At 36.8% G+C, this 57671-nt stretch carries 52 protein-coding genes, 5 tRNA genes and 3 pseudogenes (1 of these 60 running past the window's edge); 26 read left to right on the forward strand and 34 right to left on the reverse strand.

All coding sequences use genetic code 11. The features are described 5' to 3' along the window. Both H4J52_RS03950 and H4J52_RS03955 read left to right on the forward strand, forming a co-directional pair. Positions 1–421 (forward strand): annotated as a pseudogene (locus H4J52_RS03950) (hypothetical protein); the annotation flags it as partial. Positions 422–879: 458 nt separating this feature from the next. Then, positions 880–1092, forward strand: a complete 213-nt coding sequence (locus H4J52_RS03955) for a hypothetical protein (RefSeq protein ID WP_182177943.1) — start codon at positions 880–882, stop codon at positions 1090–1092. A 12-nt stretch (positions 1093–1104) separates the two neighbouring features. On the opposite strand, the gene uvrB is transcribed toward H4J52_RS03955, so the two are convergent. Both uvrB and H4J52_RS03965 read right to left on the reverse strand, forming a co-directional pair. Further along, positions 1105–3102, reverse strand: coding sequence for an excinuclease ABC subunit UvrB (gene uvrB, locus H4J52_RS03960; protein ID WP_182177941.1), 1998 nt, complete (start codon positions 3100–3102; stop codon positions 1105–1107). Continuing rightward, the gene (locus H4J52_RS03965; RefSeq protein ID WP_182177939.1) at positions 3102–4475 is read right to left on the reverse strand and encodes an MATE family efflux transporter; all 1374 of its coding nucleotides are present in this window, start codon (positions 4473–4475) and stop codon (positions 3102–3104) included. Before H4J52_RS03965 ends, uvrB begins: the two co-directional genes overlap by 1 nt. Positions 4476–5043: 568 nt before the next feature. Here H4J52_RS03965 and H4J52_RS03970 point away from each other — a divergent pair. The 6 genes from H4J52_RS03970 to H4J52_RS03995 all read left to right on the forward strand — a co-directional run bounded on the left by H4J52_RS03970 (position 5044) and on the right by H4J52_RS03995 (position 6292). Then, positions 5044–5119, forward strand: a tRNA-Asn gene (locus H4J52_RS03970). A gap of 51 nt (positions 5120–5170) precedes the next feature. Next, positions 5171–5246 (forward strand) — tRNA-Asn (locus H4J52_RS03975). A 90-nt stretch (positions 5247–5336) separates the two neighbouring features. Continuing rightward, a tRNA-Asn gene (locus tag H4J52_RS03980) sits at positions 5337–5412 on the forward strand. Positions 5413–5500: 88 nt separating this feature from the next. Then, positions 5501–5587 (forward strand) — tRNA-OTHER (locus tag H4J52_RS03985). A gap of 89 nt (positions 5588–5676) precedes the next feature. Next, positions 5677–5763 (forward strand) — tRNA-OTHER (locus H4J52_RS03990). 268 nt (positions 5764–6031) lie between these two features. Continuing rightward, entirely contained in the window at positions 6032–6292 is a 261-nt protein-coding gene (locus H4J52_RS03995; protein WP_182177937.1) for a hypothetical protein, read from the forward strand. A gap of 291 nt (positions 6293–6583) precedes the next feature. Here the strand turns inward: H4J52_RS03995 and H4J52_RS04000 are convergent, their stop codons facing one another. The 7 genes from H4J52_RS04000 to H4J52_RS04030 all read right to left on the reverse strand — a co-directional run bounded on the left by H4J52_RS04000 (position 6584) and on the right by H4J52_RS04030 (position 14993). Further along, positions 6584–7450 (reverse strand): NAD(P)-dependent oxidoreductase, encoded by an 867-nt coding sequence (locus H4J52_RS04000; protein WP_182223289.1) that lies wholly within the window; start codon positions 7448–7450, stop codon positions 6584–6586. A 153-nt stretch (positions 7451–7603) separates the two neighbouring features. Next, a complete protein-coding gene (greA, locus tag H4J52_RS04005) occupies positions 7604–8080 on the reverse strand; it encodes a transcription elongation factor GreA (RefSeq protein WP_182177933.1) in 477 nt (158 codons plus the stop codon). Positions 8081–8200: 120 nt separating this feature from the next. Continuing rightward, positions 8201–11419, reverse strand: coding sequence for a carbamoyl-phosphate synthase large subunit (carB, locus tag H4J52_RS04010; protein ID WP_182177931.1), 3219 nt, complete (start codon positions 11417–11419; stop codon positions 8201–8203). Between the two features lie 32 nt (positions 11420–11451). Further along, the gene (carA, locus tag H4J52_RS04015; protein ID WP_182177923.1) at positions 11452–12591 is read right to left on the reverse strand and encodes a glutamine-hydrolyzing carbamoyl-phosphate synthase small subunit; all 1140 of its coding nucleotides are present in this window, start codon (positions 12589–12591) and stop codon (positions 11452–11454) included. Between the two features lie 266 nt (positions 12592–12857). Beyond that, positions 12858–13661: a 4-hydroxy-tetrahydrodipicolinate reductase gene (gene dapB / locus H4J52_RS04020; protein ID WP_182177916.1), complete on the reverse strand. Its 804-nt coding sequence runs from the start codon at positions 13659–13661 to the stop codon at positions 12858–12860. Positions 13662–13701: 40 nt separating this feature from the next. Beyond that, positions 13702–14124 carry a hypothetical protein gene (locus tag H4J52_RS04025; RefSeq protein WP_182224248.1) on the reverse strand — a complete coding sequence of 141 codons (423 nt, stop codon included), beginning with the start codon at positions 14122–14124 and terminating at the stop codon, positions 13702–13704. 245 nt (positions 14125–14369) lie between these two features. Then, on the reverse strand, positions 14370–14993 hold the full coding sequence (locus H4J52_RS04030) for an FKBP-type peptidyl-prolyl cis-trans isomerase (protein ID WP_182177914.1): 624 nt from the start codon (positions 14991–14993) through the stop codon (positions 14370–14372). A 206-nt stretch (positions 14994–15199) separates the two neighbouring features. Between H4J52_RS04030 and H4J52_RS04035 the strand changes: the two genes are divergently transcribed. The 3 genes and pseudogenes from H4J52_RS04035 to H4J52_RS04050 all read left to right on the forward strand — a co-directional run bounded on the left by H4J52_RS04035 (position 15200) and on the right by H4J52_RS04050 (position 18164). After that, complete coding sequence (locus H4J52_RS04035; RefSeq protein ID WP_182224249.1) at positions 15200–16519, forward strand: Na+/H+ antiporter NhaC family protein; 1320 nt, start codon at positions 15200–15202, stop codon at positions 16517–16519. Between the two features lie 379 nt (positions 16520–16898). Further along, positions 16899–17908 (forward strand): annotated as a pseudogene (locus H4J52_RS04045) (serine hydrolase domain-containing protein). Beyond that, on the forward strand, positions 17883–18164 hold the full coding sequence (locus H4J52_RS04050) for a hypothetical protein (protein WP_182224251.1): 282 nt from the start codon (positions 17883–17885) through the stop codon (positions 18162–18164). The pseudogene H4J52_RS04045 and the gene H4J52_RS04050 overlap by 26 nt, the downstream one beginning before the upstream one ends. 383 nt (positions 18165–18547) lie before the next feature. Here the strand turns inward: H4J52_RS04050 and H4J52_RS04055 are convergent, their stop codons facing one another. Next, positions 18548–19072 carry a hypothetical protein gene (locus tag H4J52_RS04055; protein WP_182224252.1) on the reverse strand — a complete coding sequence of 175 codons (525 nt, stop codon included), beginning with the start codon at positions 19070–19072 and terminating at the stop codon, positions 18548–18550. Between H4J52_RS04055 and H4J52_RS04060 the strand changes: the two genes are divergently transcribed. Both H4J52_RS04060 and H4J52_RS04065 read left to right on the forward strand, forming a co-directional pair. After that, on the forward strand, positions 19067–19240 hold the full coding sequence (locus H4J52_RS04060; protein ID WP_182177907.1) for a hypothetical protein: 174 nt from the start codon (positions 19067–19069) through the stop codon (positions 19238–19240). The genes H4J52_RS04055 and H4J52_RS04060 overlap by 6 nt on opposite strands. A 166-nt stretch (positions 19241–19406) precedes the next feature. Next, on the forward strand, positions 19407–20135 hold the full coding sequence (locus tag H4J52_RS04065; protein WP_182224253.1) for a LytTR family DNA-binding domain-containing protein: 729 nt from the start codon (positions 19407–19409) through the stop codon (positions 20133–20135). A 215-nt stretch (positions 20136–20350) separates the two neighbouring features. On the opposite strand, the gene H4J52_RS04070 is transcribed toward H4J52_RS04065, so the two are convergent. The 12 genes and pseudogenes from H4J52_RS04070 to H4J52_RS04115 form a co-directional block, all read right to left on the reverse strand. Continuing rightward, positions 20351–20599, reverse strand: coding sequence for a hypothetical protein (locus H4J52_RS04070; protein WP_182223281.1), 249 nt, complete (start codon positions 20597–20599; stop codon positions 20351–20353). A 12-nt stretch (positions 20600–20611) separates the two neighbouring features. Further along, entirely contained in the window at positions 20612–21430 is an 819-nt protein-coding gene (locus H4J52_RS04075) for a CPBP family intramembrane glutamic endopeptidase (RefSeq protein WP_182224254.1), read from the reverse strand. Between the two features lie 120 nt (positions 21431–21550). Then, the gene (locus H4J52_RS04080) at positions 21551–22393 is read right to left on the reverse strand and encodes a LytTR family DNA-binding domain-containing protein (protein ID WP_310649622.1); all 843 of its coding nucleotides are present in this window, start codon (positions 22391–22393) and stop codon (positions 21551–21553) included. A 113-nt stretch (positions 22394–22506) separates the two neighbouring features. After that, positions 22507–22923 (reverse strand): hypothetical protein, encoded by a 417-nt coding sequence (locus H4J52_RS04085; RefSeq protein ID WP_182224255.1) that lies wholly within the window; start codon positions 22921–22923, stop codon positions 22507–22509. After that, the gene (locus H4J52_RS04090) at positions 22914–23342 is read right to left on the reverse strand and encodes a hypothetical protein (RefSeq protein ID WP_182224256.1); all 429 of its coding nucleotides are present in this window, start codon (positions 23340–23342) and stop codon (positions 22914–22916) included. Before H4J52_RS04090 ends, H4J52_RS04085 begins: the two co-directional genes overlap by 10 nt. A gap of 14 nt (positions 23343–23356) precedes the next feature. After that, positions 23357–24163 carry a M48 family metallopeptidase gene (locus H4J52_RS04095; RefSeq protein WP_259367812.1) on the reverse strand — a complete coding sequence of 269 codons (807 nt, stop codon included), beginning with the start codon at positions 24161–24163 and terminating at the stop codon, positions 23357–23359. 34 nt (positions 24164–24197) lie between these two features. Then, the gene (locus H4J52_RS19845; RefSeq protein WP_259367813.1) at positions 24198–24794 is read right to left on the reverse strand and encodes a sensor histidine kinase KdpD; all 597 of its coding nucleotides are present in this window, start codon (positions 24792–24794) and stop codon (positions 24198–24200) included. 21 nt (positions 24795–24815) lie between these two features. Beyond that, a complete protein-coding gene (locus H4J52_RS19850) occupies positions 24816–24953 on the reverse strand; it encodes a histidine kinase dimerization/phospho-acceptor domain-containing protein (protein WP_259366587.1) in 138 nt (45 codons plus the stop codon). Between the two features lie 18 nt (positions 24954–24971). Continuing rightward, positions 24972–25523: a hypothetical protein gene (locus H4J52_RS19855; RefSeq protein WP_259366588.1), complete on the reverse strand. Its 552-nt coding sequence runs from the start codon at positions 25521–25523 to the stop codon at positions 24972–24974. 197 nt (positions 25524–25720) lie between these two features. Beyond that, positions 25721–25967, reverse strand: a pseudogene (locus H4J52_RS04105) (helix-turn-helix domain-containing protein); the annotation flags it as partial. 136 nt (positions 25968–26103) lie between these two features. Further along, positions 26104–26310, reverse strand: a complete 207-nt coding sequence (locus tag H4J52_RS20375) for a hypothetical protein (RefSeq protein WP_182224279.1) — start codon at positions 26308–26310, stop codon at positions 26104–26106. Continuing rightward, positions 26276–26458 (reverse strand): hypothetical protein, encoded by a 183-nt coding sequence (locus H4J52_RS04115; RefSeq protein ID WP_182177900.1) that lies wholly within the window; start codon positions 26456–26458, stop codon positions 26276–26278. Before H4J52_RS04115 ends, H4J52_RS20375 begins: the two co-directional genes overlap by 35 nt. Positions 26459–26675: 217 nt before the next feature. On the opposite strand from H4J52_RS04115, the gene H4J52_RS04120 reads away from it, so the two are divergent. Next, entirely contained in the window at positions 26676–27038 is a 363-nt protein-coding gene (locus H4J52_RS04120) for a hypothetical protein (RefSeq protein ID WP_182177898.1), read from the forward strand. Between the two features lie 73 nt (positions 27039–27111). On the opposite strand, the gene ligA is transcribed toward H4J52_RS04120, so the two are convergent. From ligA to smc, 3 genes are all read right to left on the reverse strand, one after another. Then, positions 27112–29154, reverse strand: coding sequence for an NAD-dependent DNA ligase LigA (gene ligA, locus H4J52_RS04125; protein ID WP_182224257.1), 2043 nt, complete (start codon positions 29152–29154; stop codon positions 27112–27114). 75 nt (positions 29155–29229) lie between these two features. Next, positions 29230–30294: a cell division protein ZipA gene (gene zipA / locus H4J52_RS04130; RefSeq protein ID WP_182224258.1), complete on the reverse strand. Its 1065-nt coding sequence runs from the start codon at positions 30292–30294 to the stop codon at positions 29230–29232. A gap of 56 nt (positions 30295–30350) precedes the next feature. Further along, a complete protein-coding gene (gene smc / locus H4J52_RS04135) occupies positions 30351–33851 on the reverse strand; it encodes a chromosome segregation protein SMC (RefSeq protein ID WP_182223277.1) in 3501 nt (1166 codons plus the stop codon). A 154-nt stretch (positions 33852–34005) separates the two neighbouring features. On the opposite strand from smc, the gene cysZ reads away from it, so the two are divergent. Together cysZ and H4J52_RS04145 are read left to right on the forward strand one after the other, a co-directional pair. Continuing rightward, entirely contained in the window at positions 34006–34764 is a 759-nt protein-coding gene (gene cysZ, locus H4J52_RS04140; RefSeq protein WP_182223276.1) for a sulfate transporter CysZ, read from the forward strand. Positions 34765–34941: 177 nt separating this feature from the next. Further along, entirely contained in the window at positions 34942–35328 is a 387-nt protein-coding gene (locus H4J52_RS04145) for a hypothetical protein (RefSeq protein ID WP_182177892.1), read from the forward strand. Between the two features lie 96 nt (positions 35329–35424). Here H4J52_RS04145 and H4J52_RS04150 read toward each other — a convergent pair whose 3' ends face one another. Continuing rightward, positions 35425–37275, reverse strand: coding sequence for a M1 family metallopeptidase (locus H4J52_RS04150; protein WP_182224259.1), 1851 nt, complete (start codon positions 37273–37275; stop codon positions 35425–35427). 107 nt (positions 37276–37382) lie between these two features. Next, positions 37383–38243: an OmpA family protein gene (locus H4J52_RS04155; protein WP_182177890.1), complete on the reverse strand. Its 861-nt coding sequence runs from the start codon at positions 38241–38243 to the stop codon at positions 37383–37385. 183 nt (positions 38244–38426) lie between these two features. On the opposite strand from H4J52_RS04155, the gene rnt reads away from it, so the two are divergent. Next, positions 38427–39140 carry a ribonuclease T gene (gene rnt, locus H4J52_RS04160; protein WP_182177889.1) on the forward strand — a complete coding sequence of 238 codons (714 nt, stop codon included), beginning with the start codon at positions 38427–38429 and terminating at the stop codon, positions 39138–39140. A gap of 575 nt (positions 39141–39715) precedes the next feature. On the opposite strand, the gene H4J52_RS04165 is transcribed toward rnt, so the two are convergent. Both H4J52_RS04165 and H4J52_RS04170 read right to left on the reverse strand, forming a co-directional pair. Next, positions 39716–40321: a peroxiredoxin gene (locus H4J52_RS04165; protein ID WP_182177885.1), complete on the reverse strand. Its 606-nt coding sequence runs from the start codon at positions 40319–40321 to the stop codon at positions 39716–39718. Positions 40322–40459: 138 nt separating this feature from the next. Beyond that, the gene (locus tag H4J52_RS04170) at positions 40460–40798 is read right to left on the reverse strand and encodes a Grx4 family monothiol glutaredoxin (protein ID WP_182177883.1); all 339 of its coding nucleotides are present in this window, start codon (positions 40796–40798) and stop codon (positions 40460–40462) included. 311 nt (positions 40799–41109) lie between these two features. Between H4J52_RS04170 and sodB the strand changes: the two genes are divergently transcribed. From sodB to H4J52_RS04190, 4 genes are all read left to right on the forward strand, one after another. Then, on the forward strand, positions 41110–41691 hold the full coding sequence (gene sodB / locus H4J52_RS04175; protein WP_182177881.1) for a superoxide dismutase [Fe]: 582 nt from the start codon (positions 41110–41112) through the stop codon (positions 41689–41691). Between the two features lie 362 nt (positions 41692–42053). Then, a complete protein-coding gene (locus tag H4J52_RS04180; RefSeq protein ID WP_182177878.1) occupies positions 42054–43988 on the forward strand; it encodes a PrkA family serine protein kinase in 1935 nt (644 codons plus the stop codon). A 45-nt stretch (positions 43989–44033) separates the two neighbouring features. After that, the gene (locus H4J52_RS04185; RefSeq protein WP_182177876.1) at positions 44034–45311 is read left to right on the forward strand and encodes a YeaH/YhbH family protein; all 1278 of its coding nucleotides are present in this window, start codon (positions 44034–44036) and stop codon (positions 45309–45311) included. A gap of 26 nt (positions 45312–45337) precedes the next feature. Further along, complete coding sequence (locus tag H4J52_RS04190; protein WP_182177874.1) at positions 45338–46831, forward strand: SpoVR family protein; 1494 nt, start codon at positions 45338–45340, stop codon at positions 46829–46831. 58 nt (positions 46832–46889) lie between these two features. Here H4J52_RS04190 and fadR read toward each other — a convergent pair whose 3' ends face one another. Then, the gene (gene fadR, locus H4J52_RS04195) at positions 46890–47600 is read right to left on the reverse strand and encodes a fatty acid metabolism transcriptional regulator FadR (protein WP_182177872.1); all 711 of its coding nucleotides are present in this window, start codon (positions 47598–47600) and stop codon (positions 46890–46892) included. 231 nt (positions 47601–47831) lie between these two features. Here fadR and nhaD point away from each other — a divergent pair, with 231 nt between their 5' ends. From nhaD to H4J52_RS20385, 4 genes are all read left to right on the forward strand, one after another. Then, positions 47832–49229 (forward strand): sodium:proton antiporter NhaD, encoded by a 1398-nt coding sequence (gene nhaD, locus H4J52_RS04200; RefSeq protein WP_182177870.1) that lies wholly within the window; start codon positions 47832–47834, stop codon positions 49227–49229. Positions 49230–49363: 134 nt separating this feature from the next. After that, a complete protein-coding gene (dsbB, locus tag H4J52_RS04205; protein ID WP_182177868.1) occupies positions 49364–49882 on the forward strand; it encodes a disulfide bond formation protein DsbB in 519 nt (172 codons plus the stop codon). Between the two features lie 333 nt (positions 49883–50215). Beyond that, positions 50216–50383, forward strand: coding sequence for a hypothetical protein (locus H4J52_RS20380; protein ID WP_404851835.1), 168 nt, complete (start codon positions 50216–50218; stop codon positions 50381–50383). Between the two features lie 63 nt (positions 50384–50446). Then, entirely contained in the window at positions 50447–50629 is a 183-nt protein-coding gene (locus H4J52_RS20385) for a hypothetical protein (RefSeq protein WP_404851834.1), read from the forward strand. 154 nt (positions 50630–50783) lie between these two features. On the opposite strand, the gene H4J52_RS04215 is transcribed toward H4J52_RS20385, so the two are convergent. The 3 genes from H4J52_RS04215 to H4J52_RS04225 form a co-directional block, all read right to left on the reverse strand. Further along, positions 50784–52160: a DASS family sodium-coupled anion symporter gene (locus H4J52_RS04215; protein ID WP_182177866.1), complete on the reverse strand. Its 1377-nt coding sequence runs from the start codon at positions 52158–52160 to the stop codon at positions 50784–50786. A gap of 47 nt (positions 52161–52207) precedes the next feature. After that, positions 52208–53221 (reverse strand): beta-N-acetylhexosaminidase, encoded by a 1014-nt coding sequence (nagZ, locus tag H4J52_RS04220; protein ID WP_182224260.1) that lies wholly within the window; start codon positions 53219–53221, stop codon positions 52208–52210. Between the two features lie 108 nt (positions 53222–53329). Next, positions 53330–53950, reverse strand: a complete 621-nt coding sequence (locus H4J52_RS04225) for a TetR/AcrR family transcriptional regulator (protein ID WP_182177864.1) — start codon at positions 53948–53950, stop codon at positions 53330–53332. A gap of 777 nt (positions 53951–54727) precedes the next feature. On the opposite strand from H4J52_RS04225, the gene H4J52_RS04230 reads away from it, so the two are divergent. Continuing rightward, on the forward strand, positions 54728–56569 hold the full coding sequence (locus H4J52_RS04230) for a M2 family metallopeptidase (protein ID WP_182224261.1): 1842 nt from the start codon (positions 54728–54730) through the stop codon (positions 56567–56569). Positions 56570–56754: 185 nt separating this feature from the next. On the opposite strand, the gene H4J52_RS04235 is transcribed toward H4J52_RS04230, so the two are convergent. Next, positions 56755–57671, reverse strand: the 3' portion of a protein-coding gene (locus H4J52_RS04235; RefSeq protein ID WP_182177862.1) for a hypothetical protein. The gene runs 4 nt beyond the window's last position; only the last 917 of its 921 coding nucleotides appear in the window; the start codon falls outside the window, past its right edge; it ends in the stop codon at positions 56755–56757.

Raw genomic sequence — 57671 nt, forward strand, 5'->3', positions numbered from 1 at the left:
GCCGGTAGTTGAGACACCTGTAGTTGAAACACCTGTATTTGAAACTCCTGTAATTGAAACGCCGGTAGTTGAAACACCTGTGGTTGAAACGCCAACAACAGAAGTACAGCAAGATTTACCTTTTGACGAGCCTCAAGTAGTAGCACAAGTAACTGAAGATGCTATCGAAAAACCGAAGCGAGTTATATCGAGAAAACCAAGCCCGAAAATCAGTTCAAAAGCAGGTAAGGTTTCGAGTAAAGGCAGTAAGCCAGGTAAATCATCTTCACCGATGACTAAAACAGAAACGATTACGATGATCAATGAAATCCCTACTGACTTCGTTGCAAACGAAAATCGTAAGGAACATGCTTCATCAGGTAAGATGGCAATGGTATCTGATGCAGTTAGCCGCAGTGGTGCTGGTCCAACAAAACCGTAGATTTTATCAGTAAAGTATCATCTTTACCGATAGGTGAAACTAAAAAAGCCAGTCATTAGACTGGCTTTTTATTGGCTATAATTGACGTTTATCATTACTTTTATACAACCTATTAAACTTTAATCGGTAACAACCTTAAAAGTATTCTTTTCAAAAGCCCTAAATAATTGGCTATAGGGGTAAACATCAGCAAAAATTTACTTTAGCTTAGAGAGTACTTTCATATTATTCAGATAAATTTTAAATCCCCTAAAATATCAAGTGATTAGCACTAAAGTACAACCTCCTTATACAACGAAGCTTCTAACAAACAGTTTTAATTCCTAAAACATATAACCCTAACACTGACATGTTCTAAACTTAACTGATATAAGTCAAAGCTGATCTTGTGCTCAATCGAGGTTAAATTTACTAACAGTAAGAAGCATAAAGTCATTTAAGTTTCAGGGCGGAAATATATGAGTGTTATTTGGAAAAATCATGCAAATCGGCTAATAGACTTCGTTAATAACGATAACGAAGTTCAAGCACACCTTTATCTTGAACAGTTAATGCTATTCCCTTTAGATATTCAAGATAAGATAATTAATGACATTAGCCACTTGGCACATTGTAATTGTGAAGCCGTCTCAAACATCATCAATCAATATATGATGTTTGAGCTCAAATAACCAATGGATTTACTAACGAGATAATTGTTGCTCTCTTAATTTTGCAACTTCATCGCGTAAATTAGCAGCTTGTTCAAACTCTAGATTTTGAGCATGGCTAAGCATATCATTTTCAAGCTGTTTAATTTTTTTATCAATCTCTTTAATAGATAATACTTTATAATCTGTTGCTTGTTCAGCCACATTTAACAACGTATCACTTGAAGATACCGTACCATTGTGAAGTGCATCACTGATTTTGCTTATGACTCCCCGAGGGGTAATATTATTGTCAATATTGTATTGATGCTGCATCTCACGTCGACGTTCGGTTTCATCAATCGCTTTTTTCATTGAACCGGTAATTTTCGCCGCATACAAAATAGCACGGCCATTAATATTACGAGCAGCACGACCAATGGTTTGAATTAGGGAACGCTCTGAGCGTAAAAAACCTTCTTTATCAGCATCTAAAATCGCCACTAACGACACTTCAGGCATATCTAAACCTTCGCGTAGTAAGTTAATACCAACCAGGACATCAAACTTACCTAAACGAAAATCGCGAATAATTTCGACACGTTCAACAGTATCAATATCAGAGTGTAAATAGCGCGCTTTTACATTATGTTCATCTAAGTAATCAGTAAGATCTTCAGCCATCCTCTTGGTTAACGTAGTGGCTAAAACACGCTCTTGGATAGCAACACGTTTACGAATTTCAGACAATAAGTCATCAACTTGCGTTTCAACAGGACGAACTTCAATAATGGGATCGAGTAATCCTGTTGGACGTACAAGCTGCTGGGCAATATCATCACCTGACTTTTCAATTTCATAATTACTGGGTGTCGCTGAAACATAAATTGTTTGCGGGGCTAACGCTTCAAATTCATCAAACTTCATTGGCCGGTTATCGAGCGCGGAAGGTAAACGAAAACCATAATTCACTAAGTTTTCTTTACGTGAACGATCCCCTTTATACATCGCACCTATTTGCGGCACCGTCACATGAGATTCATCAATAATTAATAAGCCATCATCCGGTAAATAATCGAACAAAGTCGGTGGTGCTTCGCCTTCACCTCGACCTGACAAATATCGAGAATAATTTTCAATACCCGAGCAATAACCCAGCTCTGTCATCATTTCAATATCAAACTGCGTACGTTGCACGATACGCTGCTCTTCTACTAAGCGGTTATTTTCTTTGAGAAATGTTGAACGCTCTTTGAGTTCGATCTTTATTTTATCAATTGCTGATAATACTTTATCTCTTGGCGTTGCATAATGTGTTTTAGGATATACCGTTACTCTTTCTAAAGTACGGTCAACTTGTCCAGTCAGCGGATCAAACATTGACAAGCGTTCTATTTCTTCATCAAATAATTCAACACGTAACGCTAAACGGTCCGACTCTGCAGGAAATATATCAATAACATCGCCACGCACCCGATAAGTCGCTCGCTGAAAAGCAACATCGTTACGCTTATACTGTAATTCAGCGAGGCGGCGTAAAATATCGCGCTGATTAATAATATCGCCAACACTGATGTGTAACATCATTTTTAAGTACGAGTCAGGATCGCCCAAACCATAAATAGCAGAAACTGAAGCAATAATAATAACGTCCCGGCGCTCAAGTAGTGCCTTAGTGGCCGACAAACGCATTTGCTCGATATGTTCGTTAACAGAAGCATCTTTCTCTATAAAAGTATCGGTTGTAGGCACATAGGCTTCTGGCTGGTAGTAATCATAATAAGAAACAAAGTATTCCACCGCGTTGTTTGGAAAGAACTCCTTCATTTCGCTATAAAGTTGAGCTGCGAGGGTTTTATTAGGCGCAATCATCATCGTTGGACGATTTGACGTGGCAACAATATTAGCAATCGTGAAGGTCTTTCCTGAGCCAGTCACACCTAAGAGTGTTTGATGTGCTAAACCACTTCCAAGGCCTTCAAGTAATTGTTTAATGGCAGCAGGCTGATCACCATTGGGTGTATAATCTGACTTTAAGTCCATGGTTTTCATTATGATACTTCCTTTGCTTCAGCAAACTCACGTGAAAATTGTTTATTAAATAAACGGTAAGAAATCATCGCCATAATAAGATTACCAAGAAATCCACCAATAAAAAAACCTTCCAACCCATAATAAACACTGCCGAAATAGGCGAGAGGTACGTAACAGATAAAGAGTCGAACAGCACTAAGCATTAATGCCACCATCGGTTTATGCAGTGCATTAAATGAAGAGTTAGTTAAAATAATAACTCCCTGTAATCCATAGCCTAATGGCAATATCCACATAAATAAAATAATAATATCAGCTACGGCTTGTTCTTTCGAGAAAATATCAGCGATAAAAGGAGCAATTAACACAAGTAAAAAATAGATAAGTAACTGCCATATCAAGACAAACTTTATTGATGCTTTATAACTTTTTTCAACACGGTGCATATTACCTGCACCAAAATTTTGACTGATAAAAGGAGGTAGCGTCATAGACATAGCCAAAACGACTAAACAGGCTATCGATTCAATACGAGAGCCAACACCAAAGGCAGCAACTGCTGACTCACCATAGTTAGCCACAATCGCCGTTAAAACAGCAGCAGCTAGTGGAGTAAGCATATTAGCACCCGCTGCGGGTAAACCTATGTGTAAAATACCTTTACTTGAAGCAATAAATGTCTTTAATGGTAAAAGTTTAGTATGAATTAATTGACGCTTTACACCAACAATGTATAAAACCAATAATAATCCAAAAATCCAAGAAATTAATGTCGCTATTGCAGCACCTTTTATTCCCATCGCTGGGATAGGTCCTAACCCAAAAATAAAAATAGGGTCTAATATCGCATTAATTAAACCAGCGCTGCCCATGATTACACTAGGTGTTTTAGTATCACCAGAAGCCCTTAAAATTGAATTACCTATCATCGGGCCAATTAAACAAATACTGCCGATAAACCAAATATCCATGTATTCATGAATAAGTGGTAATAAGGCTTCACTCGCCCCTAATAATAAAAAAATTTCATCAATAAAGTAAAAACCTGCTAAAGATAAGAGGCCAACAATGATTGCAGCTAAATATATAGCAGCGGTACCTGAATTTTTTGCTGACTCATCACTGCCCCTCCCCAACGCTTTAGCAATAACTGCTGACGTGCCAATACCTAGGCCAATCGTTAGACTGATGACAGTAAAAGTAATCGGAAAGGTAAAGCTAATAGCGGCTAAAGGCTGTGTACCAAGTAAGCCAACAAAAAAAGTATCAACTAAATTAAAGGTCATTAATAAAACCATACCGTAGATCATGGGAATGGTCATGCGTTTAATCGTATCTGCAACGGGGTCTTCAAGTAAGTTGATTTTCTTAGTTTTATTTTTTTCGGTCATTTAAAGGTAGCTTTTGCTTGTCTTTGCAGGAAAATACCAAAGTATTGTAAAAGATAGTGATAAGACTCGCTATGTATATATTTTATTTCAACTTCATTTTAATTTTTTATATAAATTTAATGTTAAAAAAAATAAATAATAACGTTGAAATATCTTTACTTTTGTATAATCCACAGCAAATGGGTATAAAAACTGACGTTGCACAAAAATCACACTAAGAGAGTAAAACCGACAACAAAAAAAGCTAATGCATTGTTATAAAAGAATAAAGATAAAAATCCATTATATCCCTGTTTAGCTGTAACGTGCATTCTTCACCCTAGTTACGCTTTTTTACACTTTAACTCACAAAGTTATCCACAGATTCCGTGGATAACTTTGTGCAATAGTCACTTACAAATCTAAAGAGCAAAAATAGCACTGAATTTGAAGATAAAGCAGACTTAGTGTCGACAAAACAAGCAAACAAACAAAATAATGATTTTTTTCTACATTTTGTGTTGACAGTTCACCCACGGACATTTAATATCTCGCCCCGTTAGCCAAGACCCTTGGCAAACAAAACAATTCCTCAATAGCTCAGTTGGTAGAGCAACGGACTGTTAATCCGTTTGTCCCTGGTTCAAGTCCAGGTTGAGGAGCCAAATTATAGTAATGGCTTTATAGTATTTTAAAGCGGTTACATGAAGAACAATTCCTCAATAGCTCAGTTGGTAGAGCAACGGACTGTTAATCCGTTTGTCCCTGGTTCAAGTCCAGGTTGAGGAGCCATATTGAAAAGCCTGCAAGTATTTGCAGGCTTTTTTATTAATTTAAATTACTATACTTCACTTGATTTATAGTGATGATTGAAAGCACAATTCCTCAATAGCTCAGTTGGTAGAGCAACGGACTGTTAATCCGTTTGTCCCTGGTTCAAGTCCAGGTTGAGGAGCCACATAAGATAAGCCTGCAAATATTTGCAGGCTTTTTTTTTCTGAATAACGATACTTCAATTAATTTATTGTAATGACTTAAAGCACAATTTTTCAATAGCTCCGTTGGTAGAGCAACGGACTGTGCTTAAATAAAACGAGCGTTTGTCCCTGGTTCAAGTCCAGGTTGAGGAGCCACATAAGATAAGCCTGCAAATATTTGCAGGCTTTTTTTGTTCTGAATAACGATACTTCAATTAATTTATTGTAATGACTTAAAGCACAATTTTTCAATAGCTCCGTTGGTAGAGCAACGGACTGTGCTTAAATAAAAAGAGCGTTTGCCCCTGGTTCAAGTCCAGGTTGAGGAGCCACATAAGATAAGCCTGCAAATGTTTGCAGGCTTTTTTTTAATCTGAAAATTTGTAAACCTCGATTATATGACAAAAACGTAACAGCAAAAATACTCGCGAGCCTACTTATAAAAGTAAGGTTAACCACTTATTACTTAACTTGTATTTACCTTCACTTCCAATAAAGTACACAACCCACACAATAAATTAAAATAAATTCAGATAATGTGTAAGTTTTTAACTCCTAAGGTTACTAACTAAACATAACTTCTATAAAAACGAGAACACAATGAACAATACTTCAGCTAAAAACACTAAATTTAATAAACAACCAACTGGCAGTAAAACACTAGGCTTTTTAAAAGCTCTAGCCTTTTACGCTATTTCTTATACATTTTGGATTTTGCTATTTGTAATGAATGACGGACCTGGTGGCGTAGAGTCTCAACATTTAGTCGTAATAGGTATCGCTCACACCATATTGATCTTTATTCATGGCATATCAGCTTTTGACCCCAAAGGCTCTGCAAGCAAAGAACTTCATCACTAACTCTACACTTAAGTTAGACAGAACTGTTTGAACCACCTGTGTAACGCATATTTCAAGTTATCGGTTTAAGCTGACATCATGTATAAGGGCATAGATAAGAGTGAAAGAAAGACTAACTATTGGCCGGGTAATCATAAAAAAATTAAACAAGAACATTAAAAATTAAAACCATCAGTATTACAAAATTGCTTTGAGCAATTACCTTTTCGGTTTGTTTATCTAAGGTAAAATTTTAAATTATTGTTAACTAAATAAACAAACCAATGACATACGGGTTTTATTTAAAACCGCTTAATCATCTAAGCGGGTAATCAAACTAGAAGTATCCCAACGATTACCGCCTTTTTTCTGAACCGTTTCATAGTAACCGTCTAATTGTTTTGTAACCGTTAAGTCAGCTCCAATCTTTTCAGCTTCACTAAACGCCATGGCTAAATCTTTTCTGACCCAGTCAACCGCAAAACCAAAATCAAACTCTCGAGCACACATTGTTTTACCACGATTATCCATTTGCCAAGAGCCCGCAGCACCTTTTGAAATGGTTTCGATTAACTTGTCAGTATCTAAGCCCGCCTTTTGAGCGAAATTCAATCCTTCAGCTAAACCCTGTACGGTATTAACAAAACAAATTTGATTCACCATTTTAGCTAACTGCCCAGAGCCAACTTTACCCATTAATTGGCTAAAGCGTGCATAAGTATCTATTACCGGTTTTATTTGTTCAAAAATATTAAGTTCACCGCCAGCCATAATCGTTAAGACACCATTTTCAGCGCCAGCTTGGCCTCCCGATACAGGTGCATCAATAAAGTGCTTATTTTGTAATTTAGCAAGTGAATCAAGATCTCTTGCCAGCTCTGCTGAAGCGGTAGTGTGGTCAACTAAAATAGCACCGATAGCTAAGCCCGAAAATATGCCATCGTCGCCTAAAACAACTTGTCTTACATCGTTGTCATTCCCTACACATGAAAAGACAATCTCGCAGCCTTCTGCGGCTTCTCTTGGGGTATTAGCTAAACAACCACCAAATTCCTTTACCCATTTTTCTGCCTTTGCTGTTGTGCGGTTATATACACAAACATCAAAACCTGCATTTTTCAAATGCCCGGCCATAGGATAGCCCATTACGCCTAAACCAATAAATGCTACTTTTTTCATATTATCTCCATGATAGGTTAAGTAAACGAATACATCTGATTGTTCAGTAAATGCTACAAAAGTTTATAAAATACGTAGCATGAATTCATGTCAAAAAAAAAGCCTATTACTTACATAATGGGCTCTTAATATTTTTAACACATACATTAATAGTTAAATATAGTCGACTGATACAATCTCATATTCAACAACACCGCCGGGTATAGTAATTTCTACTTCAGAATCAACTTCTTTACCAATTAAACCACGTGCAATAGGTGAGTTTAATGATATACGCCCTGTTTTAAAGTCAGCTTCATCGTCGCCAACAATTTTATAAGTGACTTCCACTTCGGTATCGATGTTTAATAAGGTAACGGTTGTACCAAAAATCACTTTGCCATGATTGGGTATTTTAGTTATGTCGATAACCTGAGCATTACAAAGCCTTCCTTCAATATCTTGAATTCGTCCTTCACAAAAGCCCTGCTCTTCTTTTGCTGCATGATATTCTGCATTTTCTTTTAAATCACCATGCTCTCGGGCAACCGCAATATCTTTTACAATGCGAGGGCGTTTTTCTGTTTTTAAAACTCTAAGCTCTTCTTTTAGCTGTTCAGCACCAAGAAGTGTCATTGGATATTTTGTCATTTTTCTCTTCTTTTTCAAATGATAAAGGTGGCTTACTTAAAAAGTATAACCACCCTTATATAATATATTTTTAATAAGGTATTTACTTAATGGTAAGCAAACCCCCTACATAGTTCGTTATTAACTACATTGTTTATGCAGTTCTTGTATCGATGTTACCGTATTTCTGTCGTCAGCGGAATGAGATTGGCATGTAGCAAATGCTGCATTCAAGGTCGTAGTATATTCCACCTTATAGCGCAATGCTCCTCCACGCAAGACTTTAGAATCTTCAATCGCTTTGCGACCTTCTGTGGTGTTAATAATATAACTATACTCACCATTTTTGATTCTATCAAGAATATGCGGTCGCCCCTCTTGAACTTTATTTACAAGACGGCATGGTATATTAGCTTCACCCAATATTATCGCTGTTCCATGAGTCGCATCAACATCATACCCTAAAGCAACCAACTGTTTCGCTAATTCAACAACACGTACTTTATCACTATTACGAACAGAGATTAACGCACGACCTGATTTAGGTACTGAAACACCGGCACCCAAACAAGCTTTTGCGTACGCTTCTTCAAATGTCTTGCCAACGCCCATCACTTCACCCGTAGAGCGCATTTCTGGTCCTACTAATGGATCACTGCCATGAAACTTGTTAAACGGAATAACAACTTCTTTCACAGAGAAATAAGGTGGAATAATTTCTTTCGTTATACCTTGCTCTTTCAATGACTTTCCTGCCATAACACGTGCACCTATTTTAGCTAAAGGAACAGAAGTCGCTTTAGATACAAAAGGAATAGTACGTGCAGCACGAGGGTTTACTTCAATAATGTAAACTTCGTTATCTTTTACCGCCATCTGGGTATTCATCAAGCCAACAACACCTAGCTCAAAAGCTAAATCAGTGACTTGTTTGCGCATAACATCTTGAACTTCTTGGCTTAAGCTATAAGCAGGCAATGAACATGCTGAATCGCCTGAGTGAACACCTGCTTGTTCAATATGTTGCATAATTCCGCCAACAACCACATCGGTACCGTCACAAATAACGTCAATATCAACTTCAATCGCATCATCAAGGAAATGGTCAAGTAATACTGGCGAGTCATTTGAAACGCTAACCGCTTCGGTCATATAACGACGTAAATCGTCTAGGTCATAAACAATTTCCATTGCACGGCCACCTAGAACATAAGACGGACGAACAACTAATGGGAAACCAATCGCTTCGGCTTTCGCCATTGCTTCTTCGATTGACGTAACAGTAGCATTTTCAGGTTGCAATAAACCTAAACGTTCAACGGCTTGTTGGAAGCGTTCTCGGTCTTCTGCTCTGTCGATAGCATCAGGAGACGTACCAATAATTGGCACACCGGCAGCTTCTAAGGCACGCGCTAATTTAAGAGGCGTTTGACCGCCATATTGCACAATGACGCCTTTAGGCTTTTCAATACGAACAATCTCAAGTACATCTTCGAAAGTGATTGATTCAAAATATAAACGATCAGATGTGTCGTAATCGGTTGAAACCGTTTCAGGATTACAGTTCACCATAATTGTTTCATAACCGTCTTCGCGGAGTGCTAATGCAGCATGAACACAACAGTAATCAAATTCAATTCCCTGACCAATACGGTTTGGACCGCCACCTAAGATCATAATTGATTCTTTATCGGTTGGGTTTGCTTCACACTCTTCATCATAAGTTGAATACATGTAAGCTGTATCAGAACTAAATTCAGCGGCGCAGGTATCAACACGTTTATAAACGGGGAAGATATTAGCGTTATGGCGTTTTTTACGCACTTCAGCTTCAGCGATACCAATTAAATCAGCAAGGCGAGAATCAGCAAAACCTTTGCGCTTAAGCTTGCGTAAATAATCGGCTGTTAATATTTTTAAACCGCCTTCAGCAACTTTTGCTTCTTCTAAAACGATATCTTCAATTTGAATAAGGAACCAACGGTCAATCATGGTTAAACGGTAAATATCATCAACTGTTAACCCTAAACGGAACGCATCAGCAATATACCAGATACGGTCAGAACCCGCTTCTTGAAGCTCGTGCATAATTTTAGTTTTAGCGCCAGGTTGTGTTACATCAACCATAGAGTCAAAACCATTGACGCCAACTTCTAAGCCACGTAATGCTTTTTGTAAGGATTCTTGTTGGTTACGGCCAATTGCCATTACTTCGCCAACAGATTTCATTTGCGTGGTTAAACGGTCTTCACAACCCGCAAATTTTTCAAAGTTAAAACGTGGGATTTTAGTAACAACATAATCGATAGTTGGCTCAAATGACGCGGGTGTTGCGCCACCGGTGATATCGTTAGTTAATTCGTCAAGCGTATAACCTACTGCTAATTTTGCAGCGATTTTTGCTATCGGAAAACCTGTTGCTTTGGAAGCTAATGCCGATGAACGAGAAACACGTGGATTCATCTCAATGATAACCATACGGCCAGTCTTAGGACAAATACCAAATTGTACGTTTGACCCCCCAGTTTCAACACCGATTTCACGTAAAACTGCAATCGAGGCATTACGCATAATCTGGTATTCTTTGTCTGTTAACGTTTGCGCAGGAGCAACCGTTATAGAATCACCGGTATGAATACCCATAGGGTCAAAGTTTTCAATCGAACAGATAATAATACAATTATCATTTTTGTCACGAACCACTTCCATTTCATATTCTTTCCAACCGATTAATGATTCATCAATCAATAATTCTGAGGTTGGAGAAAGATCTAAACCGCGCGTACAAATTTCATGGAATTCTTCGCGGTTATAAGCAATACCGCCACCACTACCACCCATCGTAAATGAAGGACGAATAATACAAGGAAAACCTAGAACTTTACTGGCTGCATGCGCTTCTTCAATCGTATGCACAATTTCGGCATTGGGGGTATCTAAGCCAATCGCTTTCATTGCTTTGTCAAAGCGGGATCTATCTTCTGCTTTATCAATCGCATCAGCGGTTGCGCCGATCATCTCAACATTGAATTCTTTTAGTACGCCTTTTGCTTCAAGTTCTAAAGCACAGTTTAAAGCGGTTTGACCACCCATTGTCGGTAAAACCGCACAAGGACGTTCTTTTTCAATAATTTTACGCACAACTTCCCAGTGAATAGGCTCGATATAAGTTGCATCAGCCATTTCTGGATCAGTCATAATTGTAGCTGGATTTGAGTTAACTAATATAACTCGATAACCTTCTTCACGAAGTGCTTTACAGGCTTGTGCACCTGAATAATCAAATTCACAGGCTTGACCAATAACGATTGGACCCGCGCCTAAAATCAAGATACTTTTTAAATCAGTACGTTTTCCCATTTTTTAATTCTCTCTTATATCTTGTTGAAGGGCTAAGCTTTTTTATCGTTCATTAGATCGATGAAGTGATCAAATAATGGTGCAGCATCTGCAGGCCCAGGGCTTGCTTCTGGGTGACCTTGAAAACTAAAGGCTGGCTTGTCTGTGCGATGAATACCTTGAATTGACTGATCAAATAACGAGACGTGCGTGACTTTCAAATTCGCGGGCATTTTGTTTGCATCAATCGCAAAACCATGATTCTGCGCAGTTATCATAACAACATTGCGTGCGAAGTCTTTAACTGGATGGTTGCCACCATGATGACCAAATTTCATTTTTACGGTACCCGCGCCACTGGCTAAGCCAAGGAGTTGATGACCCAAACAAATGCCAAAAATTGGGGTGTCTGTTTCTAAAAATGTCTTGATTGCGGAAATGGCGTAATCACAGGGTTCTGGATCACCAGGTCCATTTGATAAAAATATACCATCGGGATTCATAGCAAGAACATCACTAGCAGGTGTTTGTGCTGGTACGACTGTTACTTTACAACCGCGGTCGACTAACATACGCAAAATATTACGTTTGGCACCAAAATCGTAGGCAACTACGTGAAACTGTGAATTTTCAGGAGTAATATGACCTTTACCTAATTCCCAGCTACCTTCTGTCCATTGATATTGCTCTTTCGTTGAAACAACTTTTGCTAAATCCATACCTTTAAGGCCTGGAAAAGCTTTAGCTTGAGCTAAAGCCTCTTTTTCTAAGGCCTCAGACATTGTATCAACAGTCATGATGCAACCGTTTTGAGCACCTTTTTCACGAAGAATACGCGTTAATTTACGCGTATCAATATCTGCAATCCCTAAAACATTACGTGCTTTTAGGTAGTCGCTTAAATTCTGTTCATTTCGAAAATTACTCGCTAATAGCGGTAAGTCACGAATAACTAAACCTTTAGCCCAAATAGTGTTTGATTCTTCATCTTCACTATTGGTACCTGTATTACCGATATGCGGGTACGTTAGGGTAATAATTTGCTCTGCATATGATGGGTCGGTAAGAATTTCTTGGTAACCGGTCATTGAAGTATTGAATACTACTTCACCAACAGCCGCTCCGTCTGCACCAATAGCGGTGCCTTTAAATACAGTGCCGTCTTCAAGCACTAAAATGGCAGATTTAGTCAATTTAACCTCCGTAAAGAAGAAAGAAGCTTAACGATGCAACTAAAAAACATCATTAAGTACAATTACGTGTCGGCTGTTTCCTCTAGAAACACCCATAAAAAATGCCAAAAATTTCGTTATTACTAACAGAACCACTAAATTTTTGACAAAATCCACTTATTTTACGCTTGTATCACATATTCGTCTAGCGATAATTGTAAAAACTAAGCGTTTAATTGAATATTCAGTTAAAACAGCCAAAAGTAACTGTTTTCCTTAAAATTTTATTATTTTAAGCCTAAAACATCCTGCATATCATAAAAGCCATTATCTGCTTCACTTAACCAGAATGCGGCTCTCATAGCACCTAGAGCGAAAGTCATTCTTGAACTAGCACGATGGGTGATTTCTAACCGTTCACCAATATCTGCAAAAAAGGCGGTATGCTCACCAACAATGTCTCCTGCTCGCACAGTGGCAAAACCAATGGTTTCTTTATCGCGCTCACCAGTAATACCTTCACGGCCATAAACAGCCACTTTATTTAAGTCTCTACCTAGAGTATTTGCTATGACTTGCCCCATTTTTACGGCTGTACCAGACGGAGCGTCTTTCTTAAATCTATGATGTGCTTCAAATATTTCTATATCAGTATAGTCACCAATTGCTTTTGCGGTAACTTCTAGTAGTTTAAACATTAAATTAACGCCGACGCTGGTATTGGGTGCCAAAATAACAGGCATACTTTTTCCTGCTTCTTCAATAATGTTAACTTGTTCATCACTAAACCCCGTAGTACCAATAACGAGTGCTTTATGATGTTGTTGACACCATTTTATATTCTCTAACGTTGTTTCAATGGATGTAAAATCAATAAAAACATCAGCATTTATTAAGTCGTTTAAGTTTGTTGATGTTTTTTGGCCAATAGCGCCAATACCGGCGAGTTCGCCTAAATCAAAATGAGCAAACGATGATAATTCTCGTACGCTGCCACCCACAAGTTCAATAGATTGGTGCTCAACGGCAGCTTGAATTAAGTTACGCCCCATGCGGCCGCTACATCCTAAGATGGCTACTTTTACTTTCATTTTAAATCTCTATAAATTTATATTTTGATACAAGTCACTTTTAACGTACCAACACTAATGGTATTGCTAACTCAACACTGTTGGTTAAGTCGTGTGAAACAACACTGACTATTTTAAAGGCTTCGGCTATCTTAACAATATGAAAAAAAGCGGTAAAGTCAGCATAGATTTCATCATCGTTATCAATAAAAGCCCAATCAATACAAATATCGACGGATCCGTTAGCTGATTGATTATAGCTTGCAATTGTAGGGACTATTTTTTGTGTATTTGCGTGCTTTAATACCGTAAAAATATTTTCAAATTCTTGATTGAATGTTTCACTGTCCACTAAATAAGCAATTTTATCGGGGGTATGTAATGTACAAGGTAAATGGTAACAAGCACGTGCAGCAGCTAAATTACAATCTTCAAAGGCAGAAATATAATCTTTAAATAATTTGATCAGTGCTCGCTCTAACATGCGTTCCTACTTTTATGACGTTGTTAAGGTTAAATATCTATTGGCTTATATTAGTTATGTTTGCAGGGTATTCAACATTCATTACTATTACGATAAAGACTCCTGCGTTACTTTTTGCATCCATATAGTCAACGCACCACGATATTGCTGGCAAGGACGGTGGTACTTAACTTTTGTCTGCAACTAAAGCTGACCAAGTATCCCGCCCATAAAAAAGCCCTCAACGGAGGGCTTTAAAAAACGAATTAGCTAACAATGGCTAATAACTCAACATCAAATACCAATGTTGAGTATGGTGGTATAGCACCTTGTGAGCCTTGCTCACCGTAAGCTAAATGGTAAGGTACGTATAAACGCCACTTAGAACCTTCAGCCATTATCTGTAAAGCTTCTGTCCAACCAGGAATAACGCCACCTACTGGAAATTCAGCAGGTTGGCCACGGTCTACAGAACTATCAAAAATGTCGCCATTAATAAAAGTACCGTGATAATGAACACGAACCATACTTGCGGCTGTTGGCTTTTCGCCTTCACCCGTTGCTAATACTTCATATTGAAGACCAGACTCAGTAACCGTTACTTCATCACGCTTAGCATTTTCAATTAAGTATGCTTCGCCTTCAGCTGATTTTTCTTTAGCTGCAGCTTGTTCTAACTCTTGCATTTTTTTCGAAACAACTGAAAACGCAGCATTTAAATCTTCGTCTGATACTTGGCTTGCTGAATTAGCAATAGCATCAGCTAAACCCGCTTGTACAGCAGATACGTCAAATTCTTTGAAAGGGTTATTACGTAGTTGATCACCTAATTGACGACCTACACCGTAACTTACGCGTTGCTCAATAGTTTCAAATGTATTTTCTGACATGATATTCCTTATGTTTTCACCGACACAGTTATTGTGCAAAATGGCGATTAGATAAAAATTCGCGCAAGGATAACATAAAGTGGTGCTGGTCTGTAGCCTGAACTTAATACATTTTTTAATTTCCAGTTATGTCGCTATTTTTTATCGTTTTGCTATCAGTAAACTTTACGATAGACTAGCGTTAACTTAATGTTAAAGATAATTTTATGAATACAGAAGTCGTGACAACTCCCCCTAAAAAACGTTTAGTTAGTCTATTACCTTTTGCTGTTTTTCTGGGCTTATTCCTCGGTACCGGTATTGTACTGACACTACAAGGCGTTGAGTTTGCTTTTTATCAACTCCCTGCCAGTATCGCCATTATTCCTGCAATCTTAGTTGCTATATACCTAGGAAAAGACAGTATTAATGATCAAGTTAGCCAATTCATTTCGGGGGCTGGTCATGCAAATATTATTACGATGTGTGTAATTTATTTACTCGCAGGGGCTTTCGCTACGGTTGCCAAGACAACGGGGAGTGTTGATGCCAGCGTTCAATTAGGTTTGTCATTTTTCCCTGACTATTTACTATTGCCTGGTTTATTTTTAGTGGCTGCTTTTTTAGCAACAGCCATGGGGACCTCTATGGGAACTATTGCCGCTATTGCTCCGGTTGCACTTGGGTTCATCGAGTCTGCTAATTTAGATGCTTCAATTGTTGCTGGTTGCATTATCTCTGGTGCTATTTTTGGAGATAACTTGTCAATAATCTCTGACACCACCATAGCCTCAACACGGAGTCAGGGGGCACATATGAAAGATAAGTTTAAGGTTAACTTTAAATTTGCCGTACCTGCTGCACTTTTATGTTTGCTTATTTATGCCTCGATGGGGGTAAGTATTCCACACGAGCAGGTTCAAGATATTAATGTGCTTGGTTTACTGCCTTATTTGGTCATTTTAACGCTAGCTTTAATGGGCATTAATGTCTTTGTGGTTTTAATTGTTGGTATTATTTTCGCGGCAGCAATAGGCATGTATGATAACGGTTACCAATTGTCCAAATGGATAAGCGATATAAATGCAGGTTTTGGCAGCATGCAAGACATTTTCATTCTGTCGCTGTTTATTGGTGGTTTAAGTGAATTGATAAAGCGCCAAGGGGGCTTAGCCGCCCTAACCCATAGTATTGAAAATTTTGCGCGTAAACTTAACCCTAACAATAAAAAACGAGCGGCAGGTTTTGGTATAGCTTCATTAGCTTTTGCCTGTAATTTTTTCACCGCAAACAATACAGTATCCATTATTGTCACAGGTGAAACGGCGAAAGAGCTTGCTGATGATGGTGGTGTTAGCCCTGCTCACTCTGCCAGTTTATTAGATATCTACGCCTGTATTAACCAAGGTTTACTACCTTATGGTGCTCAAGCTTTACTATTAGGCGCTACTTTGAAAATATCACCTATAGAAGTCGTATCAAGCGCTTTTTATCCAATGATTTTACTCGTTGTTGCGAGCATTGCTTTTTGGCGAATTACTCGATAATTTTATTACCCTCCTGTTTTTCGGTGCTTATTTTTTATAATGAGCACGTTATCACTTTCCCTCTACAATCTTTAATAATGAATTACTCTCCATATCAAAGTAATTCATACCCCACCACTCACCTGTATGTTTTATGAGCGTCACTTGCGGAAAATATAGGCTTAATGTATAACACCAAAAACATACGAAAAAAGTTGTAAACAAAGTCAAATTAAAATCTAAATAAAAAATATAATAGACAAGGAAAACGAGTAAATGACAATGTCAAAAATCATTTTACCTATCGCTTTAGCCTGTAGCTTTTATTAACACCTTTGCTGAATCATCAAAGCCCGAAGTTCAAAAAATAGACCGCATTATCAATAAAGCATATCAGCTTATGGACTTTAACAGATCTGTGACCATCGCTAATGCTAAAGGTGTGATTTACCAAAATGCACTTGGTTTTGCTGATCAAAACAAAAAAATTAAATTAACAACAGACCACCTTTTAAGTATGGGCTCAATTTCGAAGGAATTTTCCACTGTTGCTTTAATCATGCTTGAGAAAGGAGGAAAAGTTCACGGCAACGATAAAGTAAGTATATATTTAACGAACTTGCCTACATGGGGAAAGACATCTCCATAGAACAACTCTTATCGCATACAAGTGGTTTACCTCAAATAGAATGGAGCCTAAATCTAGATACTACTGCAGTTGTAAAACAATTGATGTCGATAAAGACTTTAGCAGTAACACCCGGTACTGATTATTTATATGGGAACTTAAATGTTTTATTACGTGCTGGGGTTATTGAAAAAATAACAAGTCAGCCATTCACTACTTTTGTAAAAGAAAAGTTATTTATACCAGCCAAAATGACAAGTACCTTCAACAAAGTAGATCTTAATGATGTTCGTCCATCTGTTGTTGGTGATTATACATCAGCTATATTAAGTATCTCCTATTTCACCACCCCTGACGATTTATACCTTTGGGGAAAAGCATTAATGAATAATCAATTTATTAATAAAGCTTCAATGCAAAGGGCTTTAAGACCTCATACGTTATCAGGTATGTCTTCACGCGCATATTTTGATTTAGGGAATTTCATGAAGAATGATAAAGGCGAGATGACTTTATTGTTAAACGATGGCAGTAACCCTGATCACCATGCAATTAAAGCAAATCATCTAGATAAAGAGTCGATCATGATTTTAATGTCTAGCGACAGACGAAAAGTGACACTGTTTGAACTGAATGATTACATCGCTGATCTCGAACAATACAATAATAATGAAATTCCAGCCTCTTGGTGGCTCAGTAATGAAATAAAAAAGTCAAATTTTATTGAAGCATTCGGCAAATTCAAAACAACGATTAATGAGAGAAAATTATTTAATTGTTAGTGAAGATGCCATAAATAAATTGGATAACGCAATTGAAGTGATGAAGTTAAATACTGAGCTTTATCCTAATTCAGCTAATACTTATGATACTTATGATACTTATGATAGTTATGCTGAGTTACTTGATCACACTAAACAATACAAAAAAGCGTTGCCTGTTATCCAAAAAGGATTAAAGCTGGAAAATAAAAAGAGCAATACTAAATTAATCAAATTTTTGAATGGGCATTTAATAACAGTAAATAAAAACCTATAACAGACTATTTCATTAAAAAATAAACACCCAATAATCTTTATAAGAAAGAGTTATTGAAAAACCTACAGATAGATTATCTGCTGATCTGTGTCAATGCCACTTTTCAGGTGCTTAAAGTTGAATCCGCTAATTCGCCGAAACGAATACAGCGACAATACCTAAGCCGAATATTGGGCATTTATCATTACAGGAAGTGTCAAAGTCCGCTGATGATCAAACTACGATTTATCGTAATTACGCTCTGCTTCCCAATAATTTGGCCCCCCATAAATGACAAGAAAATTTTTCTCTGTTATAAAATCGTTCTACAATGAAATAATATAAGTTAGACAATTAAGCTTAAGCTGAAAAACTCAGATAATAAGTAAAGTAATGTTGCCTAACTAAGATCCGATAACAGTAATATAGCCAAGACTAAAATCGTCTACTTGGCAGCTTAAGTCGATACGTTGCTCATCACTTTTACTCAAGATAGCAGTAACTTGCTTTAAATTATCTGTACATAATAAAATTTTAGAAAACGTTACTTCTTTTTTTGTTTTTAGATTAAAAGCGGGCTGACAATCCTTAAGTACATCTACACAAGCTGAAATTATTGTTTTATTTATTTCTCTTTCTTGTAAAAGATGATCTATTTCGGCTTTCGCTATATTATTTTTAATTGCAGCAAAGACACAGGCAACCTGTAATTCTAGCATAACAACATTACGTAATTTACCTTTACTATCATTAAACAACCCTAATAAACAAGGCACTTTTCCTTCGTGTGCTTGTTGCTTATCTGCTGAATCCAAAGTGATAGTCATAGACAAGCTTAAATTAAGTGTTTCATTCAATCGAGATATTTCGGGTAAGAATACTAACTTTTTTTTATTACTCTGAATCAAAGGTAAAACAGCATTATGCAATTCTTCAACATCAATGAGATAACAGATTCTGGCTTAGTGATCTCATCCTTATTATTGTTAATACTGGTGGAGAATGCCTACAAACAAGGGGTTAAAAAACGCACTGAAGAAGCCTTTATACTTATCAAGTTTGAAGCTAAAGAGCAAATTATGGCATTTGAAATATAAAATAATTTCGATGAGAATGAACAATCCAGCAACACGGGTATTGGGCTACAAAATTTAGAACAACGCCGAAAGCTCATCTACCCTGATTTACATCAGCTGGATATTTCATCTGAAAATGGCGTGTATTCGGTTCGGCTTAAAATACAATTAAAAAGCTAAGATAAGTATGAATAACAAAGACATTCGTTTTATGTTCATCGATGATGAACCTATCGCTCATTGTATCATAGAAGAATACTATACAAACTTGCCACATTTCAAGTTGGTTAATCATAGTTATAACGCGCTGGAAGCCATGCAGCTTCTCGCGACCAACAGTGTCGATTTAATGTTTCTCGATATCAATATGCCAAAATTAAGCGGCTTTGATTTTCTAAAAACGTTAATGGTAAAACCAACAGTTATTGTTACTACCGCTTATCAAGAATTTGCCCTAGAAGGATTCGAATTAAATGTCAGTGACTACCTATTAAAACCGTTCAGTTTTGAACGTTTCCTAAAAGCAGTGAATAAAGTAACTTCTGAAAAGAATATTCATTTAACAGAACATCAGACTGTTTCAAATATTCCAAGTATTGTGGAAGACCTAAACCAAAGAATATTTATCAAGGGTGATAAAGCTCATCACCAAATTTCCCTAAATGACATTCTTTATATTGAAGCTTGCGGTAACTATTGTTTAGTTTATTGTAGTGATGGCAAAATAGTCACCCATCAAAAAATATCTCAGTTCGAAAACGAATTACCTCAGAATTTATTTATGAGAGTACATAAATCTTTCATTGTTGCTAAAAATAAAATCAACAGTGTGAGCTCTGGGCAAATTGAAGTAGCTGATTCAACCATCCCTATTGGTCAAACCTACAAAAAAAGATTAATAGAATTTATTAAATAAATTCAGTTTATCTAAATTTTTTTTAACCATGTATTGAGGTTAAATAGTCGATCAAATCGACAAACTATTCACAACTGTTATATTATTTCACAAGCTAAACTCATCTTAGAAACAGCAAAGGTATGAAACCTTAGTATAAAAAACGTTTGCTAATGGAATCAGAACTAATTAATTTATAAACAATACCTTCAATTTGTTGTAATAACCGCTTCAAATTATAATTGAGCGATTTCCTGGCTTAAATCAATATTGCTATTGGTGACAATTTTTTCGAGTACTATCACCCTATTAACAAGTATATCTAACCTTTGTTGCGTCGCTATAATAGTATGACTCTCTCTGTCTTTTTGTAGCACTAATAATTTTTGATTCATCTCTGATTTGTACATAAAATAATTGCGTACAAACATTATGAGTAAAATTGGTGATGAAAGTGTCATCAATACTAAAAATAATTCAAACATTGCTAATCTCCTTTAGGTGCTTTGAGTTGTTAGTGAAGAATGAGGGGGCTCATCAGATCGATTTTTCCATAATGACTTAAAGGTTATTTCGCGCTTTTTCCCACGTCGAACAAGAAGATGTATGTAAACCATACTTAGAATAATCGAGCTTGCCTTAAATATATTACCTTCTAAATCTCCTGCTGCACCGCCAGACATACCGAATATTCCATAAGCTGCATTCATAAAAATATGCATCCACAACGGAAACCAGATCCGGTAACCTGATTCACAAAACAACCAAGCAAACCAAGTACCTGCTACGGAAGTGATTGCGAAAGCCGCACAAGCTGACATAGGATCATGTCCTTGATATATATGTCCTAAACCAAAAATGACTGAACTCACTAAAGCTGCGGGTATAAAGCCTAGACGGCAATATCGAAATAAAACACCAAATAATACCGCTCTAAATAGAATTTCTTCGAATACACCTGCATATACTGAACCGACCATGACCCCTGACAGTGCTAAGTTTAGTTCGTTACTTAAGTAAGCGTAACCTAATACCATTGGTAAACAGCAAGCAACAGCTGCTTTAAGGTAATGTTCAAAGCCTTCTATTTTTAGCCCTAAAATTTCTTGTAAACTCACATCTCTAAATAATAAGCGTGCTGCTAAGACTAAGAAACTATATTTAAATAAATAGCTCGCGGGTGTTAATAACAGATAAGATTGTTGGTCCATCACTAATAATGATTCACTCCAACTTTCTCCCCAAAAATATTTCATCACATAATGACAGAATATAAAGGTGCTTATCATTATCAGTGTTTTAATTTTGTTATTCATATCTACCTGCTTAATTTAAGTTTTAAATTTCAAGTTAAGCATGACGAACACTGAATTTAAGATCTATTAATAAGGGGGGAAGTTCTGAATATTGGTACTAATAACAATGTATTGGGGCGATTAACAAGCTTCAGGGACTAACGACAAGGCTTGTTTTATCGTTTCAACATAAGTACGGGATACAGGAACAGTTAGTCCAATAGGTTTCATGACTAATTTCAAACCACCAGCATTACCCGTGCTAAGTTCAATTAATGCCACGTTTACCACATAAGAGCGATGACATCGGTGAACCAATGAATTTTCAGGTAATTGTTTTAATATACTAGTGAGAGAGCTACGTAATAAATGATGACAGACCTTACTGTCTTTCAAAATAGCAAGCTCACAGTAATTGTCAGCAGATTTAATAAATAAGAGTTGTGATAACGTTATTTGCAGTTTGTCTCCTTTATTCTCGCCAATTAAAGTTAATAACTGAGATGCTCCGAGTTCCTTATTAATTAACGTTTTATGACTATTTTCTATATTGTTTTCGGTTTCAATAACTTGTGACAAGACCATTGTCTTTTTTGCATGATTATTAACAAGGAAAATAAAAATAATCGGAAATGAGCCTATAGCAAAAGTATAGAAAATAAACAGTAATTGATTCTCCCAATGCCAACCCCCAAGAATTGCGACAACAAAATAACTGTGATTAAACACAGAAACTAACCCAATATAAATACAAGGAATAATCGAGAAGCGAAATTGGCTTTTAATATTAAGGCGAGTTAATCCAATTTCTAATATACCCGATAACAATAACGCACAAAAAGTTACCAGACCATAACCTGAGAGTCGTAGATATTTGAATGGGATAGTATGGTTATTAGTGCCAAAAGGTTGAAACACAAATAAAACAAATAAGGTTACCATAGAGAAAAATAGTGCCCGTTGGAACACTACTTTTCTGGACACAGAATCATCCTTCAGCCAAAGCTTCATGTTTTAAAATTCTTTTGAAATAACATTGGTAGGAAAAGTAACATATATTATTGATTAGTTACTGATTTTTTTAGCCGTTATTAGCATTAATTCAAATATTTTGGAAACACTGGCAAGCGTTCAAAGTCTTGTTTATCATGCTGAATAATAACTCTAGCGTTTTCTTTTTTTACTAATACTTCAAATTTAATTCTTGAATCAAGCGTCACTGCTTTCACATTATATTGAAGTACAGTATTAAGTTTTCGACCTTGTGCGTGAAGGTATAAGTCACCTGTCAGCAAAATCTTACCTGTTTTATTCAATCGAACCAAAAGTACTGAACTTCCCGGTGTAAGCCCTGGCATTGATTTGATAACAACGGAGCCATCATCAAAAACATCATATTCATCGCTAAATGCAATGGTTTTAGCCTTATCAAGTGCCGAGTAATACTCGCCGAAATATGAAATCACTGGTTCTGAAAACATATATTTATGTTCTAATTCATTGACTATGAACATAGATGAATCAAACTTGTTAGCATTGCCTGCGTGATCAGGTTTACATGAGAAAGTGACAAATATTCAATGTCTTGTGGTTTGATATTCAATTGAGCAAGCTGTACAACTAACTTAGTTTTTAATTTAGCGTGCCAAACCCCGCCAACTTCACCATTAATATTATCAGCCAAACTATCAACATGACCAGTTTCCCAAAGTAAATCACCTTTAGGGTGTCTGATTAGAAAACACGGATTAGCCATTGGTAATTTTTGGCCATCATATGCTCCTATGCTTGACAGACTTTTCATATCTGCGACATCATAAGAACCACAATCTATCGTGTATAACTTGATGCTGTGTGCACTTAGCGCACTATTAGCCGAAAATATAGGGACTAATAGGCTTATTGAAAGACCAATAAATTTAGTAAAATTCATTTTTATGAGTATACCTATATATTATTGGGCCTTTTACAAGTAGGTGTATTCTTCGATTGATAAAAAACTTGAGATTTTGGTAAGTGAGCCGTCAATTGGTCAATACGCGTTTTATTGGATGGATGAGTTGACATAAATTCTGGTGGCGAACCGTTTGAAATTTTTGCCATATTCTGCCATAACGTGATGGCAGCCGAAGGATCAAAGCCGGACTTGGCCATTAAGTCTTGCCCTACAATATCTGCTTCACTCTCATGGGTACGACCATATGGCATTAACACACCATATTGTAAGCCTAAACCTAAACCCGACATCCATAAGTTACGATTCTCTACATTTCCAGCTGATAATGCCGTGTCGACAACCGCCATGCCTGTTTGAGATATTTTACTTGATGACATACGTTCGTTCGAGTGACGTTCAATAACATGACCAACTTCATGGCCAATAATTGCACCCAGTTGGTTTTGATTTTCTGCCACCTTTAAAATACCGGTATAAACACCAATTTTACCACCTGGTAAAGCAAAAGCATTCACTTGTTCAGAATCAAAGACAACCACTTCCCATTCACCTTGATGAGCTGATTTAGGCACATTGATTGTGATCGCTTTAGCGACACAATATACGTAATTATTCACGGCTATATCAGTACTCATTTTTTCTTTTTCTTTCATTTGCTCAAATGAACTTGCCCCCATTTGCTCAAGCTCTGAACTTGAAAAAAGTGTTATTTGATGACGACCAGTAGAAGATTTTGCGCAACTTGCTAAAAGAACGAGTCCAGCAAGCGTTAATGAGAGGGTAATTTTATTATTCAACATTTTTCCTTAGGTGATTGCTTAAATTAAATCCTTATAAGTATTCTAAGGAAATTAACAAGAAATTTCGACCGTTAAAATAAAACCTACACATAACTTTACGTAAGTTGAATGAAAATGAGCTTCCTTTACCTAAAATACTGGTTACTTTTATATCTGATTTTAATAATTCCAATAGTTTTTTGGTAATCGCAAGGCCTAGCCCTGTATGTTTTTCTTTGTCTTGTACGGCATTACTTGCGCGATAACGCGTATTAAAAATATAAAGTAACTCTTCTTCTTTAATACCTGTATCAGTAATCGTTAATTGGCATTGATGCTGATTAATATCAGTAATAACTAAGGTGATTTCCCCCAAGACAGGGGTATGGCGAATAGCATTCTCTAATAAGTTACTCAGCACACGTTCTAACTTACCAATATCACTATCAACTTGGGCATAAGAACACTCAGGTATCATAGTAACGTCAATTTGCTTGGCCACAGTTTGTAAACTAAATTTAGCAACAACATCATATAACAGCTCGGCTAAATTAAATGCTTCAAGGTTTAAGGAAACTTGCCCGCCTTCTAAATGCGCTAGCTCAAAAACTTGATCAATAAGCCCCTTCAATTGTTGAGCATTTTTCAAAGCAATTTAAATATACTTCTGTCATTGCTCTTTAGTGACCTGATCACTCTTTAAGGCGAGAGTTTCAATATATCCTTGCAAAGAAGATAATGGTGTTCGCAGGTCATGAGAAATATCAGCCAATAATTCACGTCGTTGCTCATCATGTTGTTGCAACATGTAGAATTGTTGATTAATTTACCTAACCATTTGCTCAAACGCTACACCCTGTTGATGCAGCTCATGGCGACTATTTGGCATCCATTGAGCGAGCTGTACTTTATTTTTATCAAAACCAACAGTTTTAAGTGCCTTAGTATCTTTACTTAATTTTATTAATGGTCGAGTAAAATAAGAAAATATGCCTAACATCACCAAGAATAAGAAAAGCATAGCGCCAAACATAACCATAATAGAAAGATCTATTTTAAAGCTTAAACTGCAAACGATTAAAGGCTGATCCATACGCTCTCCTGCAACAATTACATATAAGTAACCTTGCAGGCTACTGCTATTGAAAACAGGCGCAGCAGAAAATATTTTTTTACAAGAGATATGTTGCGGATCGTCTCCATAAATAGGTAACGAAGCTTGATTTTGTGTTAATTGAATAAGAGGGAGTAAATCAATTTTTTTACGCTTGATTAATGTTGGAGTAATTGAATGTGTAATAATTACACCCTCAGGGTCAACAAAGTAGAATTCAAATGCCGGCCCCATAGCCATTAAGGTATGGAATAAATTTTTCAACGCTTTGTGATCATAGGCTCCTTGTAGTAATAATGGGTTATCTCTGGCTAGACTTGCTGCTAACGATAAGTGTAAATGTTGCTAAGACTCATATCTTGTTTTCTGCTCAAGCTCTTGTGCCAAAATATAAAACACACTGATAATTGCGATAAATACCACCAATAAAGAAAGCGACAAACGGTGATATAAAGACAATTTCATGCGGCAACACCTTGTTTATTAAATTTAGAGCCCACTCCCCAAACTGTTTGTACAATTTCAGGCTTAGTGGCATTTTTTTCAACTTCATTACGTAAGCGGTTGATGTGTGAGTTTACGGTATGCTCATAGCCGCTATGGTAATACCCCCCATGCACTATTCAGTAGCTGCTCTCAAGAGAAAACTTGGTCTGGATGAGAGGCTAAAAATAACAGTAAATCAAACTCAGTAGACGTTAACTCTATTTTTTGCCTGCTAATAAAGTTACATGAGTGGTATTGTTTATTTGTAATTAACCCAACGTTAAATGGTGTTCAGGTTTTTGCTGCTGTGATTGTTGTCGTCCACGCTGAGCGGATAAAGACATATTACCATCAGTGGTTAATAGCATTGCTGGGGTTGACATGGTGGGGCTAACACTCCCATGGCTGGATTTCCTGCTTTATCCGCCGTTGTTAACATTGCGGATAATTCAGAGATATCGCCACCTTCTACCATCATTTTAAGTTGCGATGACGCCATAACACCCGATGTAAATAACTGTGTATCGCCATCATGTGCAGCAATTAAAATAGTTGTTAAATGAATACCTTGAGTAAAGGTTGGTTACCTTTACTCCAAGCTCTTGTGCTTGTGTTAAAGCGGAAGTGCTTAGCAGTAATGCTGTTAATAAAGATAACGCTTTATTTCTAATTTTTGTTGTTTTCTTTACTGTATTTGAAAGTAGAGTATTCATAAATTTCCTTAGCTAATTAAGATGTCGAAATCAATTATGCAGAGAAAATATTACGAAGGTTTCACGAAGTTATCACAAATTTACCACAAGAATTAATTGTAAAAGTAATGAAATTTTTTAAGAAAAGACGTTCTGTTGTTGATAATATTTTTAGAACTTGCAAATTTAGCATTAAGCATGACAAAATTATTGTCAAATATAGTCTTTTAGAATTTATATGAAATATCGGTTAACACCAGCGCTATTTAATAACATCGCCATTACCTTATCTTCTTTTCGCTGGGTTTTATTAGCATGGAGCGGATTCTTCTTTGTGCTGTTTTTAATGTTAAGTAAGCAGATTACCCAAAGCACGCCAAGTGTTTTAGTGTGGTTCGCTATTTTCATTTTGTTTGCGGCCTTACAAACATTAGTTATTGCCAGTTTTATTTTTTTCTTTCAGGTTTTACCGTCGAATAAAGAAGAAAATAAACCATGGCAAAATTTCTACCGCACTATTGAATGGTGTGAGGCCATCATGTTTACTATTATTTTACCTTTACCCATGATGTTGTTCATTTACGCACTGTTCATTGTTTAAAGCACTTTCAATGACTTTAGGCCTTATTAATAAGGTAAAATAAGGCTTTAATAATCAATAATCAATTGTCGTTTTATTTATATTGAGTCAGTAACGAAACTAACTCATCTTCAGTGAGTATTTCAACACCCAGTTCTTGCGCTTTAGTGAGCTTTGAACCCGCCTTTTCGCCAGCAACTAAAAAGTGTGTTTTTGCCGAAATACTACCTGATACTTTAGCACCAAGTGCTTGTAATTCAGCTTTAGCTTCGTTGCGCCCCATTTGAGTTAACGTACCGGTAAGTACAAACGTTTTATCTTTTAATGGCTGTTCGTCTTCAGATTTTACTTCAATGTCGGGCCACGAAATTATCGTTTCAAGTTCACTGACCACTTCAATATTATGGTCTTGCTGGAAAAATTGCGTAATGTTTTTAGCGACAATTGCTCCAACATCGGGCACTTCTTGCAATAAGACTTCATCAGCTACTTTTATCGCAGAAAAATTCAAAAAGTAGTTGGCTAAATTAGCTGCCGTTGTTTCCCCTACTTCTCGAATACCCAGTGCGTAAATAAATTTGGGTAACGTGGTGGTTTTCGCTTTAAGTAGCCCAGCAATTAAATTGTCTGCTGATTTCTTCCCCATCCGCTCCATCGTGCTTACGTCTAGCTCGGTCAGTTTGAATAAATCAGCAGGCGTTTTGATCAGGTTTTCATCGACTAATTGCTCAACTAATTTATCTCCTAAGCCATCAATATCAAGCGCTTTTCGTGAAGAAAAATATTTAATGGCTTCTTTGCGCTGAGCCGCACAGTATAACCCCCCCGTACAGCGTAATATCGCCTCTCCTTCAACCTTAACCACAGCAGAATCACAAACAGGGCAACTGATTGGAAAAGCAATATCACGGGAATTTTCAGCACGTTTTTGCAGTTGAACACTGACAATTTGTGGAATAACATCTCCAGCACGTCTAATGGTAACGAAATCATTAATCTTAATGCCTAACCGATTAATCTCATCTTGATTATGCAAGGTCGCATTACTCACGGTAACGCCTCCGACAAAAATCGGATTTAAGCGCGCTACAGGAGTGATAGCGCCGGTTCGTCCCACTTGGAAATCAACATCAAGTAATTGTGTCGTTTCTTCTTGAGCCGGAAATTTGTAAGCCGTTGCCCAACGTGGTGCTCGAGCAACAAACCCTAATTTTTGTTGTAATGCAATATCATCAACTTTGAAAACGGTTCCGTCTATTTCATAGCTTAAATTGTCACGTTCTTGCATGATATATTGATAAAAGCTGGCAACTTGTGACGAATCACTCAGTAACTTCACTTCAGGACACATCGGTAAACCCAATGTTTTTAACTGACAAAGGCGTTTATAGTGTGAATTTTCTAACCACGCTTCGCCAAGTGTTTTACTGGCGGCTTGTTCAACATAACCAATGCCATAAACATAAAAAGCTAAGTTACGTTTAGCCGCTACTTTTGAGTCAAGTTGGCGTAAACTTCCTGCCGCTGCATTTCTAGGGTTAGCAAAAGATTTTTCACCTTTTTTTAACGCATTTGCATTTAAGGCATTAAAACTAGCTTTGGGCATAAAAACTTCACCCCTAACTTCTAATATATCAGGATAATTATCCCCCTTTAGCTTTAATGGTATTGATTTAATGGTTCGAACATTTTCAGTGATATTTTCGCCAACAGCGCCATCACCACGTGTTGCTGCTTGCACTAAAACGCCACTTTCATAACGTAGACTCACCGCTAGACCATCTAGTTTAGGTTCAGCACAATATTGAATTGTTTCTTTTGACGCAAGACGGTCTTGTACACGTTTTGCAAAAGCTTGCCACTCGTCAGCAGAGAAGACATTATCAAGCGATAACATCGGAACTTGATGAACCACTTGAGTAAATGACTTAAGCGCTTTTCCTCCTACCTTCTGACTAGGAGAGTCAAGGTATTTTAATTCAGGCTCTGCAGTTTCAATCGAGATAAGTTCACGCATTAAGCGATCATATTCCGCATCTGGAACACTCGGTGCATCAAGGTCGTAATATTGATGATTTAATTGATTAATGAGTTGATGAAGCTCTTGTATACGAATGGCGTTAACAGATGATGACATAAAGGTTATTTACTTTTGAAGGCGTTTAAATAACAGGCTAATGGATATATTAACCTGTCGATGGTTTAATTAATATTAAGACGAAGCGATTAAATTTCTTCGCTCAAATTCACGAATTTTACCCGTGTAATGTTGTTCTGTTTGTTTGGTCATAACATTACGTTTATCGTCTAATAGTTGCCCATTAAATTCTAAAGCGAGTTGTTTCGCGGCATTTAACATTTGTTCAAAAACAACAGCAGCATCTCCCACATTGGGTAACGTCATAAATAGACTAATACCTTGTGTTGTAAAGCTTTCCATATTGTCGAGATCAAACGTTCCGGGGTTCATAATATTAGCTAAACTGAACGTTACTTTCCCCTTACCGGCGTTATCTTCATGGCGATGAAAGATATTCATATCACCATATTTCATACCCAAGGTTAATAACATCGGCAAAAGCGCTGCGCCCGACATTTGCTGTTTTTCTGTCATAACAACTGAGACAATAAGCACTTCAGGCTCAATATTAACTTTTTTATGCTTAACTGTATCTGGGGCTTGTTGAGCCGTGCTTTGGTTTTTTTTGTTTTCATTACCAAAATTTATTTCTATTTGATCTCGCTTAATCGGTGCTTTATGACTAAAACGCGCACTGTTTTTTAATGGCTGTTTAGCTGATATTACTGGTGTTTGATAAACCGTCGTTTCAACTTTTTCAGCCAGGGTCGCTTCTTTGTCTTTAACGTTATCAACCAAAGATGCTTCATGACCGTGAACATCAGATATTTGGTTGCTTTTCTCTTTCGTTATATCATCTAAAGCAGACATATCGCCTAAACTTGGTTCATCATCTTCAGCACTAAATTCTCGATATGAACGATGTTGCTCTTCATAATCAGAGCGAGTAGACATGGGGATTTCTTGATCGTACGCTTCGTCGTCGAGCAAATTGTCGACCACTCTAGGCTTACTGACCCCATCTTGATCAAAACCTGAACCGTCAAAACCTCGATTATGCGGTTCAAGCTTCTCAGATTTTGCTTTGAGTTTATAAGGGTTTTTATTTTTTCTAATTGTCCAAAAACCATGAACAAATATTGCCGTGATCACTACAGCACTGATAACAATCAATGCGGTTCTGAAATTATATTCCATCGGATAGCCTTTTATTATTCTATTTCAGCTTTGTTTAGCTCTACTTTATTTTATACTTACGCTAATTCAGCCATAGCAATTGCTTCATCAATATCTACAGCGACCATTTTCGAAACGCCCGGTTCAAACATCGTCACACCAGTGAGTTGACTCGCCATTTCCATTGCTATTTTATTATGACTAATATAGATAAACTGCACGGTTTGTGACATTTCTCGAACCAAATTACAAAAACGGCTTACATTAGCATCGTCAAGTGGCGCATCTACCTCATCAAGCATACAAAATGGCGCAGGGTTTAATCTAAAAATTGCGAACACTAATGATAATGCGGTCAGCGCTTTTTCGCCACCCGATAATAAGTGAATCGTGCTATTTTTTTTACCTGGCGGTCTTGCCATAATAGTAACACCCGTTTCAAGCATGTCATCATCAGTTAACGCTAAATAAGCACTACCACCACCAAACACCTTAGGAAATAATGCTTTGAGATCTTTATTAATTTTTTCAAAAGTATCTTTAAATTTGTTCCGGCTTTCTTTATCTATTTTAGCAATAGCTAATTCTAACGTATTAATTGCTTGGGTTAAATCTTCATCTTGTTGATCAAGATATGTTTTACGTTCAAATTGTATTTCATATTCATTAATAGCAGCAAGATTGATAGCGCCTAAACGATTAATATCTTTTCCCAAGTTAACAATATGAGCTTGCCATATTGCCTCTTTTGCCTGTTCAGGCATAGATGATTGCACCGCCAATAAATTTTGCTGCATTTCGTTTAATTGTTCAAGCGCGGCATCCGCTCGCAATCGATAACTTTCTGCTGTTAGGTGCACAGCATTAACCTGTTCTTTCTTATGGTTGATTTTTTTAGTTAATTGTTGAAGTTTTGTTTCAGCAGCATTGATTAACGTTTTAGTATCGGTTGTGTCATGTTGAATTTTTGCTGTTTTTTCATCAATTTTAGCAACATCAGTCAACCATACTTGCAGTTTTTGCTCATCTGCTTGTAACGGTGATACACAGTCTTCAATCATCTTTTGATGCATACGTTGCTGTTCAGTAAGTTGCTGAATACTCTCTTGCGCACGTATCAATGCTAATTGCCCCTGCACTTGTTCATGGTTTAATTTTTCAATCATTAAGGCTTGCTGGTGCTTTTGCTGATGGAGTTTTTGTGTACTCCCTTGACTGTCTTGAATTTTTCTTTGTAAATTCTCTTGTGCTGTACTGATGTCAATAAGCTGATTGGTATCATGTTTGGGCAATTGCGCTAATATGTTTTCTTGTGCAGATAGTATTTCTTTATTTTTAATGAGAAAACGTTCAAGCTCGATAAGTTCTTGCTGATAGGTAGCACTTTGTTTATCACGCTGCTCTTTTGCTTGCTTGGCTAATGCGATCTGTTGCTTTAAAGCCTGCCCTTGATGCATAGACGCTTCAATAGTCGCGCTAAGCACTTTCGCTTCGCTAGCAAGCTGTTCTTTATGATGAGTGAATTGGTCCTCTTCATTTTGACCACTAGTTACATTGAGTTGTAGCTGACTAATTTTTGCTGACGTATTCGTAATATTTTCAGATAACTGCAACAATGCGTTAAAATTTTCAGCACGGCCTTTTCTTAAAAAACGTGCGCTGAGCCACGTACCATCTTGACAAATAACTGACTGATGTTCGGCAATAGACAAGATAATTTTTTGTGCTTGTTGGTAATCATCTGCGATCAATATATTGTTTAAAAAAGCAGTAATTGCAGATAAACCTTTAACTTTCTCAGCTAAAGTACCTTTTATTGCTTGCACACAAGTCAACGAAGACGTTTTACCTTCTGTATCTCTGAGCACCAAAAATAAAGGGTCAATCGTTAATTGTTCTGGAAAACTTTCAACGAGCTCTCCTTGTAGCCAATGATGTAATACTAATTCAACACTTGCCTGCCAAGCTGTTTCAACGTCGAGTGACTGATAAACGGTACCTAAGACCTTCTCTCCTTGCTCGATTAGCCATTCTTTTTGCTTAACACTCCAATCTGCTTGTTGATTTTTTTGTGTCTGTAGCTGCTTTAAAGACAGGTTTAATGCTGAGATTTCACCACTAGTCTGGGCTTGCAGTTGTGAAACTAGGCTAATTTTTTTAACGAGTGCTCGTTGCTTTATTTCATTCTCGTTATGTTGTTTCACAAAAGTCTGATGCTGACTTTCTTGCCTAAGTAACTTGGTTTCAATATCAGCTAGACTTTCAACATTTTCTGAGTGTTCTTCCTCAGATAAACTGACGAGTAAGTGCATTAAGGTCTTTTTACGCTGCTGCTGCTGGTTTATTTGTTCACTTAACTGAGATATTTTTTGTTTAACATTCAGCTGCTGATCGTTTGAATTTTTATGTTGGTGTTGCAAGGTTTGCCATTGCTGATGTTCGTCGCGCTGTTGCTCAATAAAACTATCGAGTTGAGCTTGGCTCTCGAGTAATTGTTGATCAATTAATTCAAGTTCAGGTAAATGTTCAGCTATTTTAAACGAACATTTTTTAAGATGTTCTTGTTCGGCTAAAACCAACTGCTGGGCTTTAATCAGTTGCTGTTGTGTAACACTGTTATCATGTTGGGATTTTTGTTTTTGTTGTTTTAAGTGTTTAATATTTTGCTCTACACGAGCAATATCATTACTTAACAATAATTTTTTCTGGTGGAGATCGCCGCTAGACTCTCCCCCAATCGTCATTTTTTGTTTTGCATCAAACAACTCAATATCAATTTTCTTTTCTTCAACTACTAATGCTTCAATTTCAGTTTGGTATTGGCTTACTTGTTGTTTTTGTTCATTGGCTTGTTGATCAAACTTTTGCCATTTTAAGACAGTGAACTCCGCTCGATATTTTCGCTCTTTAGTTTTTAAGGTTTTAAAACGTTTGGCGGCTTCCGCTTGCTGATGAAGCTTGTCAATTTGCACACCTAGCTCTATACGAATATCGTTTAAGCGTTCGAGGTTTTCTCGCGTATGTCTAATTCTATTTTCAGTGTCTCGGCGGCGTTCTTTATATTTAGAAATACCTGCCGCTTCTTCAATAAAAACACGTAATTCTTGAGGTTTTGATTCAATAAGCTTTGAGATGGTGCCCTGCTCGATAATCGCATAACTGCGAGGACCCAGACCCGTACCAAGGAAAATATCCGTAATATCTCGACGACGACACTTGCTGCCGTTTAAGTAATAAGTATTTTGGCTATCACGGTTTATTACTCGTCGAATGGAGACTTCACTACGATCGGCCATATTGCCTTGAATACGACCATCAATATTATCAAATAACAATTCAACGGAGGCCTGACCAACGGGCTTTCGCGTAGCTGCTCCATTAAAAATAACGTCGGTCATGGCGTCGCCACGCAAATTTTTCGCTGAGCTTTCACCAAGCACCCAACGAACCGCGTCAATAATATTTGATTTCCCACAACCATTTGGCCCAACTATAGCCGTCATTTTTTGCTCAAATGGCACTTTGGTTGGGTCAACAAACGATTTAAAACCCGCAAGTTTTATATGCTTTAAACGCATAAAACACAGAAACCTTTTATGTTATATTAGGATTAAACTTAACAATAAAATTTTACCAGAGTTATCTACTATTTGTAACATGAAACATCTGTTCAATTTATGAATTTATTTTATAATCACAAGTAAAACAGCGTGTAAGGATAAAAATCACCCAATGAATACAATTATTAATCAACCGTTTGCTAAAAGTGGTGCCGGATATTTTATTAAAGGCTTTGAACTCATTAATATAAAAGGCATCCGCCGGTTTGTTTTTATACCGCTATTAGTCAATTTGGTTTTATTTAGCTTTGCCTTTTATCGTTTATTTATCGAACTAGAAACTTATATGGCTATGCTCGATAACTGGCTTCCTGCTTGGCTTTCTTGGTTAAGCACTTTTTTATGGCCAATCGCTTTACTCTTTTTGTTGGTGATGTTTTCTTTTATTTTTAGTTCTGTTGCCAATTGGATCGCAGCGCCTTTTAACGGCTTATTGTCAGAAAAAATGGAATTATTACTCTGTGGTAAAACAATTCCCCCCTCTTCTACCCTTGATGTTATAAAAGATGTACCTCGGACATTATCGAGAGAGTGGTGTAAGTTGCGTTATTATCTGCCACGCGCTATAGGCTTTTTCATTCTTTATTGGATTCTGCCTGTTGTAGGCCAAGTTATGTGGTTTTTGTTTTTAGCTTGGATGATGGCGGTTCAATACAAAGACTACCCTTTTGATAATCATAAAATTGACTTTAATGAAATGCGTCAAGCGTTGAAACAAAAACAAGGCTTAAGTTATAGCTTTGGGATCACAACCGCAGTATTTTCAATGATCCCCGTGGTTAATTTAGTCGTTATGCCTGTAGCAATATGTGGTGCAACCGCATTATGGGTTGACCATTATCGAGATGATTTTGTTGACCGTTCAGGTTAATTAATTATTAATCATTTAGTTAAGGATATTCATACAATTAGATGATTAATGAGCCTATTGCTATTTATTATTTAAACAATAGATTAATACACATAAGTCTACGATTATTAAAAATAACCTTGATAGTTACGTTTCAACACACTAAATTGAAAAGAATCAGTGAAAGGATCAAAACCTATGCCTAACCTTCGTCCCTTAAATTTCTCAAAAAAGTTAACCTGTTCACTCAATGCAATATTGTTGACTTTAACGCTAACAATCGTTAATCAGGCAGTTGCAGATGAGACGACAATAGTTACGATACCGACTATGAATGATGCGCGAGTTTTTGCAGAATTCAAAGATAAAATGCCTGCTGTCGTTAACTATTTCACTAAAAGTACTGAGGAAGATGTTATGGGTTTTTATCAAAAAGAGTATGGTCAAGCATTAAATCAAGAAAGAAAACGTGGACGTTTGACTCTAAACTTTAGCCAAGAAAAACATGATATTCGAGTGGTTATTTCACAACAAAACCACCTTAGGCAAGTCGATGTGATTATTGAAAATAGTACGAGTAAATAATATAGAGTCTGCATAATTAATTGAGATAAAAAAAACGCCACGCTAAATAACGTTAACGTGGCGTTTTTTATGATTACTTTCTGATTTTCTAAAAGGCTAATTAACCTTTAATACACCGTCGATAGTACCTTGAGCTAAACCATGATAACCCGGGCGTGCTTTTGCATAGACTTCAAGTGCCCAAGCTTTGCCTTTTGGTGTTTCAGCTAGCGCTTTATATAAAGGAACAATCAATTTGCGGCGGCCGATTGAGATTAGGTATTTTGACATCGCAGGATATACAGCATCGTAACCCGTTCTTAATGCTAATAAGTACCATGCATGAGCAATTTCGGCATTCGTACTAGCGGTTAGATTAAACGCTTTATCGAGTGAATTCATGCGCTCAGTGGACAAGTTTATAGGTAGGTTATTAATAAAATGCAACCATTCATGCAAGGTCCACGCTTTAGTAGGTAAATTCGCTAAGGTAATTTTATCACTTAACAAGCTATTGATTTGACCATCGATAGTGGTAAATGCACTTGAGGTAGGTTTTGGCGCATAACTCGGTAAACCTTGTTCATAAATCCATTCATTCACGACTTTGTCACTAACAATATTTGGATATTTATGTGTAAGATGCTTCTTCAAGTAGATAACAAAATTAGCCGTTCCTAAGCTTTCAAAAGCATGGCTATTAAAATAATCTAAAATGAATGGGTCAAACTTATCTCGACCAAATTTAGCTTCTAAAAACATTAAAAACAACTGACCTTTTACATAAGGTACACCAGAAAATGCATCGTCTGGATCTCGCCCTTTAAGATCAATGTAAAGTTGAGTATCACCTGGTGCTAATTCAGCAATTTCGTAGTTTAAGCTTTGTGCGCCAAGCGCTTGTTCCATAACCGCTCTTTCTTCACCAAATACCGCTTCCATAATACGGTTTTCAACATAACTGGTAAAACCTTCGTTTAACCATAAGTCGCGCCAACTTTCATTAGTGACTAAATTTCCTGACCAAGAATGAGCAAGTTCATGTGCAATTAAATTGACCAAGCTTTTATCACCCGCAATAACGGTTGGCGTTATAAAAGACAAGCGTGGGTTTTCCATGCCACCAAACGGGAAGCTAGGCGGTAAAATAAGTAAATCGTAACGACCCCAGCGATATGCACCAAAGATTTTTTCTGACTCGTCAATCATCGCCTGTGTATCGTCAAACTCGCTTACGGCTGCATCTAATATACTGGCTTCAGCATAAATGCCTGTTTGTTTGCTCATCGCTTTAAATTCTAAATCACCCGCACTAATCGCAATTAAATAAGGGGGAATAGCTTGTGGCATACTGAAAAAATAATCACCATCGCGAGCAGTATCAGGTTCATTATTTGCGCTCATTACCGCTAATAAGTTATCAGGCGTAGTAATACGTGCGGTGTAGGTTACACGTACACTGGGGGTGTCTTGTACGGGTATCCATGAACGTGCATGAATGGCTTGATTTTGACTAAATAGAAAAGGATACTTTTTGCCGGCTGTTTGTTCTGCTGATAACCACTGCAAACCTGATGCTTTTTCAGTAGATTGGTAGTAAACACGAATTTTTTGTGCTTTAAAGGTATTGTTAATTGTTAACTTTGAACCTAAAACGTCATCTCGCTCAGCAAGTTTAAAACTTACCCCGCGCCACTGCCCTCCTTTGCTTTGAGCCATTACACGATGAATAATTAAATCTCGGGTATCAAGAATAATCGGCTGCGAATTTTCACTTAACCACTCCATTGATAATTCGGCAAAACCGACAAGTGATTTTTCATCAAAATTCACCGCTAGGTCTAGATAAATGTGGGTTGTTTTTACTTGGTCGTAATTAGCATAGGTGTAGGCATCATTAGTTTTTGCCAAACTTGTAAAGCTTGATAAAACCAATAGTGCAAATAAAGATTTAAACAATGGTCGCATTATGGAAGATCCAATAAAAAAATAGGCTGGTAGGTTAAGATAACCTAGCAGCCTATTCAACTGAATCTTTGTAAAATAATTTTTTAACAGTAAATTCGTCTTTACGGTTATTCCATTCGGATCACGACACGTCTATTTTGTGCTCGACCAATGATGGTGTTATTTGAGGCAATATGACGTTTTTCACCATAACCTTTTGCTTCAATTCGACTCGGGTCAATACCATTTTTAACAAAATGCTCTCGAATGGTATTTGCGCGGCGATTCGATACTTTCAAGTTATCATTTCTGCCACCGTAACTATCGGTATAACCATCAATCAATACCAGCTCTAAGTTATTATCAAGCGTTAGGTACTCAGCAATCATGCTTAAACGCTTTTTAGATGATTTAGTTAAACTGTCACCACCAAATTGATAATTTAAAACCGTGTAAGAGATATCATCAAAGTTATAGTTAAGTAAGTTACCAACACAGCCAATAAATTCTTGGTAGACACGGTTAAATTTAGCCGTTGAGATACCAACTGAAATTCTTTCATTCTCACTGTACCAATCATTATAGTAAAAAGTAGGGTTCATACCCTGCTCTAATTCATTGAGCATGTTCCAAGCAACTTTTTTAGGGAGGCTCGGAGCAAACTGTTTATAGAGTTTCATATCAGCAATCGTTCTACCGCTCTTACCAGGACGCCAATTAGGTGCAACAGATCTAACTTCAGCTAAGGAATAAGTATCGGGTAGGCGCATCATATCTAGCTCAAATTCCATGTTCATTTTACGGTTTGCCGTACTGTAGAATTTTGCTTCTCCGTAATTAGGTATTTGATGTGAGAGTGTACACTCTAGCCTAGAATTATTGGTTAATTGCCAATTAGCGTGCTCTAAATCAGCGCCATACTGACGAATACCAGCATTGGTTTGGCTAACAAATACGCATAATAATAATGAGATGATAGGTTTTTTCATAAAATATTTATCTTTTATCTTGTCACTTATCTATTATCGACCAAGGTTTATATAACTTTAGCAGTTATCAGTAATATTTTCATAACTTTCAAGCTTCATCGTATCGTTCGCATAGTGTTTCCATTTTTTTTCTGCGATAATTTACTTATTGAAATTGAATGCTAACTTAAAAAAGATGTAAACATGAGTAAAAGCCCAGATAATATAAATAATACTTCTGCTGATAAAAATACTAAGAGTGCTTTTGCACAACGTTTTAGAGGTTACTTTCCTGTTGTTGTCGATGTTGAAACTGCTGGTTTTAATGCCCAAACCGATGCTTTATTAGAAATAGCCGCAACGACTTTATTGCTCGATGAAAGTACGGGACAATTCTCCCTTGATGAAACCATTCACTTTAACGTTGACCCTTTTGAAGGTGCGAACCTAGAACAAGCAGCATTAGAATTTACTGGCATCGATCCAACGAACCCATTACGTGGTGCTGTCGATGAAAACAAAGCACTGACTGATATTTTTAAATTAATTAGAAAAAAAATGAAAGCCGCGGGTTGCCAACGTGCGGTAATGGTTGCTCATAATGCTTCTTTTGATTTGGGTTTTGTTAATGCTGCTGTAGAGCGTTGTTCAATAAAGCGTTCTCCTTTTCATCCTTTTGTCAGCTTTGACACAACAACACTTGCCGGCTTAGCCCTTGGACAAACCGTACTTGCTAAAGCGTGTATGGCCGCAGGATTAGAATTCAATAACAGTGAAGCTCATTCGGCATTATACGATACCGAAAAAACCGCTGAACTTTTTTGTTTTATTGTTAATAAATGGCAAAAAATGGGGGGGTGGCCCCTAGCAATAGCCGATGAAGAACAACAAGATAGTGATACACCAACAAGCGATTAAAATAATTTAGTTGAGCTACTGCGGTTATAATGTCGACACAATAGATTTCTAACCGCTAAAACTATCAAAGTGAATGCAAAAAATTGAAAGAGTGAATTTTTGGTGGCCATCAGGGTAAATAACCCAATAGCGTTGTAAATATAGGGTAAATATTCGTAGAAGAGTTCAGGTGTTTTATTTTTTATGACGAGTTTTTTTTGTTTATCGAGTCTTCGACAAGCCGAACGAGTAACTAATGTAACACATGCCGCACTGTAGAATAGCCCTGCAGAAATAAGCATAGGCCATGTCATATTAAAGGTAAGTAAATAACCACTTACAATAAAATACGCGAACGGTAAATTCTCATAAAGCGTCTTAGTTACAAACAAAACGATTCCAGAAAACAATAAGATGATAAATTAAGTGTAGGTTGATTTTCAACTTTTGATTAGCTTAAATGTAAATATCGCTACTTGCTATTTTTAGCCTCCTACATAAAAACGTCGTCATCCTCTATATAAAAAACCGCAATTAAGCGGCTTTTTTAACTAACGATAATAACTAAAGGCTAATTAAAACCAAAGACTTTACACTTAAAGTTTGTCTGCGTTATCAGTTAAGTAAGAGGCAACACCTTCTGGTGAAGCTGTCATACCTTTGTCACCTTTGTTCCAGCCAGCTGGACAAACTTCACCATGCTCTTGGTGAAATTGTAATGCATCAACCATACGGATCATTTCGTCAACATCACGACCCAATGGTAAATCATTAATCACTTGATGGCGTACATTACCTTCTTCATCAATTAAGAATGAACCGCGAAATGCAACACCCGCTTCAGGATGTTCAACATCATATGCTTTACAAATTTCATGTTTAGTATCAGCAACTAAAGTGTATTGAACTGGACCAATACCGCCTTCGTTTACTGGCGTGTTACGCCATGCGTTATGCGAAAATTGTGAATCAATAGAAACACCAATCACTTCAACACCACGGTTTTTAAATTCTTCCATACGGTGATCAAAAGCTAATAGCTCAGATGGACAAACAAACGTAAAATCTAATGGGTAGAAAAATAATACCGCTTTTTTACCTTTAATTGCTGTCGATAACGTAAAGCTATCAACAATCTCGCCACTACCTAAAACAGCTGCTGCTGTAAAATCTGGTGCTGCACGGCCAACTAATACACTCATTTCATTCTCCAATATTTTTATTAAATTTATTTAAATCAAAAAACTGACGCATACCTGTTATTGAGACGATAAGGTATTTTTCAACTTATTTTCATCATTTTTGATAAAAAAGTTAATGCCATCAGTTTTTATACTTGACTAAGCTTTTTCTTGTGAATTATTTTTCTCTGCAGCTTCTTTTATTAAGGTTTGTAATTCACCTTGTTGAAACATTTCCATAATGATGTCACAACCACCCACTAATTCACCATCAACCCACAATTGTGGAAAGGTCGGCCAATCAGCATATTTAGGTAATTCAGCACGGATATCAGGATTTTGTAAAATATCAACGTAAGCGAACTTTTCACCACATTGCATTAAAGCTTGTGACGCCTGAGACGAAAAACCACAACTAGGTAATTTCGGTGAGCCTTTCATGAAAAGTAAAATAGTGTTTTCTGAAATCTGTTCTTTAATACGTTCAATAGTGTCCATGGAGTACCTCTAAATGCGACCGAAACGATGACGGTCTTTAATATATAAAAATTTAATGTTTATTACTTTGATCAATTGAGTTTGACATTAAAATAATCAAGGTAATAAATACTAAAAGTATTTATTTAGTCTAATAAGTAATAACAAGCTTGATATTTACACTAGCAAAACCTATATAAATGGGTACACTATGCAAGCCTTAATAATACTTGACTAGTTTACTAGGTTTTAACCAAGTTTTAAATAAGAGCAAACAATTTCTTTATTTTTGCGCAAAAATAAATTTTTACAAACCATTTCTGGAGAAAATAATGGCTATTGAACTACCCGCATTACCCTATGCACAAGATGCACTTGTACCACACATTTCAGCTGAAACACTTGAGTTTCACTACGGTAAGCATCACAACACTTATGTTGTAAAACTTAACGGATTAATTGAAGGTACTGAGTTTGAAAGTAAGTCTTTAGAAGACATCGTTAAAACTTCATCAGCAGGCATTTTTAATAATGCTGCACAAATTTGGAATCATACATTCTATTGGAACAGCTTAAGCCCTAACGGTGGCGGTGAACCAACAGGCGCTTTGGCTGACGCAATCAATGCAAGCTTTGGTTCTTTCGCTGAATTTAAAACGAAATTTACTGAAAGTGCAATCAACAACTTTGGTTCAAGTTGGACATGGTTAGTCAAAAACGCTGACGGTAGTCTTGCTATTGTTAATACTTCAAACGCTGCAACACCATTAACTGATGAGAATGTAACGCCGGTATTAACTGTCGATTTATGGGAACATGCTTACTACATTGATTACCGTAATCTTCGTCCAAGCTACATGGCTGGCTTTTGGGCATTAGCTAACTGGGATTTTGCTGCGGCAAACTTCGCTTAATTTATATTCATTAAAGATTAATTTATTAACCTTTAATGAATAATTTTATTGAAAACCAGAGTATCTACTCTGGTTTTTTTATGCTTAAAATTCAATAAAAGTGTCCTTTTTCTTTTTAATTCAATATAAAAGACTTTTATATTTTCCTCTTTACTTACAAAAAAATCTCTAATTATTCTCTACCTTAAAAAATAACGTCTAGACTTAATGGTAGACATACTCGTTTCAATGCAAAGTTTAGTGTCTTGTTGGAGCGAATATCGATAGTTTCTTGGTCTTATTTGAATGAGTTAAACAATATCGACTTTGTACTACGGTAAGTTTTTACTCATCTGCAAATTTTTTTCCTTATGGAGGCAGTTATGAGTATTTTTCAGCATTATCAGTCACGTTACGATGAAGCTAAAGAAGAGAACTTTAGTATTCAAGCATTTCTAGCTATTTGTCAAAAAGACAAACTTGCTTACGCCACCGCTTCTGAACGCTTATTGAAGGCCATTGGCGACCCTGAAATGATAGACACCTCAAATGAACCTACCTTAAGTCGTATATTTTCTAATCGGGTAATTGCTCGCTATCCTGCCTTTAAGGAGTTTTATGGCATGGAAGAAGCTATAGAGCAGATTGTTGCCTACCTTAAACATGCTTCGCAAGGATTGGAAGAACAGAAACAAATTCTCTATTTATTAGGCCCTGTGGGTGGAGGGAAATCATCATTAGCTGAAAAATTAAAAGCATTAATGCAGCAAGAGCCTATCTATGTGCTCAGTGCTAATGGCATAAGAAGCCCGGTAAATGACCACCCTTTTTGTTTATTTGACGCAAATGCAGATGGCAAAATATTAAAAAAAGAATATAAAATACCAGAACGTTATTTAAAGACCATTATGTCGCCTTGGGTGGCTAAAAGGCTGCATGAATATCAAGGCGATATTGCAAGATTTGAGGTGGTTAAGTTATATCCTTCAATTCTTGATCAAATAGCCATTGCAAAAACAGAGCCGGGTGACGACAACAATCAAGATATTTCAGCCCTTGTTGGTAAAGTTGATATTCGACAGTTAGAGCACTTTTCACAAAATGATCCTGATGCCTATAGCTATTCAGGCGCATTGTGTCGAGCAAATCAAGGTATGATGGAATTTGTCGAAATGTTTAAAGCCCCCATTAAAGTATTGCATCCGTTGTTAACGGCAACACAAGAAGGTAATTATAATCCAACAGAAGGATTATCAGCCCTACCCTTTAATGGCATTTTGCTTGCGCACTCTAATGAGTCAGAATGGCAAACCTTTAGAAATAACAAGAACAATGAAGCCTTTTTGGACCGCGTTTATATGGTCAAAGTCCCTTACTGTATGCGTGTTTCTGAAGAAGTAAAAATCTATAAAAAACTACTTGAAAACAGTGAATTAAAAAATGCACATTGTGCACCAGATACGTTAGAAACCTTAGCGCAATTTTCTGTTCTATCACGTTTAAAAGATCCTGAGAACTCTAGTATTTATTCTAAAATGCGCGTTTATGACGGCGAAAGCTTAAAAGACACCGACCCAAAAGCTAAGTCGTATCAAGAATACCGTGATTATGCGGGTATGGATGAGGGTATGTCTGGGCTATCAACACGTTTTGCTTTTAAAATATTATCACGCGTTTTTAACTTTGATCATTTAGAAGTTGCCGCAAATCCAGTACATTTATTTTATGTACTTGAGCAACAAATTGAACGAGAGCAATTACCCCAAGAAACAGCCGAGCGGTATTTAGAATTCATTAAAGGTTTCTTGTCAGCTCAATACATAGAGTTTATTGGTAAGGAAATTCAAACGGCTTATTTAGAATCTTATTCTGAATATGGACAAAATATCTTTGATCGTTATGTCACTTATGCTGATTTTTGGATACAAGACCAAGAGTATCGCGATGCTGAAACTGGCCAGCTTTTCGACCGAGAAGCCTTAAATAATGAATTAGAAAAAGTTGAAAAACCTGCTGGCATTAGTAACCCTAAAGATTTTCGTAATGAAATTGTCAATTTTGTACTACGTGCTAAAGCGAATAACAACGGTAAGAACCCCAACTGGACAAGTTACGAAAAACTTCGCACGGTTATTGAGAAAAAAATGTTCTCGAATACTGAAGATTTATTACCCGTTATTTCATTTAACACCAAAACATCGAATGACGACCAGCAAAAGCATGACGATTTTATAGAACGCATGATGACTAAAGGCTATACAAAAAAACAAGTACGGTTACTGTCAGAGTGGTATTTACGCGTAAGAAAATCTTCTTAACTTGTACTTTATTGTTTTAAAAAGCCAATAAAGTAAGGGGAAACAATGGCTAATTTTATTGATAGACGCTTAAATAGCAAAAATAAAAGCACGGTTAATCGCCAGCGCTTTATTAAACGTTATAAAAGCCAAATAAAGAAATCCGTTGAACAAGCGATTAATAAACGCAGTGTTACTGACGTTGAACGTGGTGAGGATATTACCATCACCAAAAAAGATTTATCTGAACCTTTTTTTCATCAAGGAAAAGGGGGTATTAAAGATAGAGTTCACCCAGGTAATGACCAATTTTCAACCGGTGATCAGATAAAACGCCCTCAGCAACAGCAAGGACAAGGCAGCGGTAAAGGTGATGCCAGTAACACTGGTGAGGGGAATGATGATTTTATTTTTTCTATTTCTAGAGATGAATATTTGAACTTACTTTTTGAAGATCTTGAATTGCCAAATTTAGAAAAGAACCAATTGGATACGTTAATTGATTATAAGACTGTTCGCTCGGGTTATTGTGCTGAAGGCGTCCCCTCAAATATAGATATTGTAAAGTCACTGCAGGGATCAATAGCAAGACGTATTGCCATGACATCAACCAAGCGTAAAAAGTTGAAAGTTCTTGAACTCGCCTTAGCGGCATTAATGGCTGATAAACATGATCATGTCCAAAAAATTAAAGACCTAAACAATCAGATCGACATGCTTAAAGATAAAATCAGTAAAGTCCCTTTTATTGACACCTTTGATTTACGTTTTAGAAACTATGCAAAACAAGCCCTACCTACATCAAAGGCAGTGATGTTCTGTTTAATGGATGTTTCTGGCTCTATGGACCAAGCCACTAAAGATATTGCCAAACGTTTTTATCTCTTATTGTATTTATTTCTCACTCGTACCTATAAAACGATTGATGTGATATATATTCGACACCACACGCAAGCAAAAGAGGTTGATGAAGAAGAGTTTTTTTATTCGCAAGAAACTGGCGGCACTATTGCTTCAAGTGCATTAGATTTAATGATTAAAATAATGGATGAGCGTTATAAGGAAAGCGAATGGAATATTTACGCTGCGCAGGCCTCTGATGGTGATAACTGGGCCGATGACTCTCCTCGTTGTCAAAAATTATTAACTGAACATATTTTACCTAAAGCACGCTACTTTAGCTACATTGAAATATCACAACGACCTCATCAAACACTTTGGCAGCAATATCAAGAAATTGCAGCATATACAGAACATTTTGCAATACAGCATATTAAAAGTGTTGAAGATATTTATCCTGTTTTTAGAGAGCTTTTCAAGAAAAAACAGAGTAAAGCAGCCTAAGTTAATAATAGCAAAGGAGGCAAATAATGGACAAACGTAAACCCTTAAGTGACCAATGTGACTGGAACTTTGACTTACTTGATCAATATCAAACTGAAATTGCACGGGTTGCAAAGCATTATCGATTAGCTACTTACACCAACCAAATTGAAGTGATCACTGCAGAACAAATGATGGATGCATACGCTAGTGTCGGTATGCCTATTGGATATAACCATTGGACATTTGGTAAAAAATTTATTCAAACAGAGCAAAACTATAAACGTGGTCAAATGGGGTTAGCCTACGAAATTGTTATCAATTCTGATCCTTGTATTTCATATTTAATGGAAGAGAATTCTATGACCATGCAAGCACTCGTTATGGCACATGCTTGTTACGGACATAATTCTTTTTTTAAAGGTAATTATTTATTTCAAACCTGGACTGATGCGAGCTCAATAATTGACTACTTATTGTTTGCTAAAAACTACATTAGCGAATGTGAACAAAAATTTGGCATCAGTGAGGTTGAATCATGCTTAGATGCTTGTCATGCATTAATGAATCACGGTGTTGACCGCTATAAACGTCCACAAAAAATATCATTAGAGGAAGAGTTGCAACGTCAAAAGGACCGTGAATCATATTTACAATCGCAGGTGAACACATTGTGGCGAACATTACCCAAAAACAAAGATGATGCTAAGGATAAAAAACCGACATTTCCAAACGAGCCGCAAGAAAATATTTTATATTTCATTGAAAAAAATGCACCCTTACTAAAACCATGGCAAAGAGAAATTGTGCGCATTGTTCGTAAGGTCTCGCAATACTTTTATCCGCAAAAACAAACACAAGTCATGAACGAGGGCTGGGCCTGCTTTTGGCATTACACACTGCTAAACCATTTATATGATGAAGGCCTAGTCACCGATAAGTTTATGATGGAATTTTTGCATAACCATACTAATGTTGTCGCTCAACCCAATTACAACAGTCCTCATTATTCTGGTATTAATCCTTATGCGTTAGGCTTTAATATGTTTATAGATATTAGAAGAATATGTGAACACCCAACAGAAGAAGATAAACGATGGTTTCCAGAAATAGCCAATAGTAATTGGTTAGATACTCTACATTTTGCTATGAAAAATTTCAAAGATGAAAGCTTCATTAGTCAGTATTTATCACCAAAACTAATGCGCGATTTCAAGTTATTTTATTTACACGATGATGAAAAAGAAAATTTTATTGACGTGGCGGCTATTCACAATGAAAGTGGCTACAAAAAAGTAAGAAGCGCGTTATCTGAACAGTATAACTTGAGTAATCTAGAGGTTAATATTCAGGTAACAAATGCTGATGTTGATGGTGACCGATCGCTTACATTGAAATATACACCACACAAAAATGTTCCGCTAGGTGATTCAAAAGATGAAGTGATGAAACATTTATATACCTTATGGCAATTTAACGTGCGGTTAGTACAGAACAATGAAGAGGGGGATGATGAAGTTATTGCACAATGTCCAGAATGAGAGCAATAACGATAATAAGAAGGCAAGTTAACCCTTGCCTTTAATCACTATAGATAATTTATTCAGATAGCTCTTTTAATACGTCATCTTTAAGTTCTAGCCAAAGCTTACCTGACTCGATACCATATTTACGTACGGCAAATATAGATTCATCAAATTTATTTTCGCTGGCTAGTTCAATTAATTTTTTATAATAGTCTCGAGAAATTTCACGACCTTTAGGATGCGAAAAATATAAAGTCCCCAAACGAGAGTATAAGCCTCTAAAACCGTTTAAAATCAGTAGATATATAGAATTTCCAGAAGCAACCACTAACTCTTTATTTAATCGGTAATCAAATTCAGCAAAGGCTTCACCGTTATCTTCAACGTTTTCATAGGCTTTGATTAGCTCAATCGCTTTTTCAGGATTGTTTTTAATCGCCCCTCGAATGTAGATGGCACTGATATTTGTCCGAGCTGACATTAAATTATCAACAAGGTCAGGGATCCCTTCTTGGTCAAGTTGAGCCAATGTTTCAAGAATATTTAAACTGGAGGTTTCCCAGAAATTATTCACTTTGGTGGGTTTACCATGTTTAATGGTCAACCAGCCATCACGTGCTAATCGCTGTAATACTTCTCGTAACGTGGTACGTGTAACACCAATAAGTTCAGATAACTCACGTTCAGCCGGTAATATAGAGCCCGGGGGAAAACCACCATTCCAAATTGATTCAACAATATATTGCTCTGCAAACCCTGCTGGGCTATGTGCTTTAATAACCATACTGCTCCACGCAATCACTTAAAATTTTAAGTGATTGTACCAGAACATCTATTTGGCACAAGTGGATTAATTCAGCATAAAAATAATTTAGTGGTGGATAAAAAAAATTATTAAACATTTAAACAGTTGTAAACTAGATACTAATATTGAGCTTTGATATATAATCTTGTTATTTTTTTGATATTATTAAATAAATTAATACTAATAATTTCATCATCTTTTGGGAATAATATGATAAAAATTTTGCTCTCACTGCTAGCAATAGGTATCCCTACAATTGCTTTTGCCTCTGATTCAGCCCATAAGACAATTAACCTGACCAGTCACTGGGTAGGATATGCGTCTATTGCCATTTTTGTACTTGCATACATATTGGTTATTTTAGAGGAGCAACTTCACTTAAGAAAATCTAAGCCCGTATTGCTTGCTGCAGGTATTATTTGGATTTTAATTGCTGCATTTTATGGCTCTCAAGGTATGCCACATGCTGCAGAAGTTGCGATTCGTCATAACTTCCTTGAATATGCTGAGTTATTCTTCTTCTTACTTGTTGCGATGACCTACATCAATGCGATGTTAGAACGTAATGTTTTCGATGCACTTCGTGACTGGTTAGTCGTAAAAGGCTTTAGCTATAAAACATTATTTTGGTTAACCGGTACGCTTGCTTTCTTCATTTCGCCAATTGCTGATAACTTAACAACCGCATTAATTATGTGTGCAGTCGTACTCGCAGTAGGTAAAGATGAACCTAAGTTTATTGCAATAGCATGTATAAACATTGTTGTCGGTGCTAACGCTGGTGGTGCCTTTAGCCCCTTTGGTGATATTACAACCTTGATGGTATGGCAAAAAGGAATGGTCCAATTTAGTGAGTTCTTTTCCTTATTTATTCCTTCTGTTGTTAACTTCATTATTCCTGCATTTATTATGCAATTTGCTATTCCCAAAGGTAATCCTGTTGCACAATCAACAGAACTAACACCAATTAAATATGGCGGCTTAACAATCGTTGCTTTGTTTGTCTTAACTATTATGACCGCGGTTTCATTCCATAACTTTTTACACTTACCTCCCGTATTTGGCATGATGCTAGGTTTGGCTTATCTTAAATTCTTTGGCTACTTCATTCGTAAAGTTGGAAAAAGTGGATTTGATGAATCAGATAGTCCGACAGGCCATCAAATTGAAGATGACTTTGATATTTTTGATAAAATAGCAAAAGCAGAGTGGGATACTTTATTCTTCTTCTATGGCGTAATTTTAGCGGTTGGCGGTTTAGGCTTTATTGGTTACTTAGGCATGGCATCTGAATTTATGTATGGGGAACTCGGCGCAACTAATGCAAATATTCTCGTTGGAATATTATCAGCCATTGTAGATAACATTCCGGTCATGTTTGCTGTACTAACGATGAATCCAGATATGTCTCACGCTCAATGGTTATTAGTCACCTTAACTGCAGGGGTTGGTGGTAGTTTATTATCTATTGGTTCTGCAGCGGGTGTTGCTTTAATGGGACAGGCACGTGGTTACTACACTTTCTTTAGTCACTTAAAATGGACACCTGTTATTGCTTTAGGTTATGCCGCGAGTATTTATGTTCATATTCTAATAAATGGTTCTTAAATATACTCATCATTAACGTGTTATTATCAAAAGCTTCTAGAAACATTTAGAAGCTTTTTTTTTGCCTAATTATTATTAAATTATGTACAATCTTTTATATTTGACCTTTAACTAACAATAAATAGGAATCTGTCGTGAAGTTTTTAAGTGATTTATCGGTAAACACCCGTGCTTGGCAATTACTTGCCCTTACCGCTTTTGGTTTGGAATTATCTGCTCTTTATTTCCAATACGTGATGGGCTTAGCGCCTTGTATTATGTGTATTTATCAACGAACGGCTATATGGGGAATATTCTTTGCTGGGATAATAGGAAGTCTAGGTAATAAAAATAGTGTGTTACGCTTAATCGCATTTTCATTATGGGGTGTTAGTGCAATATGGGGGTTATTAATAGCTCTTGAACATGTCGAGATACAATCAGCCACTATGTCATTTTTATACAGCTGTGAATTTATACCTAACTTCCCTAGTTGGGCACCTCTGCACGAATGGTTACCTTCACTATTTGAAGCAACAGGAGACTGTGGAGATATTAATTGGCACTTTTTCGGTTACACCATGCCACAAATGATGATTGTTGTTTACAGTGGTTTCAGCATCGCTTTAGTTGCTATCTTATTGGCTCGATTTGTTGATCAAAGAAAGTTTTAAAATAATAAGTATGAAGAGCGAAAATAGTCAGCATTTTCGTTCTTCACCATTACATGATTTTCGATGAAGCACTGAAGTATCCTTAGAGAATCAAGTCATGTCTCTCTTACTGACCTTATAGTCTCTACATTACTCGCCGGTTTAGCTATGCCGTTAGGTGCGCTTATTGCCTTTATTGAAAGTTTAAAAGTGATTGGCTTGAACAAGAATTAAGGCATACTGTCATCGTTTTTAGTGGTGGTGCGTTATTATCAACTGTAGCGTTGGTTTTAGTCCCTGAGGGAATAGCAAACTTAACCATGTTACCTGCTTATCGTTGGTGGGTTTAGCTTTATGGCGCTTGATATTTACCTTAAAAAAATTGATACCCCTGCGAGTCAGCTTGCCGCAATGCTTTCCAATTTTATTCCAGAATCAATCGCTTTAGGCGCCGCATTCGCAACAGCAAGCGACAATGCTTTTTTACTTGCTGGTCTGATCGCATTACAAAACTTACCGTAAGGTTTTAATGCCTACCGTGAATTAAGTGTATCGGGAGCTTATAGGCCCAATAAAATTATAATCATGTTTACTTTAATGGCATTGCTCGGCCCTATCGCTGAAGTTTCTGGCTTTTTATGGTTGTCAGAGTCCCCTCAAATTATTGCTGCGGTTATGCTTTTCGCTTCTGGCGGCATTATTTATTCAATATTTCAAGATTTAGCCCCTCAAGTAAAATTAGAAAAGCATCGGGCTCGCCCCATGTGAGCTATATTTGGCTTGACTCTGGGTATGTTGGGTTTGATATTAACAACATCATAAAAATCATGAAAAGTTAGCTAATAATCCGTATTAATTGCCAAGGGTAAGCTTCGAAGCAGTTAACACAGGTAAATTCATAAATAACAGTTAATCGTGATAATTAGAACAAAAATAGAAAGCATACTATTGCGATTAAACAAGACATAATAAAACTCAGTATTGCCCCTTCTTTCACCATATCTTTAATTTCAAGTTCACCAGTGCCAAAGGCTATCGCATTAGGCGCTGTTGCAACGGGCAACATAAACGCACAACTTGCACACATAGCTGCGGGGATCATCAAGACCATAGGGTCATAGCCAGCCGATGATGCTACAACCGCTAATATAGGCATCAGTAGCGTTGCTGTTGCGGTGTTACTAATGATCTCAGTAAGATAAGTGACCACTAAACAGATTGTTAAAATCATCACTATTATGGGTAAATTGGCTAATGAAGAGAACCAATCACCGAGTATTTGGCTTAACCCCGAAGCAACAAACCCCTTCGCTATAGCAATACCACCAGCGAACAATAACAACATACCCCATGGTATTGTTTTAGCTGTATCCCAATCAAGTAAACGAGAGCCTTTTCCGTTGGGTATTAAGAACATTAAAACGACAGCGAACAGTGCAACAGTGCTATCTCCAGCGATAGGAATATTTAACCAGTCACTCCAACCACCGAAAGGCTCTTTGCGTGTGATCCATGCAAGTGCTGTTAAACCAAACACCCAAAGAGTTCTTGTTTCTTCACTTCGCCACTGCCCTTGGTCTGGTAATTTAATTTCTTGCTCAAGTTTTATATTTCTCGTTAACCACCATGCCATAATAGGTAGCGCGATGAGAACAATAGGGACACCTATTTTCATCCATGACAAGAAACCAAACTCCCGACCTGTATGCTCTTCATATATGCCCATAAATATAACATTCGGCGGGGTTCCTATTGGCGTACCAATACCACCAACCGATGCTGCATAGGCAATACCTAAAATAAGCGCCACTTTAAGTTCTCTATTATCAATATGAGCAAGAATAGCTAATGCAATAGGTAACATTATTAAGGTAGTTGCCGTATTCGAGATCCACATACTTAATAAACCAGACGCCAACATAAAACCAAAGACTAATCGACGTCCGCTTGAAACCCCAACTAGCCTGACCATATAAACAGCTAATCTTTGGTGAACACCACTTTTTTCTATCGCTTTTGACAGCATAAATGCCCCCATTAGCAATAAAATAACATGACTTCCTAATGATGAAGCCACTGTTTTATGGTCAACCACACCAAATATCGGGAGTAATGCAAAAGGAACAAGAGATGTCGCTGGAATAGGTATTGCTTCACTGACCCACCAAATAACAGTCAATAAGGTGATAGCGGCGGCAGTTGCCGGTTTTGCAGCTAACCCCAACCATAGCAGCAGAAAGTAAAACCCGAAGGATATTAGAGGCGCTAGTACAATAATACTTTGTTTTGTTAGCTTCATTAAGGGCTCTATTTTTATTATTTTTAAGAGGGGAAGTTAAAGTTATGTTATAAATATTCAGCGAATACTTGACGAGCATTTTGCCAAAGAGTGTTATTACGTAGTTCACTTAATCCTCCGGTTGACGTTTTTAATAAACGTAACAACCGTTGATTGCTCTCTTCATCAATGCTGATATTGGCATTATCGATCACATCAATACAGCCTTTTCGGTTGTTACACAGTAATAACATATCACAACCCGCTTGTTGAGCAGCCTCAGCTCGTTCAACATAGCCACCAACACATGCAGCACCTTTCATGGATAAATCATCACTGAAAATAACACCATTAAAGCCAAGTTCCTTTCGTAAAATATCTTGTAGCCAATAAGGGGAAAAGCCAACCGCTTCAGGAGAGATTTCAGGAAAAATAACATGAGCAGGCATTAGAGCATCCACTTTTTCGCTCTTAATTAACGTCTTAAAAGGCAACATATCTACCGCGAATATCTCTTCACGTGAACGAGGATCAATAGGTAAAGCAAGGTGAGAATCTGCTTCGACACTGCCATGACCTGGGAAATGTTTACCCGTAGCCTTCATGCCAACAAGATGTAAGCCGTCAACAAAAGCACTCGCTAGTTTACAGACAATTTCAGGGTCTTTATGGAAAGAACGATCACCGATCACCGCACTAATATCATCAATATCAAGAATAGGGGCAAAACTAATATCGATACCCACCGCTTGAACTTCTAATGCCATTAATATCGCACTTTGTTTAGCCAGCGCTTGAGCTTTAATAACATTTTTATCAGCAAAGTTCCAAATTTTCCCCATCGCTGGAATAAGTGAAAAACCCTCACGAAAACGCTGAACTCGACCACCTTCATGATCGACAGCAATAATAAGGTTTTTATTGGCGGCCACGCGAATACTGTCCGTAAGTTGAGCGAGTTGCTCAGGAGATTCATAATTACGAGTAAATAAAATTAACCCGCCAACAAGAGGATGTTGCAGAAGCTCTTTGTCTTCTGCCGTTAAAGATGTGCCAAGCACATCTAACATAATAGGACCCATAAACACGCTTTTAAAATAATAAGTTATTAAAGGTGCTACTCTACCTAAATCAGGCTTAATTACAAAGCTTGATGTTGAACTATCCTATTAAAAAGAAGAAATAGATCTTTAAAGTAATGGTGCAGAAACACCTGCTGCAACATAGGGGATCACTTTTTTGATAACGCCAGCAATATCCATCGTTTTATCAAAGTCACTTTTTGCAATATCAATTAAAGCATCGCTAGATGACATCGTAAATACCACCGTTCCCATGGTGAAGTGTAAGCGCCAAAACATTTCTTCAGCCGTTAATTCTGGATAAGCTTTTTGAACAGCCTTTACAAAATTGTTAATCACACCTGGGTACTGAGTCGTTAAAAACCAGCGGAGAAAACCTTGGCTATCGCTATAACCTCGTCCAAGTAGTTGCAGAAAATTGCTCGTACCATTTTCTTTAAAATCGTTTAATGATAATAAAGGTTCGATAAAGGCTGAAAACACTTCGAGTAAATTCAAATTGTCACGTTCACATACTTCAACAAGAGCAGACTCTAAACGTGGTGAAAGTTCATTCATATAACGGGACATTACCGATTTTATTAGCTCTTTTTTTGAACCAAAATGATAATTAACTGCCGCTAAATTAACTTCAGCTTGACTGGTTATTTCTCTTAATGAAGTGCCATTAAAACCTTGTGTTGCAAATAAGCTTTCAGCTGCGTCTAGAATTTTATTTTTTGTACTCATCTTCTAACAATACCTTTTAACCACATCTGAATGAAATATTTGATACTAATTTAAGCACAGTTTAAACAAGCGTTTGAAATAACGCAACAATGAATCTCGAATACAAATTTTATTCTTAAAATTCAATAGAATAGTATGATTCATTGTAAAACTCACTATTCGTTATAATATATAAACAGTAAAAAACATCAAGAACCTCATCATTATCTACTGTTTAGAAAGTGGCCGATTACATCACGGTTTATTGGTCTAGCTTTCTTATTTTTTAATTGAGATACAGTTCAATGCATTTACACAACAATTTACAGACCTGAAATTGATCTAGCACCATGTAAAATTTGTTTTACTTATCATGGATAAATCTCTGTATCTTTTTTTCAACTCAAACGAAGTACTTGTTTAAATTTCAAGCCAACAAGTATTTGATCTTGATTTATTACTGTGCAGGTATTATAGGTGGATTCGGTCTGAGCACTTTATGAATTAAAGCAATAATAATATATAAACGTTACCGTTAATCGCCTTAAACCTATCTTGTTTACTGGCTGCCTGTGGTGGTGAATAAAAATCTAAAATTCTATGTGAAAATTTTCAGTTAAGCTTTTTAAAGTGGATAATAAAAAAGTAGAAGGGTATACAAAGCACTGAGCGTGAAAACGTTTAGTGCTTTCTTTTATCTAAAGTTTACCACGATTTTTTAATCGTAAAGCTTTAAGCCCTCTGCACAATTTTATATACTCCCCTCCACTCTCCATTAATAATAAAAATAAGACGTTTATGATAAAGCTATTTAAACAAACGAGTATTGCCTTATGTGTGCTGGCATCGCTTAGCGCTTGCAACAATGAAAGTACAAGCAAAACTCAGCAAACACCAAAGCAGGTTGCGCCCGTATTGACGGCAAAAGACGCGGATGCATTTCTTATCGCTACCGAAAAAGAATTAATAGCCTTGGGTATTGAAGGCAGCCGCGCAGAATGGATTTATTCAAATTTCATTACCGATGATACTGCAGCACTTTCAGCAGCCGCAAATCAAAAATCAACAGAAGCGGGCGTTCGTTTTGCTATGTCTGCAGCTAAATTTGATCATATTGAGGTAACAGAAAATCAACGAAGAAAATTAAATACCTTAAAACAAAGTTTAGTAATGCCCGCACCACAAGATTCGGAGAAATCTGCTGAGCTTGCAAAAATTGGTTCAGAACTCGGTGGTATGTACGGTAAAGGTACTTACACAACGAAAGCCGGTAAAACGCTAAGCTTAGGTGAAATGACGTCAACAATGGCAACTTCACGTGATTACGACGAATTACTCGAAATGTGGCAAGGCTGGCGCACTATTAGCCCCGACATGAAACCATTATTTATCCGTCAATCGGAATTAGGCAATGAAGGAGCACAAGGTTTAGGTTATAAAGACTTAGGCACTATGTGGCGTTCAAATTATGATATGCCTGCTGACGATTTTGCTAAGGAACTTGACCGCTTATGGGGACAAGTAAAACCCTTATACGATGACTTACATTGTTATGTTCGCGGCGAACTTGCAAAAACTTATGGAGCAGATAAAGTCCCACAAGACCAACCGATCCCTGCACATTTATTAGGTAACATGTGGGCACAATCTTGGGGCAACATCTACGAGTTAGTCGCTCCTGAAAATGCAGATCCTGGTTATGATGTTACTAAACAACTAGCCGCTAAAGACTATGACGAAATTAACATGGTAAAAGGCGCGGAAACCTTTTTTACCTCGTTAGGGTTTGATGAATTACCTGAAACTTTCTGGACACGTTCACTCTTTACCAAACCAGCAGACCGTGATGTTGTCTGCCATGCTTCGGCATGGGATCTTGATGCTAAAGATGATATACGTATTAAAATGTGTATTCAAAAAACAGGTGAAGAGTTTAATGTCATACATCATGAACTTGGACATAACTTCTACCAGCGAGCATATAAAGATCAACCTGTTTATTTCCAAAATAGTGCCAACGATGGTTTCCATGAAGCAATTGGCGATACCATTGCACTTTCTGTTACACCTAAATATCTAAAAGAAATAGGCTTAATTGATACTATTCCTGATGAATCAAAAGATATTGGCTTATTAATGAAAATGGCACTAGAAAAAATAGCCTTTATTCCCTTTGGTTTAATGGTTGATCAATGGCGTTGGAAAGTTTACTCAGGTGAAATAACACCTGAAAATTACAATACTGCTTGGTGGGAGTTGCGTGAAAAATACCAGGGTGTAGCCGCACCGATAGCGCGTGAAGCGAATGCTTTTGATCCGGGTGCAAAATATCATGTTCCTGGTGGCGTTCCTTATAGCCGTTATTTCCTCGCCCATATTCAGCAGTTTGAATTTCATAAAGCACTCTGTGAAGTTTCGGGTAATACCGACCCTATTCATCGCTGTTCAATTTACAACTCTAAAGAAGCCGGCAAAGCACTTAATACCGTATTAGAAATGGGCTCAAGCCAACCTTGGCAAGAAGCTTATAAAGTTTTAACGGGGAGTGAACAAATGGATGCAACTGCTGTACTTGACTACTTTGCTCCATTACACGTTTGGTTAAAAGAAAAAAATAAAGGTAAGCAATGTGGTTTCTAAGCTTTTAAGTTAACGATAACGTGGTCTTATTAAAAAAGCCTGATAATTTATTTATCAGGCTTTTTATTGTTAAGATATTTTTACTTATGACCAAGCGTTAACAGGTAAGTGAACAATTTAAAGTGATATATAATTTCATAAGTAACGTTTAACAAATTCGCCTTTTTAACAACGAAAAGGCCTTATTATGAAGCATCAGGTCTTAAATAAGCAATATCATCTTCATCATCAGCGTGGAAGTCATAACCACCGTCAAAATCGCCATTCAACTCATTTGCTAGGGTGATAGGCAGTTCTAATATTTCTTGGATATAAATAGAAATATTTTCTTGCTGGTCAATAATCCCCTTTAGCTCAGTAAAGCTGAGTAAATTAATATCCTGCAAATAACTTTTTGTTGAAATTGGTAGTTGTTCTGTAAAGCGGGCAATGCAAGCCTCCACTTTGGCTAATAACACCTTTTTATCGGTATGCGTCAGATAAGTATTCAGTTGTTCATACAAGCTACTAGTGAAGACTTTTCTTTCTGAATCAATAAGTAATAATGAAATTGCAGTATTTAAAAACTTTTGCAATTCAAACAACAAAACGTCTTCATCATCATCGATAAGTAAGGTATTTGCTGAAAAGTCTGCTGCTATACTTTTATAAACTTGCAGAAGCTTTGCACTTTGATAGCCTTCATTAACAAAGGTCCTGTGCATTAATCTTATATCAGAAGTATCGTTAATACCGAGCGCATAACTCCGGATAGATATTTCTTCAAAGTAGGAGGGCGATATTGTCTTTAATTGAGCATACTTTGCCCAGCCGGCTCTAAAACAATATACAATACCTTGAGTTTTTAGTATGTCTTTAGCTTTATCTGTGTCGTTATCACACAGTTCTAATAAGCCTAAGTTACTCATACCCAAAACAATTTCACAGCCCTTCTTTATTTGATCAGCATAAATTATCGATAGATTATCAGAAGCGATTCTTAATGACATATCAGATAGTTGTTGTTTGGTTTTATGCATAAATTCAGGCGTAAAAAAGCCGTCACTTTCTCCGTCTCTTAATACCAAAAGTAAAAACGGATAATTTCTTAACTCTGCAATGT

It is taken from the genome of Colwellia sp. MB02u-14 (assembly GCF_014076915.1).
Lineage (GTDB): Bacteria > Pseudomonadota > Gammaproteobacteria > Enterobacterales > Alteromonadaceae > Colwellia_A.

Coding starts and splice junctions, on each gene's coding strand:
- fadR (WP_182177872.1), bottom strand. CDS start 47,600: ATGGTTATTAAAGCACATAGCCCAGCAGGGTTTGCAGAGCAATATATT.
- H4J52_RS04170 (WP_182177883.1), bottom strand. CDS start 40,798: ATGGACACTATTGAACGTATTAAAGAACAGATTTCAGAAAACACTATT.
- H4J52_RS04185 (WP_182177876.1), top strand. CDS start 44,034: ATGGCTAATTTTATTGATAGACGCTTAAATAGCAAAAATAAAAGCACG.
- nhaD (WP_182177870.1), top strand. CDS start 47,832: ATGATAAAAATTTTGCTCTCACTGCTAGCAATAGGTATCCCTACAATT.
- H4J52_RS04225 (WP_182177864.1), bottom strand. CDS start 53,950: ATGAGTACAAAAAATAAAATTCTAGACGCAGCTGAAAGCTTATTTGCA.
- H4J52_RS04065 (WP_182224253.1), top strand. CDS start 19,407: ATGAATAACAAAGACATTCGTTTTATGTTCATCGATGATGAACCTATC.
- H4J52_RS04000 (WP_182223289.1), bottom strand. CDS start 7,450: ATGAAAAAAGTAGCATTTATTGGTTTAGGCGTAATGGGCTATCCTATG.
- H4J52_RS03955 (WP_182177943.1), top strand. CDS start 880: ATGAGTGTTATTTGGAAAAATCATGCAAATCGGCTAATAGACTTCGTT.
- H4J52_RS04060 (WP_182177907.1), top strand. CDS start 19,067: ATGCAATTCTTCAACATCAATGAGATAACAGATTCTGGCTTAGTGATC.
- smc (WP_182223277.1), bottom strand. CDS start 33,851: ATGCGTTTAAAGCATATAAAACTTGCGGGTTTTAAATCGTTTGTTGAC.
- H4J52_RS04070 (WP_182223281.1), bottom strand. CDS start 20,599: ATGTTTGAATTATTTTTAGTATTGATGACACTTTCATCACCAATTTTA.
- uvrB (WP_182177941.1), bottom strand. CDS start 3,102: ATGAAAACCATGGACTTAAAGTCAGATTATACACCCAATGGTGATCAG.
- nagZ (WP_182224260.1), bottom strand. CDS start 53,221: ATGGGTCCTATTATGTTAGATGTGCTTGGCACATCTTTAACGGCAGAA.
- H4J52_RS03965 (WP_182177939.1), bottom strand. CDS start 4,475: ATGACCGAAAAAAATAAAACTAAGAAAATCAACTTACTTGAAGACCCC.
- zipA (WP_182224258.1), bottom strand. CDS start 30,294: ATGGAATATAATTTCAGAACCGCATTGATTGTTATCAGTGCTGTAGTG.
- H4J52_RS04155 (WP_182177890.1), bottom strand. CDS start 38,243: ATGAAAAAACCTATCATCTCATTATTATTATGCGTATTTGTTAGCCAA.
- H4J52_RS04115 (WP_182177900.1), bottom strand. CDS start 26,458: ATGAATACTCTACTTTCAAATACAGTAAAGAAAACAACAAAAATTAGA.
- H4J52_RS04190 (WP_182177874.1), top strand. CDS start 45,338: ATGGACAAACGTAAACCCTTAAGTGACCAATGTGACTGGAACTTTGAC.
- H4J52_RS04075 (WP_182224254.1), bottom strand. CDS start 21,430: ATGAATAACAAAATTAAAACACTGATAATGATAAGCACCTTTATATTC.
- H4J52_RS20385 (WP_404851834.1), top strand. CDS start 50,447: ATGTTTACTTTAATGGCATTGCTCGGCCCTATCGCTGAAGTTTCTGGC.
- H4J52_RS04030 (WP_182177914.1), bottom strand. CDS start 14,993: ATGTCAGAAAATACATTTGAAACTATTGAGCAACGCGTAAGTTACGGT.
- H4J52_RS04145 (WP_182177892.1), top strand. CDS start 34,942: ATGCCTAACCTTCGTCCCTTAAATTTCTCAAAAAAGTTAACCTGTTCA.
- H4J52_RS04120 (WP_182177898.1), top strand. CDS start 26,676: ATGAAATATCGGTTAACACCAGCGCTATTTAATAACATCGCCATTACC.
- H4J52_RS03995 (WP_182177937.1), top strand. CDS start 6,032: ATGAACAATACTTCAGCTAAAAACACTAAATTTAATAAACAACCAACT.
- H4J52_RS04150 (WP_182224259.1), bottom strand. CDS start 37,275: ATGCGACCATTGTTTAAATCTTTATTTGCACTATTGGTTTTATCAAGC.
- rnt (WP_182177889.1), top strand. CDS start 38,427: ATGAGTAAAAGCCCAGATAATATAAATAATACTTCTGCTGATAAAAAT.
- H4J52_RS04230 (WP_182224261.1), top strand. CDS start 54,728: ATGATAAAGCTATTTAAACAAACGAGTATTGCCTTATGTGTGCTGGCA.
- ligA (WP_182224257.1), bottom strand. CDS start 29,154: ATGTCATCATCTGTTAACGCCATTCGTATACAAGAGCTTCATCAACTC.
- H4J52_RS04025 (WP_182224248.1), bottom strand. CDS start 14,124: ATGTTAGAGCGAGCACTGATCAAATTATTTAAAGATTATATTTCTGCC.
- H4J52_RS04035 (WP_182224249.1), top strand. CDS start 15,200: ATGAATACAGAAGTCGTGACAACTCCCCCTAAAAAACGTTTAGTTAGT.
- carB (WP_182177931.1), bottom strand. CDS start 11,419: ATGGGAAAACGTACTGATTTAAAAAGTATCTTGATTTTAGGCGCGGGT.
- greA (WP_182177933.1), bottom strand. CDS start 8,080: ATGACAAAATATCCAATGACACTTCTTGGTGCTGAACAGCTAAAAGAA.
- H4J52_RS04165 (WP_182177885.1), bottom strand. CDS start 40,321: ATGAGTGTATTAGTTGGCCGTGCAGCACCAGATTTTACAGCAGCAGCT.
- sodB (WP_182177881.1), top strand. CDS start 41,110: ATGGCTATTGAACTACCCGCATTACCCTATGCACAAGATGCACTTGTA.
- dapB (WP_182177916.1), bottom strand. CDS start 13,661: ATGAAAGTAAAAGTAGCCATCTTAGGATGTAGCGGCCGCATGGGGCGT.
- H4J52_RS04215 (WP_182177866.1), bottom strand. CDS start 52,160: ATGAAGCTAACAAAACAAAGTATTATTGTACTAGCGCCTCTAATATCC.
- H4J52_RS19850 (WP_259366587.1), bottom strand. CDS start 24,953: ATGTTGCAACAACATGATGAGCAACGACGTGAATTATTGGCTGATATT.
- cysZ (WP_182223276.1), top strand. CDS start 34,006: ATGAATACAATTATTAATCAACCGTTTGCTAAAAGTGGTGCCGGATAT.
- H4J52_RS04090 (WP_182224256.1), bottom strand. CDS start 23,342: ATGAATTTTACTAAATTTATTGGTCTTTCAATAAGCCTATTAGTCCCT.
- H4J52_RS04085 (WP_182224255.1), bottom strand. CDS start 22,923: ATGTTCATAGTCAATGAATTAGAACATAAATATATGTTTTCAGAACCA.
- H4J52_RS04180 (WP_182177878.1), top strand. CDS start 42,054: ATGAGTATTTTTCAGCATTATCAGTCACGTTACGATGAAGCTAAAGAA.
- H4J52_RS20380 (WP_404851835.1), top strand. CDS start 50,216: ATGGCGCTTGATATTTACCTTAAAAAAATTGATACCCCTGCGAGTCAG.
- H4J52_RS04050 (WP_182224251.1), top strand. CDS start 17,883: ATGAGAGAAAATTATTTAATTGTTAGTGAAGATGCCATAAATAAATTG.